The sequence below is a fragment of the Nocardia acidivorans NBRC 108247 genome, from assembly GCF_001625085.1.
Classification (GTDB): Bacteria; Actinomycetota; Actinomycetes; order Mycobacteriales; family Mycobacteriaceae; genus Nocardia; species Nocardia acidivorans.
In genome coordinates this window covers 1-57,671 of record NZ_BDAW01000009.1, presented here as the reverse complement: position 1 = coordinate 57,671, position 57,671 = coordinate 1, and the positions used below count along the sequence as shown (strand labels likewise).

The 57,671-nt window shown below is 68.5% G+C and carries 46 protein-coding genes (1 of these 46 running past the window's edge); 23 read left to right on the top strand and 23 right to left on the bottom strand.

Going from position 1 to position 57,671, the window contains the following annotated elements:
* The 3 genes from NA10_RS03635 to NA10_RS36390 form a co-directional block, all read left to right on the top strand.
* A protein-coding gene (locus tag NA10_RS03635) for a crotonase/enoyl-CoA hydratase family protein (protein ID WP_067563335.1) crosses the window boundary here: on the top strand, positions 1-1,762 show its 3' portion. It extends 1,202 nt beyond the left edge of the window; 1,762 of the gene's 2,964 nt are visible here — the last part of the coding sequence; its start codon lies beyond the left edge, outside the window; its stop codon occupies positions 1,760-1,762.
* Positions 1,763-2,130: 368 nt separating this feature from the next.
* Positions 2,131-3,027, top strand: coding sequence for an alpha/beta fold hydrolase (locus NA10_RS03630; protein ID WP_067563333.1), 897 nt, complete (start codon positions 2,131-2,133; stop codon positions 3,025-3,027).
* 148 nt (positions 3,028-3,175) lie between these two features.
* Positions 3,176-3,337 (top strand): hypothetical protein, encoded by a 162-nt coding sequence (locus NA10_RS36390; protein ID WP_157556010.1) that lies wholly within the window; start codon positions 3,176-3,178, stop codon positions 3,335-3,337.
* On the opposite strand, the gene NA10_RS03625 is transcribed toward NA10_RS36390, so the two are convergent.
* Entirely contained in the window at positions 3,330-3,740 is a 411-nt protein-coding gene (locus NA10_RS03625) for a helix-turn-helix domain-containing protein (RefSeq protein ID WP_067563331.1), read from the bottom strand. The two genes, NA10_RS36390 and NA10_RS03625, sit on opposite strands and share 8 nt — an antisense overlap.
* A gap of 74 nt (positions 3,741-3,814) precedes the next feature.
* Here NA10_RS03625 and NA10_RS03620 point away from each other — a divergent pair, with 74 nt between their 5' ends.
* The gene (locus tag NA10_RS03620; protein ID WP_067563325.1) at positions 3,815-4,657 is read left to right on the top strand and encodes a class I SAM-dependent methyltransferase; all 843 of its coding nucleotides are present in this window, start codon (positions 3,815-3,817) and stop codon (positions 4,655-4,657) included.
* 180 nt (positions 4,658-4,837) lie between these two features.
* On the opposite strand, the gene fadD11 is transcribed toward NA10_RS03620, so the two are convergent.
* Entirely contained in the window at positions 4,838-6,637 is a 1,800-nt protein-coding gene (fadD11, locus tag NA10_RS03615) for a fatty acid--CoA ligase FadD11 (RefSeq protein ID WP_067563322.1), read from the bottom strand.
* Positions 6,638-6,831: 194 nt separating this feature from the next.
* Between fadD11 and NA10_RS03610 the strand changes: the two genes are divergently transcribed.
* From NA10_RS03610 to NA10_RS03595, 4 genes are all read left to right on the top strand, one after another.
* On the top strand, positions 6,832-8,172 hold the full coding sequence (locus NA10_RS03610; protein ID WP_067563319.1) for an MFS transporter: 1,341 nt from the start codon (positions 6,832-6,834) through the stop codon (positions 8,170-8,172).
* A gap of 24 nt (positions 8,173-8,196) precedes the next feature.
* Complete coding sequence (locus tag NA10_RS03605; RefSeq protein WP_067563317.1) at positions 8,197-8,856, top strand: response regulator transcription factor; 660 nt, start codon at positions 8,197-8,199, stop codon at positions 8,854-8,856.
* Between the two features lie 229 nt (positions 8,857-9,085).
* Positions 9,086-10,726 carry an ATP-binding protein gene (locus NA10_RS03600; protein ID WP_067563314.1) on the top strand — a complete coding sequence of 547 codons (1,641 nt, stop codon included), beginning with the start codon at positions 9,086-9,088 and terminating at the stop codon, positions 10,724-10,726.
* An 11-nt stretch (positions 10,727-10,737) separates the two neighbouring features.
* Positions 10,738-11,655: a TAXI family TRAP transporter solute-binding subunit gene (locus tag NA10_RS03595; RefSeq protein ID WP_067563312.1), complete on the top strand. Its 918-nt coding sequence runs from the start codon at positions 10,738-10,740 to the stop codon at positions 11,653-11,655.
* A gap of 791 nt (positions 11,656-12,446) precedes the next feature.
* Here NA10_RS03595 and NA10_RS03585 read toward each other — a convergent pair.
* Positions 12,447-13,961, bottom strand: coding sequence for a hypothetical protein (locus NA10_RS03585; protein ID WP_067563307.1), 1,515 nt, complete (start codon positions 13,959-13,961; stop codon positions 12,447-12,449).
* A 98-nt stretch (positions 13,962-14,059) separates the two neighbouring features.
* On the bottom strand, positions 14,060-14,932 hold the full coding sequence (locus NA10_RS03580) for an endonuclease/exonuclease/phosphatase family protein (RefSeq protein WP_067563306.1): 873 nt from the start codon (positions 14,930-14,932) through the stop codon (positions 14,060-14,062).
* Between the two features lie 78 nt (positions 14,933-15,010).
* Between NA10_RS03580 and NA10_RS03575 the strand changes: the two genes are divergently transcribed.
* The gene (locus NA10_RS03575; RefSeq protein ID WP_067563304.1) at positions 15,011-15,865 is read left to right on the top strand and encodes an alpha/beta fold hydrolase; all 855 of its coding nucleotides are present in this window, start codon (positions 15,011-15,013) and stop codon (positions 15,863-15,865) included.
* A 56-nt stretch (positions 15,866-15,921) separates the two neighbouring features.
* On the opposite strand, the gene NA10_RS03570 is transcribed toward NA10_RS03575, so the two are convergent.
* Together NA10_RS03570 and NA10_RS03565 are read right to left on the bottom strand one after the other, a co-directional pair.
* Positions 15,922-16,434, bottom strand: a complete 513-nt coding sequence (locus tag NA10_RS03570) for a hypothetical protein (RefSeq protein WP_245677036.1) — start codon at positions 16,432-16,434, stop codon at positions 15,922-15,924.
* Between the two features lies 1 nt (position 16,435).
* Positions 16,436-17,179 (bottom strand): SCO6745 family protein, encoded by a 744-nt coding sequence (locus tag NA10_RS03565; protein WP_067563297.1) that lies wholly within the window; start codon positions 17,177-17,179, stop codon positions 16,436-16,438.
* Between the two features lie 164 nt (positions 17,180-17,343).
* On the opposite strand from NA10_RS03565, the gene NA10_RS03560 reads away from it, so the two are divergent.
* The 3 genes from NA10_RS03560 to NA10_RS03550 are packed head-to-tail and all read left to right on the top strand — an operon-like array spanning position 17,344 to position 18,917.
* On the top strand, positions 17,344-17,637 hold the full coding sequence (locus tag NA10_RS03560) for a hypothetical protein (RefSeq protein WP_067563295.1): 294 nt from the start codon (positions 17,344-17,346) through the stop codon (positions 17,635-17,637).
* Between the two features lie 19 nt (positions 17,638-17,656).
* Positions 17,657-18,367, top strand: coding sequence for a metal-dependent hydrolase (locus tag NA10_RS03555; RefSeq protein ID WP_067563878.1), 711 nt, complete (start codon positions 17,657-17,659; stop codon positions 18,365-18,367).
* Between the two features lie 55 nt (positions 18,368-18,422).
* Positions 18,423-18,917, top strand: coding sequence for a phosphoribosyltransferase (locus NA10_RS03550; RefSeq protein ID WP_067563294.1), 495 nt, complete (start codon positions 18,423-18,425; stop codon positions 18,915-18,917).
* Between the two features lie 79 nt (positions 18,918-18,996).
* On the opposite strand, the gene NA10_RS03545 is transcribed toward NA10_RS03550, so the two are convergent.
* The 6 genes from NA10_RS03545 to NA10_RS03520 form a co-directional block, all read right to left on the bottom strand.
* On the bottom strand, positions 18,997-19,488 hold the full coding sequence (locus NA10_RS03545; protein ID WP_067563875.1) for a peptidylprolyl isomerase: 492 nt from the start codon (positions 19,486-19,488) through the stop codon (positions 18,997-18,999).
* Between the two features lie 183 nt (positions 19,489-19,671).
* Positions 19,672-20,058: an SMU1112c/YaeR family gloxylase I-like metalloprotein gene (gene gloA2, locus NA10_RS03540; RefSeq protein ID WP_067563291.1), complete on the bottom strand. Its 387-nt coding sequence runs from the start codon at positions 20,056-20,058 to the stop codon at positions 19,672-19,674.
* Between the two features lie 244 nt (positions 20,059-20,302).
* Positions 20,303-21,220, bottom strand: a complete 918-nt coding sequence (locus tag NA10_RS03535) for a fructosamine kinase family protein (RefSeq protein WP_067563288.1) — start codon at positions 21,218-21,220, stop codon at positions 20,303-20,305.
* A gap of 38 nt (positions 21,221-21,258) precedes the next feature.
* A complete protein-coding gene (locus tag NA10_RS03530) occupies positions 21,259-22,050 on the bottom strand; it encodes a helix-turn-helix domain-containing protein (RefSeq protein WP_067563278.1) in 792 nt (263 codons plus the stop codon).
* Positions 22,051-22,135: 85 nt separating this feature from the next.
* Positions 22,136-23,002, bottom strand: a complete 867-nt coding sequence (locus tag NA10_RS03525; protein ID WP_067563274.1) for an NAD(P)H-binding protein — start codon at positions 23,000-23,002, stop codon at positions 22,136-22,138.
* Between the two features lie 163 nt (positions 23,003-23,165).
* Positions 23,166-23,723, bottom strand: coding sequence for a sugar O-acetyltransferase (locus NA10_RS03520; protein ID WP_067563872.1), 558 nt, complete (start codon positions 23,721-23,723; stop codon positions 23,166-23,168).
* Positions 23,724-23,918: 195 nt separating this feature from the next.
* Between NA10_RS03520 and NA10_RS03515 the strand changes: the two genes are divergently transcribed.
* The gene (locus tag NA10_RS03515; RefSeq protein WP_067563870.1) at positions 23,919-24,269 is read left to right on the top strand and encodes an iron chaperone; all 351 of its coding nucleotides are present in this window, start codon (positions 23,919-23,921) and stop codon (positions 24,267-24,269) included.
* A 4-nt stretch (positions 24,270-24,273) separates the two neighbouring features.
* On the opposite strand, the gene NA10_RS03510 is transcribed toward NA10_RS03515, so the two are convergent.
* The 3 genes from NA10_RS03510 to NA10_RS03500 all read right to left on the bottom strand — a co-directional run bounded on the left by NA10_RS03510 (position 24,274) and on the right by NA10_RS03500 (position 27,903).
* The gene (locus NA10_RS03510; protein ID WP_245677004.1) at positions 24,274-25,905 is read right to left on the bottom strand and encodes a DUF4153 domain-containing protein; all 1,632 of its coding nucleotides are present in this window, start codon (positions 25,903-25,905) and stop codon (positions 24,274-24,276) included.
* Positions 25,906-26,090: 185 nt separating this feature from the next.
* The gene (locus NA10_RS03505; RefSeq protein WP_067563271.1) at positions 26,091-27,119 is read right to left on the bottom strand and encodes a HAMP domain-containing sensor histidine kinase; all 1,029 of its coding nucleotides are present in this window, start codon (positions 27,117-27,119) and stop codon (positions 26,091-26,093) included.
* Between the two features lie 94 nt (positions 27,120-27,213).
* Complete coding sequence (locus NA10_RS03500; RefSeq protein WP_174562469.1) at positions 27,214-27,903, bottom strand: response regulator; 690 nt, start codon at positions 27,901-27,903, stop codon at positions 27,214-27,216.
* Between the two features lie 261 nt (positions 27,904-28,164).
* Here NA10_RS03500 and NA10_RS03495 point away from each other — a divergent pair, with 261 nt between their 5' ends.
* The 4 genes from NA10_RS03495 to NA10_RS03480 all read left to right on the top strand — a co-directional run bounded on the left by NA10_RS03495 (position 28,165) and on the right by NA10_RS03480 (position 31,211).
* Entirely contained in the window at positions 28,165-28,716 is a 552-nt protein-coding gene (locus NA10_RS03495; protein WP_067563268.1) for a hypothetical protein, read from the top strand.
* Between the two features lie 315 nt (positions 28,717-29,031).
* Complete coding sequence (locus tag NA10_RS03490) at positions 29,032-29,589, top strand: copper chaperone PCu(A)C (RefSeq protein WP_067563265.1); 558 nt, start codon at positions 29,032-29,034, stop codon at positions 29,587-29,589.
* Positions 29,582-30,814, top strand: a complete 1,233-nt coding sequence (locus tag NA10_RS03485) for a Dyp-type peroxidase (protein ID WP_245677003.1) — start codon at positions 29,582-29,584, stop codon at positions 30,812-30,814. The genes NA10_RS03490 and NA10_RS03485 overlap by 8 nt, the downstream gene beginning before the upstream one ends.
* Positions 30,815-30,875: 61 nt before the next feature.
* Positions 30,876-31,211: a YnfA family protein gene (locus tag NA10_RS03480; RefSeq protein WP_067563258.1), complete on the top strand. Its 336-nt coding sequence runs from the start codon at positions 30,876-30,878 to the stop codon at positions 31,209-31,211.
* Between the two features lie 107 nt (positions 31,212-31,318).
* Here NA10_RS03480 and NA10_RS03475 read toward each other — a convergent pair whose 3' ends face one another.
* Positions 31,319-31,951 (bottom strand): TetR/AcrR family transcriptional regulator, encoded by a 633-nt coding sequence (locus NA10_RS03475; protein ID WP_067563257.1) that lies wholly within the window; start codon positions 31,949-31,951, stop codon positions 31,319-31,321.
* Positions 31,952-32,065: 114 nt separating this feature from the next.
* Between NA10_RS03475 and NA10_RS03470 the strand changes: the two genes are divergently transcribed.
* Both NA10_RS03470 and NA10_RS03465 read left to right on the top strand, forming a co-directional pair.
* Complete coding sequence (locus NA10_RS03470; RefSeq protein ID WP_084514268.1) at positions 32,066-33,547, top strand: MFS transporter; 1,482 nt, start codon at positions 32,066-32,068, stop codon at positions 33,545-33,547.
* On the top strand, positions 33,544-34,272 hold the full coding sequence (locus NA10_RS03465; protein ID WP_307188374.1) for an SGNH/GDSL hydrolase family protein: 729 nt from the start codon (positions 33,544-33,546) through the stop codon (positions 34,270-34,272). Before NA10_RS03470 ends, NA10_RS03465 begins: the two co-directional genes overlap by 4 nt.
* 16 nt (positions 34,273-34,288) lie before the next feature.
* On the opposite strand, the gene NA10_RS03460 is transcribed toward NA10_RS03465, so the two are convergent.
* Positions 34,289-34,639, bottom strand: a complete 351-nt coding sequence (locus NA10_RS03460; protein WP_067563255.1) for a hypothetical protein — start codon at positions 34,637-34,639, stop codon at positions 34,289-34,291.
* Between the two features lie 276 nt (positions 34,640-34,915).
* Between NA10_RS03460 and NA10_RS03455 the strand changes: the two genes are divergently transcribed.
* Complete coding sequence (locus NA10_RS03455; protein ID WP_067563250.1) at positions 34,916-35,905, top strand: glycosyltransferase family 9 protein; 990 nt, start codon at positions 34,916-34,918, stop codon at positions 35,903-35,905.
* A gap of 77 nt (positions 35,906-35,982) precedes the next feature.
* Here the strand turns inward: NA10_RS03455 and NA10_RS03450 are convergent, their stop codons facing one another.
* Positions 35,983-36,309 carry an ArsR/SmtB family transcription factor gene (locus NA10_RS03450; RefSeq protein WP_067563247.1) on the bottom strand — a complete coding sequence of 109 codons (327 nt, stop codon included), beginning with the start codon at positions 36,307-36,309 and terminating at the stop codon, positions 35,983-35,985.
* Between the two features lie 182 nt (positions 36,310-36,491).
* Here NA10_RS03450 and NA10_RS03445 point away from each other — a divergent pair, with 182 nt between their 5' ends.
* Positions 36,492-37,178, top strand: a complete 687-nt coding sequence (locus tag NA10_RS03445; RefSeq protein ID WP_067563243.1) for a M23 family metallopeptidase — start codon at positions 36,492-36,494, stop codon at positions 37,176-37,178.
* A 651-nt stretch (positions 37,179-37,829) separates the two neighbouring features.
* The gene (locus NA10_RS03440; protein WP_067563241.1) at positions 37,830-38,885 is read left to right on the top strand and encodes a class-II aminoacyl-tRNA synthetase family protein; all 1,056 of its coding nucleotides are present in this window, start codon (positions 37,830-37,832) and stop codon (positions 38,883-38,885) included.
* On the opposite strand, the gene NA10_RS03435 is transcribed toward NA10_RS03440, so the two are convergent.
* Complete coding sequence (locus NA10_RS03435) at positions 38,836-39,159, bottom strand: hypothetical protein (RefSeq protein ID WP_067563858.1); 324 nt, start codon at positions 39,157-39,159, stop codon at positions 38,836-38,838. The genes NA10_RS03440 and NA10_RS03435 overlap by 50 nt on opposite strands.
* Positions 39,160-39,351: 192 nt before the next feature.
* Here NA10_RS03435 and NA10_RS03430 point away from each other — a divergent pair, with 192 nt between their 5' ends.
* Positions 39,352-39,687, top strand: a complete 336-nt coding sequence (locus NA10_RS03430) for an RNA polymerase-binding protein RbpA (protein WP_067563234.1) — start codon at positions 39,352-39,354, stop codon at positions 39,685-39,687.
* A 152-nt stretch (positions 39,688-39,839) separates the two neighbouring features.
* Here NA10_RS03430 and NA10_RS03425 read toward each other — a convergent pair whose 3' ends face one another.
* The 4 genes from NA10_RS03425 to lnt form a co-directional block, all read right to left on the bottom strand.
* A complete protein-coding gene (locus tag NA10_RS03425; RefSeq protein ID WP_067563855.1) occupies positions 39,840-40,640 on the bottom strand; it encodes an ABC transporter permease in 801 nt (266 codons plus the stop codon).
* A gap of 56 nt (positions 40,641-40,696) precedes the next feature.
* Complete coding sequence (locus NA10_RS03420) at positions 40,697-41,689, bottom strand: ATP-binding cassette domain-containing protein (protein WP_067563232.1); 993 nt, start codon at positions 41,687-41,689, stop codon at positions 40,697-40,699.
* On the bottom strand, positions 41,686-55,365 hold the full coding sequence (locus NA10_RS03415; RefSeq protein WP_084514267.1) for a non-ribosomal peptide synthetase: 13,680 nt from the start codon (positions 55,363-55,365) through the stop codon (positions 41,686-41,688). The genes NA10_RS03420 and NA10_RS03415 overlap by 4 nt, the downstream gene beginning before the upstream one ends.
* A 345-nt stretch (positions 55,366-55,710) precedes the next feature.
* Complete coding sequence (gene lnt / locus NA10_RS03410) at positions 55,711-57,327, bottom strand: apolipoprotein N-acyltransferase (RefSeq protein WP_067563849.1); 1,617 nt, start codon at positions 57,325-57,327, stop codon at positions 55,711-55,713.
* Positions 57,328-57,671: the final 344 nt, after the last annotated feature.

The following is a 57,671-nucleotide window of genomic DNA, read 5'->3' as shown; positions in this document are numbered from 1 at the left end:
CGCGCTGCTCGAGTCGGCGAACCGGCATCGCCAGGGCCGCACCCCCGCCGAGCACGCGCGCGCGGTGGCCGAATTGTGGTCGCGGTTCTCGGCGGTGGCCGCGGACAATCCGAACGCCTGGCAGCCGCAGGAGTTCACGGCCGAGGAGATCGCCACGGTGTCCGAGGCGAATCGGATGATCTCCGCGCCGTACACCAAGCTCGAATGCGCGAACCTGACCGTCGATATGGCCAGCGGTCTGATCATGTGCAGTGCCGCGGCCGCCGAGGCCGCCGGGATCGCGCAGGACAAATGGGTGTTCCTGCACGCGGGCGCATCGGGCAGTGATGAGTGGTTCGTGTCCGAGCGCACCGAATTGGCGGCGTCCCCGGCGATCCGCGCCCTGGGTGCGGCGGTGCTCGAGCACACCGGCCGCGGTATCGAGGACATCGCCCATGTGGACCTGTACGCGTGTTTCCCGGTCGCGGTGCAGATCGCGGCCCGCGAATTGGGTTTGGACGCCGATGATCCCCAGCGCGCGCTGACGGTGACCGGTGGTTTGACCTTCGGTGGCGGTCCGGGCAACAACTACGGCGGGCACGCGGTCGCGACCATGGTGCGGCGGTTGCGCGCGGAACCCGAATCCTTCGGTCTGGCCACCTCATTGGGCTGGTATCTGACCAAACACGCGATCGGGGTGTATTCGGCGACCCCGCCGACCGCGGCGTACCGGCATCTGACCCCGGTGATCGAACATCCCGCCGCGCGCCCGGCCCGCACCGGGTACGAGGGCGCGGGCGTGGTCGAGGCGTACACGCTGCCCTATGACCGCGAGGGCGCGCCCGAGGCGGCGATCCTGAGCGTGCTCACCGCCACCGGTGAGCGAATCCTGGTGCGCAGCACCGATGCGCGGACGCTGACCGCGCTGACCGACACCGATTGGCTGGGCCTGCCGGTCACCGTCTCCGGTGATTCGGTGCGCGTGAGCGGCACCGAGCCGATCGCACTGCCCGCCCCGCCACCGGCTCCGGTGCTGATCGAGCGCCGCGGTCACGTCATGATCATCACGATCAATCGCCCGCAGGCCCGCAATGCCATCGATCTGGCGACCGCGCTGGGTCTCGAGCGCGCCATCGACGCCTATGAGGCCGATCCGAACGCGCGCATCGCCATTCTGACCGGTGCGGGCGGATATTTCAGTGCCGGAATGGATCTCAAGGCCGCCGCACGCGGGGAGGTGCCGGTCACCGAGAAGCGCGGCATCCTGGGCATCGTGTCCCAGCCGCCGCGCAAACCACTCATCGCCGCGGTGGAGGGTCCGGCGCTGGCCGGTGGCTGTGAGCTGGCGCTGGCGGCGGATCTGATCGTGGCGGCGCAGGATTCGACCTTCGGTATTCCGGAGGTCAAGCGCGGGCTGGTCGCGGTGGGCGGTGGTGTGCTGCGCCTGTCCCAGCGGCTGCCGCGCGCCATCGCCATGGAGTTGACCCTGACCGGTGATCCGATCACCGCGGCGCGCGCGGCGGATCTGGGTTTGATCAATCAGGTCGCCGCGCCCGGCAAGGCCCTGGAGGCGGCGCTGGAGTTGGCCGAGCGGGTCGCGGTGAACGCCCCGTTGAGTATCGATGCCGGTAAGCAGATCATCGACCAGGCCCCGGATTGGTCGACGGGCGAGGCGTTCGCGCGCCAGGGTCAGGTCGCCGCGGCCGCGCTGTCCTCGGCGGATGCGGGCGAGGGGATGCGCGCGTTCGTCGAGAAGCGTGCCCCGGTGTGGCGGGGCCGCTGAGCGAGCACCTCGCGCCCGGGTGGGCACATGGTGAGGTCGGGATTGCACGAGGCGAGGCGTATCGGCGGGTTCGCACGACGTCCCGTGTCGCTGCGGTACCCCGGCTCCGGGCGCGCGGCGAATCCCACTGGGCGGGTCACTCCGGGTGGGTACGCGAGTTTTCCCGTCGCCGGTCGGGTCGTTCGAATATGTTGTCGCACAACCGCACTCGCCGTTTCCGGCGGGTGCGGCCGGGGGTACGTGGCCGTGCTGCACTCCCACTGTCTTTCCGCCGCGCGCGGTGGAACGGCCGGGGCGCCTCGAACGGCGGTGCGCCCCACGGTGCGCTCGGCCGCGGCGGGGTGGATCGCGTTCGAAGAGAGGTTGTCATGACATCGGCTGATCCCGGTGAGTCGCTGGAGTTGCGGCGTGACGGATTGTTGTTGTCGGCCCGGCATTTCGGGGAGGCCGAGGCACCGCTGGTGATGCTGTTACACGGGTTCCCCGATACCCCGCACAGTTGGGACGGGCTGATCCCGCTGCTGGTGGAGTCCGGTTTCCAGGTGCTGACCCCGTGGTTGCGCGGGTACACCCCCGAGTCGGCCTCGCGCACCGCCCGCTACGACCTGATCGCGGTCGCGCAGGACATCGCGGCCTGGCATCGCGCCCTGGGTGGTCCACCGACGCATCTGGTGGGGCATGACTGGGGGGCGTTCGCGGCGATGGTGCTGGCCAAACGTCATCCCCGCCAGTGGCTTTCGCTGACCCAGTTGGCGATCCCGCCGTTCGGTGGCGGCTTCCCGCCGGCCGCGGCCCGCTATCTGCCCCGCCAAACCCTGATGTCTTCATATATTCCGGTGATGCAGTCGGGCCTGTCCCCGCGCCTGCTGACCCGCGACAACGCGGCCGTGGTCCGCCGCCTGTGGCATCGCTGGTCCCCGGACTGGTCGTTCTCCGACACCGATTTCGCGCCCACCGCACGGGTTTTCACCGATCCGGCGACCGCGTGGGCCGCCACCCGCTACTACCGTTCGCTGTTCACCGTGCACCGCGCCCCCACCCGCGATTTCCACGCCTTGATCACCGCCCCCGCCGCCGCCCTGCCGACCTTGGCCCTGTCCGGCGGCCATGACGGCTGCATGTCCCCGGATCTGCAACGCCTACTGGCCGCACACGCCGGGATCCCGGCCGCGCAGCTCCCCGATACCGGCCATTTCCTGCACGCGGAGCACCCCGCCGCCGTGGCCGAACACCTGCTGCCGCACCTGTACGCGCACTCGCATTGACCGCGGCGGCCTAGCATGGCCGGATGAGCGCAGGACATGATGGCGGGCAACGGGATTCGGTCGTGCACGCGCGCCGGGCGAGTTCGTTCGGCGCGCACGCGAACGCCTATGACGAGCATCGACCGGATTATCCGCTCGCGGGGGTGCGGTGGGCGTTGGCACCGCTTCGCACACCCTGGTGGTCTCACCCGATGAGCGTGCCCAGGTGCTCGCGCGCATCACGGCCTATCTGCGGGCGCGCCCGGAGACCGCGTCCGGGGAATTCGATATGCCGTTGCGCACCTTGGTCATCCGGTCCGTCCTCAGGTGAGCGCGATGCCCGAAGCCGCGGTGAGCATGGCCCGGAAGGTCGGGCATTGCATATGGGTGGGCGCGGGGCAGGCGGCGGCGTGGCGCAGAGTGTCGCGCACGGTGGTGAGCTCGGCGAGGGTGCGGTCGAGTGCGTCGGCTTTGTCCGCGAGCAGGGTGCGATCGATGTGGGGGCGACCGTCGTCGGTGAACATGGCGGCGATGTCGTCGAGGGTGAATCCGGCCCCGCGCGCCATCGCGATCAGCGCCAATTGCACCAGGACGTCCGGGGCGTATTGGCGGCGCTGACCGCGGCGGCCGGTGGAGGCGATGAGGTTGCGCTGTTCGTAGTAGCGCAGGGTGGAGGCGGGCACGCCCGAGCGGGCGATGACCTCACCGATATCCAGGTCCGTATCCGAGCGCATGGTTGACCTCGAGCCGGGTTGAACTGACAAGGTGGAGTGTGCACCGCACTTCCCGGCGAGTAAAGGAGAATCCCATGGCCACCGAATCGCGGACCCATGAGCAGAGCAGTCGCTGGAACGGCCGCTCGGGGCAGGTGTGGGTGCAGTCGCAGGGGTTGCTCGATCAGGTGATGAAACCGCTCGAGGAGTTGCTGGTGCAACCGGTGATCGCGGGCTCGGGGCTGCGGATCCTGGATGTGGGGTGCGGGGCCGGGGCCACCACGTTCGCCGCGGCACGGCGGGTGGGTGCGCCGGGAAGCTGTGTGGGAGTGGATATCTCCGAGCCGATGATCGACGCGGCCCGCGAACGCGCCGCCGATGCGGGCCTGCCGGTGAGTTTTCTGCTCGCCGACGCGCAAACCTACGATTTCGAGCCCGCGCGGTTCGATCTGATCATGTCGCGGTTCGGGGTGATGTTCTTCCCGGATCCGGTGGCCGCGTTCACGAATCTGCGGGCCGCGGCCCGGCCGGGTGCGGCACTGCGCCTGCTGGTGTGGCGGGGTCCGCAGGACAATCCGTTCATGACCACCGCCGAGCGTGCCGCGGCGCCGCTGCTGCCGGATCTGCCCGCGCGCGTCCCCGATGCGCCCGGCCAGTTCGGTTTCGCCGATGACCAGCGCGTGCACGGCATTCTCACCGAGAGCGGATGGTCCGATATCGCGATCCGGCCCGCCGATGTGGAGTGCGCGATGCCCGAGGACGCGCTGATCCACTACTTCACCCATTTCGGCCCCGTCGGGCTCGCACTGCCCGAGGTCGATGAGTCCACACGCGCACGGGTGATCGAGGTCGTGCGCGCGGCGTTCGAGCCGTTCGTGCGCGGCGATCAGGTCCGCTACACCGCCGCCTGCTGGGTGATCGACGCGCACGCCGCCTGAATCCTCTTGTCCCGCTTGGCTCGGATGAGCGCGGCCATGCCGGTGGTGTTCAGCGCATGGGCTCCGTCAGCGAGCACGATGTCCAGGGCTTCGTTGACCCGGTCGAGGAATTCGGGGGGTGAATCGGTTCTCGTCGTCGCCGAGTGCTATCGCACACGAATCGGCATGCTCACCCGCTCTTTACACCTCGGCGGGTTCGTGCACGCCGTCGCCGAGGTCGGCGGTGTACATGCGTTCGATGTCGGCGGCGTATTTGTCGGCGATGGGGTTGCGGCGCAGTTTCATGGTCAGGGTGATCTCGTCGCCGCCGGGCTCCCAGAAGGTGGGCAGGATGAGGAAGCGTTTGATCTGTTCGACCCGCGAGAGGTGGGCGTTGCCGGCGGCGACGCCGCGCGCGATGTCGGAGATCACCTCGGGGTGCGTGGCCAGCGCGGCGGCGGAGGCGTCGCCCAGGTGGTGTTGGGCGGCATAGGGTTCGGCGGATTCGGCGTCCAGGACGATGAGGGCGGTGTTGTAGGGGCGGCGGTCCCCGATGGTGGCGATCGCGCCGATGAGCGGGGTGGCGGCTTTGATGGTGTTCTCGATATTGGCCGGGGACATGTTCTTGCCGCCGGAGTTGATGATGAGTTCTTTCTTGCGGTCCACCACGCGCAGGTAGCCCTCGTCGTCCCTGGTGATGATGTCCCCGGTGCGGAGCCAGCCGTCCGGGTCGAGGGCGTCGGCGGTTTTGCCGGGTTCGCGCCGGTATTCGCGCATGACCAACGGGCCGCGGACCAGGAATTCCCCGTCCTCGGCGATCCGGGATTCCAGGCCGGGCAGGAGTTTGCCGACCGTGCCCAGGCGGGCCTGGTCGGGTGGGCTGACGCTGGCGATACAGGTGAGTTCGGACATGCCCCACACTTCGGAGATGGGGATGCCCAGGCCGAAGAAGAACCCGAGGGTTTCGGCCGGAATGGGCGCGGCGCCCGAGAGCGCCCAGCGCAGCTGATCCAGGCCGAGGGCGGCGCGGATCCCCGAGAGCACGCGCTCATCGGCCTCGGCCCATTGCGCGGCCTGCACGTCATCGAGGGGCACGCCCGCCAGCTGCGCCTGGGCTTTGCGGCCCGCGACCTCGAGCGCCCAGGTCAGGGCTTTGTGGCGGTCCGGGTCGGTTTCGGCGGCGACCGAGAATTCCACGGCCGCTTTGAGTTTCTCCCATACGCGCGGCACCGCACCCCAGATGGTGGGCCGCGCGTCCACGAGCGCGGCACCCAACCGGGCGCGATCGGGGACGGTGGTGATCTGGCTGCCGTAGAACTCGTGCAGGTACAGGTTGGTGACCCGATCGGCCATATGAGCGGTCGGCAGATAGGAGGTGATCCGGTCCCCGAAGCGCACGGGCATGACCGAGGCGTACGCCTGGCATTCGAAGGCCAGGTTCGCGTGCGAGATCTCCACCCCTTTGGGGTTTCCGGTGGTCCCGGAGGTGTAGCAGAGGGTGACGATGTCCTCGCCGGTGACGGCCCGCCAGGTCGCCTCGAAGTCGTAGTCGTGGCGCACCAGCGAGGTCAGCTGGGTCACCGACAGGGTCCCGGGCACCGGCCGGTCCACGCACACGATGGTTTCGATCGGCACGCCCGAGGCGCGGATGCGATCGACGTATTGGGCTTCGCAGATCACGATCCGATTCCCGGCGTTCTCGAACACATACTTCAACTGCTGCGCGCTCGAGGTGTTGTATACCGAGAACGAGGTGGCGCCCGCGTGCTGTGCCCCCACTTCCAGCGGGTAGAACTCGACCCGGTTGGCCATCATCAACGCCACGGTGTCCCCGCGCCCGACGCCCAGCGCGCTCAAGCCACCGGCCACCGCCCGCACCTGCGCCGCGTACTCACCCCAGGTCAATGCCTGCTCGCCGCCGATGGATCGCACCGCGATCGCGTCCGGGTCGATCGCCGCGGTCCGCTGGAACGCCGCCGGGGACGTAATTATCTCTGCCATAACGCTTCTCGATCCACTCACCCACCACTGCATCTCAGACAGTAAAGGCTCGATGGGTGACGCGGTGGCCGATTGCGGACATCGGCGATCGGCCTAAGGGAGCGTTAAGAACGGCCGGGACCTCTTCTGAACTCCTGTGTCGCCCGCCACAGTGGTGCCGGGATGCGATGCGGCACCCGTGGAAGGAGAACCCCATGACGAGGATCGAACCCGGTGGTGAGCGCCGGGTGGTGGCCAATGTGTTGCGCGGCTCGATCGGCAACCTGGTGGAGTGGTACGACTGGTACGTCTACGCGGCGTTCAGCGTGTACTTCGCCAAATCCTTCTTCCCCGACGGTGATTCGACCGCCCAATTGCTTTCCACCGCAGCGGTTTTCGCGGTCGGCTTCCTGATGCGCCCGATCGGCGGCTGGGCGCTGGGCCGGTACGCGGACCGGTTCGGGCGGCGCGCGGCGCTGACCCTGTCGGTGACGGTGATGGCCGCGGGCTCGCTCATCATCGCCGCCACCCCCTCCTACGCCACCATCGGTCTGGCCGCACCGTTCATCCTGCTGCTGGCACGACTGCTCCAAGGGCTGTCCGTGGGCGGGGAGTACGCGACCAGCGCCACCTACCTGTCCGAGGTGGCCTCGTCGGGACGCCGCGGCTTCTACTCGAGTTTCCAGTACGTGACCCTGGTGGCCGGGCAGTTGACCGCGCTCGGGGTGCAAATCGTGCTGTTGCAGTTCCTGTCCTCGGCGCAAATGTATTCCTGGGGCTGGCGAATCCCATTCCTGATCGGCGCGTCCGGGGCGATCGTGGTGATGCTGCTGCGCCGCGGCATGGACGAATCGCAGTCCTTCACCGCCGAATCGGCCGCGCCCCAGGCCAAGTCCACGCGCGGTTCGCTGCGGGTGCTGCTCGAATATCCGCGCGAATGCCTGCTGGTGGTCGGGTTGACCCTGGGCGGCACGGTCGCGTTCTACACCTACACCACCTATATGCAGAAGTTCATGGTCAACACCTCGGGCATCTCCAAATCGACGGTGGCGTGGATCAATTTCCTGGCCCTGCTGGTGTTCGTGGTGTTGCAGCCGATCGCGGGCGCGCTCTCGGATCGCATCGGCCGCCGCACACTCCTGATCACCTTCGGGGTGCTGGGCACGGTGGGCACGGTGCCGATCATGACCCTGCTCGGTGACACCCGGAACCCGGTCGCGGCCTTCGCGCTGATGCTCACCGCACTGGTCATCATCACCGGCTACACCTCGATCAACGCGATCGTCAAAGCCGAGCTGTTCCCCACCCGCATTCGCGCCCTCGGGGTCGGCCTGCCGTACGCGCTGACCGTGGCCATCTTCGGCGGCACCGCGGAGATGATCGCACTGGCGTTGAAGAAGGCCGGACACGAATCGCTGTACTTCTGGTACGTGTCCGCGTGCGTGCTGATCTCGCTGGCGACCTACTTCTTCATGCGCGAAACCTCCGCGGCCTCCACCATCGACGCCGAGGACGCCCCCGCCGCGACCCCGGCGACGCTGAGCACGGCCCGCTGAGACGGCATTGAGAGAATCTGACCCATGCGCCTTGCGGTAGTGGAAGACGACGACGGGGTCGGCGACGCCCTCGTCGAAGCCTTCACCGCGCGCGGGCTGCGCGCGGACCGCCTGCGCCGCGGCGCGGACCTGCTCACCTCCCATCGCGGCTATGACGCGGTCATCCTCGATCTGGGCCTGCCCGACGCCGACGGACTGACCGTGCTGCGCCGACTCCGCGAGGTGAGCACGGTCCCGGTGGTCATCCTGACCGCCCGCAACGACGAACGCTCCATCGTGCGCGGATTACGCGGCGGCGCAGACGATTACGTGGTCAAACCCGCGCGCATCGCCGAACTGCTGGCCCGCCTCGAGAACGTCACCCGCCGCGCCGCACAACTCACCGCACCCCCCGCCCGCACGGTCGAGACCGGGGATGTGCGCGTGGACCTGAACGCACACCGGGTCGAGGTCGGCGGTGTCGATATCGGGCTCACCCCCAAGGAATTCGAACTCGTCGCCGCCCTGGTCGAGCGCCCCGGCGCGGCGGTGAGCCGACAGGTCTTGATGGACCGCATCTGGGGTGACGCGTTCGTCGCGGTCTCGCGCTCGCTGGACGTGCACATGACCGGCCTGCGCGCCAAACTCGACCGCCCCGGCCTGATCACCACCATCCGCGGCTACGGCTACCGGTGGGGCCAATAGTGCGCTCGCACACGCCCACAGCCCGCGATCCCGCCCCGCCCACAGCCCGCGATCCCGCGGGGGCCGCGGAGGCGCGATCGCGCGGGAACACTCGGCGCGGCCCCACACGAGGCGCGACCATGCCCGCGCGCATGGTGCGCGCGAGATCGCGGCGCTACCGCGAGCGCGCTCGTCGCCGGGATAAGCCGGTGGTGCCTGAGCCGCAGGCACGCACCGACAGGCGGCGATAGTGCGCCGCCGACTCCTGATCGCCCTCACCGTCTTCGCGACCCTGGCGGTGCTGGCATTCGCGGTGCCGTTGTGTTTGACCGCGGCGACCTCACGCACCCAGGAGCTGATCCTGGGCCGCACCGGGGACGCGGACCGGTTGGCCGCGCTGACGGTGACCGCCGCGGCCACCGGGGACAATCGCGCCCTGACCATGGAGGTAGAGCGCTACCACGACCTGTACGGCGAACCGGTACTGGTCGTCGACGGGCGCGGCGGGGCGATCGTCAATGCCGGTGTGGACCAACACGATCCGGTGGTGGCCTCGGCGTTGAGCGATGCCCGGCGCAATCAGCGCACCGCCACCGTGGCCCGGCTGACCCCGTGGGCGGCGCCGGTCCTGCTCATCGCCCGCCCCGTAGGCAGTGACGCGCACGTGGACGGGGCGGTACTGATCCAAGCCTCCACCCGGGCCGCGCGCACCGATATCACCCGGGTGTGGGGCATTGTCGCAGTCGGCGGACTCCTGGCCATGGCCGTGTTCACCGCGCTGGCGCTGGTGCTCTCGCGCTGGGTGCTGCGCCCGCTGGCCGGACTCTCGGGGTCGGTGGCCGAATTGACCGCGAGCCTGCCCAAACCGCGCATCGCCACCCCGGTCACCCGCCATCACGGCGGACCACCGGAGTTGCGCGCGGTCGCCGAATCCTTCGACACCATGGCCCTGGCGGTGCGTGATTCGGCTCGCGCGCAACGCCGCCTCATCGACGACACCGCGCACGCCATGCGAAACCCGTTGGCCGCGTTGACCATCCGACTCGATTCCCTCGAACCCGGGACCGCTGGCGCGGCACTGCCCACCCTGCGCGGTGCGACCCGAGAGGTGGAACGATTGACCGCGCTGCTGGACGGGCTGCTGGATCTGGCGGTGGCCGAGGGCACCGACTTCGATCCCACCGCGATGCCCGCCACCGAATCCTGCGAGGCGGCCGGGGTCATCGACGACCGAATCGATGCCTGGCACACCGCCTTCGACACCGCGGGCATGACCCTGACCCGCATCGGCGCACCGCGGAGCGCTCCCACCCCTGCGGCACAGCGCCCCGGCCACGAGGCGACACCGGCCGCCCTACCCGGCCCCGCGACGTCCACCACCCCGGTCAGGTCCAGCGGCCCGGTGACGACAGCGGCGACCACTCCGACGGTGACTACCGGCCGAAGCGGTGAGGTGGTCGCCGATCTTGCGGGCGAAGATCCGCCCGCGATCGCGCTGCGGTCCGATGTTCCCGCAGCACCCATCCCGCTCGAGCACGCGGAGGTGGCGGTCTCGGCGGACACTCTCGCCCAGATTCTCGATGTGGCGCTGAGCAATTCGTGCCGATACGCGGGCCCGGGCACCACCACCTCGCTGACAATCACCGCCGAACCCGGTTGGGTCACGGTCACGATCGCCGATGACGGAATCGGGGTGCCCGCCACCGAACTCGATGAACTCACCACCCGCTTCTTCCGGGGCTCGTCCGCCGACGGGATCGGCGGATCGGGATTGGGACTGTCCATCGCGGCCGCATTGACCAAGGCGCGCAAGGGAACTCTCACCGTACGCCCGGTCGACCCGCACGGGCTCGCGGTCATCGTGCGCCTGCCCGCGACGGTGCCACGATGATCGGAGCCACGATGATCGGACGGCGCGGATTCCTGCGCGGCGCGGGCGCGATGGCGGCGGGACTGGCGCTCCCGGCCGCGATATCGGCATGTTCGGGCGGGGGAGAGGTGACCGTGCGGCTGGCGGCGGGGGAGTCGGGCGGGTTCTATTACGCGTTCGCGCAACTGCTCTCCCGCACCACCGCCGGATCGGGCCTGCGGATCGACACGGTGACCACCGCGGGTTCGGCGGACAATCTGGCCCTGCTGGCGCGCGGTGCGGCGGATGTGGCACTGGTGCTGGCGGATTCGGTGGTGGACAGCCCGGACCCACCACCCGCGATCGGCCGCGTATACGAGAACTATCTCCAGGTCGCGGTCGCCGCCGACGGACCGATCCGCGCGGTCACGGATCTGCGGGGTGCGCGCATCAACCTGGGCGCGGCCGGATCGGGTGCCGCGCATACGGGGGAGATGCTGCTCGCCGCGGCCGGATTCGCCCCCGACACTCTCACCCGGACCCATCTCCCGCTCCAGGAGGCGGCCACCGCACTGCGGGAGGGACGGATCGATGCCCTGCTGTGGGCGGGCGGAGTCCCCACCGCCGCCTTGGCGGTCCCGCAGCTGCGCCTGCTGGATCTGGGGTCGCTGACCGAGCCGATGCGCGAACGCTTCGGCTACCTCTACGATCCGGTCCTGATCCCCGCCGACACCTATCCCGGCGCACCCGCGATCCGCACCATTGGTGTGGCGAATCTGCTCGTGGCCGCGCCCGCACTTCCCGATTCCACCGCGGACGCGCTCACCGAACTACTGCTCACCCACGCCGATTCGCTCGTGCCCGCCGAGGCCGCCGGCACCCAATTCCTCGAAGCCCGCTCCCTGATCGGCACCGGCACCGTCCCGTTGCATCCGGGCGCGGTCACCGCTTACCGCCGCCACCACGGCTGACCACGCCGGTGGTGTTTCCGCCGATCCGCACCGATGAACAGCGCACGCATGAGGTAGCCACCCCACCCCAATGCGTCACTGTGACGAATAAGGTTGCGGGGGAGCCGAAGTCGTGGGGGACAGGCCCGCCCAACCTCCGAACTCCACGATCAGAACACAGGCTTTACCATTCGATTCCTGATATGCCTGGCCATCCTGGGCGCGAGCGTGTGCCTCGGCGCGGTCGACCGCGCCGATTTCGAAATCCGCACCCGCGGCGGCGGACTCACCAGCGCCCCCTGCCGGGCGAGGCGATCACCGCCCACATCCTCATCATCGCCACCCTCGTTCTACCTCACCGCCGCCCCGACCCGCCCGCGCGACACCCCAGCCACGAACACACCCACCGACCGAATCGAATACTAACCCCGAAGCCCCAATCATTCTGTCACAGTGACGTTTTGACCGAGGGTCCCAGGGTGCCAGGGAAGCGGCATCAAGGTCCCGAGAACCCCGAATCGGACCCCGATCCGCCATCCTCGTCGTATTAGGAAATATTCCGGCGAATCCAAGATTCACCGAAAAATAAACTCCGGCAACGGGTTACGTCACGCACACGCCACACCAACACCGCGCCGGTATTTTTCCGGGCAGCCCGGCAGACTAGCCGAGCACCGAGCATTCCCGCGAAACAGCCTGTCGCACAAGATCATCAACCCCTCCCGCCTGCCGCCGTAAAACTACCGATAATCTACATTATGTAAAGTTACGGCGTACGGAACCCTCCCCTCCCCACATAGAGCTTGCGAACCTCACTGATGCCAGAAGTTGTTGGGCCCTGCCTGTTTGACGGCGGCCTCGGCGGCGGGAGCCAGGGTTAGTTTGGCGGCTGGGTCGGTGGAGAGGTTGAGGTAGAGGGCGGTGGATTTGTAGATGTAGCGGTGGGAGGTGGAGCCCCAGGCGGTGCGGGTGGCTGAACCGGCGTCGCTGTCGCAGAGGGTGGAGCCGGGGCCCGACGTGGGGCACCAGATGGTCCAGTCCTGGGTGTGGCCCTTCATGGTGTTGTAGAGGGTGGTGGCCTCGGTGAGGGTGGGCAGGGCTATCACGTTGATGGACACCAGGATTTGGTTGGACTGGTCTATGTACGAACCACCGACCTGCTGGGCGCAGTGGTAGGCGGTGAGGATCTGCTTGACGTTCTGGGACATGCCCTTGGTGATGCAGTCCTTCACTCCCCCTGCGCGGCGGGTGTATTCGATATTCCTGCCATCGCGGAAGGTGGCCGGGAGCAGTGCCTCGGCGGTGAAGGGTGTGGTGTCGGTGACGGCCTGGTCGAGGGTGACCGGGTCGAAGGGGGCCGTGGCCGGGGCGGCGTTGGGGGCGGCGGCTTCGGTGGCGCCGGGGTCACCCGCGCGTAGCGCGATGAGCGCGATCACGGCGAGAAGGCCCGTGACGGCCAACAGGATTCCCGCTACCCGGCCACCGGAGCGTCTGGGCGGCCGCGGGCAGGCGGTGTGGAAGGGCACCGGCGGGGCGGGGCGGTCGATGATGTCGAGCATGTCCGTGCGGTAGGCGCTGCCGTCGGCGGTCAGGAAGGCGGCTTTGAGACCGTGTAGCCACTCCTCCGCACCGGGTTTGTTCTCGGGCGCGGCGGTGTCGGCGCGGTCCAGGAGCATGCGCAGGCGGATGTCGAGATCTTCGGGAATGCCCGGGGCCAGGAACAATCCGCAGCGGATGAGGTTCGCCAGGGCCAGGCGGCCGCTGTATTGGTCGGGGCCCAGGGCTGGGCGCAGGCCGTCGCAGTCGATCAGGTGGGCGCGGGGCTGAGTGCGACTCCAGGCCAGGTTCTGTTCGGTGATGCCGGGCAGGGCCAGATAGCGTTCCTCGAGCACGAGGAAGATATCGCAGACCCGAATCAGCACTCCGACACGGAAGTACGCTTCAGCGGGGTGCTCCCCCACCAGTTCGTCCAGTGTTCGCGGCCTCCCGTCGGCGTCCAGGAATTCCGCGGGGATCAGCGGCAGGATGACCCCGGCCAATGCCCGGTCCCGCATCACCAGGTCGATGGGCCAGTTGATCGACGCGGCCGCCCATTCCCCCGATCCCGGCTCGGATTCCGCGGCCAATACGATCTCGCGCCCCAAAAGCAGTGCCTGTTCGGCGAATCCGATCGCATCGGGATCCGTGACCGGTTGCCGGTATTCCCGGTAGATCCGTTCGCGCCCGCTACCGTCCCGGCAGCGGCGCGGTCCGCCCCCGGACCCGATGGCCCCCAGCGCGATCTGGTACACCTCACCGGATTCCCCGGTCACCGAATACTGCGACATAGCCGAGTACCCCTCTGCTGCGGCGGCCCTGCACCGCCTTCCTACCGCGGCTCGACTGTGCCATACCCGCCATATCGGCACAATCGGAACGAGCAGGTCTATTCCGGGCGTTGCGGCCAGGCGATGTCGGTGACCAGCCCGTAGTGATCACTGGCCAGCGGTCCGGTCAGCGATTGGTGAAAAGCCAAGTCCGTGTTCAGGATTCGGCCCGCTCCCCCGGGCCGCAGGAACGGATCGCCCACCAGGATGTAGTCGATGCGCTGGGCGGGCACATTCAGGAACCGCGCCTGCGGATTGGTGAGCGGATCGAGGGTGTAGCCGGGTTCGGTGGGGCGCAGCGTCGCCCACCCGTCCACGTAATAGGTGCTGCGGCCCTCGATCACCGCAGTGGCCCCCAGGAACCGCATCTCGTCCGATTGCGGTTTGGCGTTGAAGTCCCCGCACAGGATCGCGGGCATGGCGGTGCCCGGATCCCAGGTGGCGCGAATCGCGTCATCGATGGCCAGGACCTGGCGCACCCGGTGATAGGCCTGCGCGGGCGGCGGGGCCAGATGCGTACTGTAGGCGTCGATTCCGGCGGTGTGCGCGTGCAGCAGCTCGGCCTGCATCCGATACGAGGGGTGCGCGTCCGCGGGCGCGGGATCCACCGGCAGCGCGAACACCTCATGCCGTTCGATGGGCCATCGGCTCAGGATGGCGGACCCGAACAGCAGGCTCTGATCATGCCAGGCTTCCTTCGGCAGCGGATATCCGCCGAAACACCAGTGCCATCGCCCGGGCGCGGCGTGGCCGGCGAGCCAGCCCGCGGTATTGGTGCCGGGTCCGGTCTCCCAGACCTCCTGCAGGCACAGCACATCCGGGTCGAGGCGTTCGAGCCAGGCCAGGATCTCGAGCCGCCGCCGCTCCCAGTGCGGTTCCAGCAGTGATCCGATATTGAGCTGCGCGATGCGCAACACCTTGCCGTCGGACATTCTCTCCCCCGCATTTCCGTGCTCGCCCAATGGAATCCATTGAAGCCCGTAACTGTAACGTGTTCTACTCTGGCGTGGGTGGACATCACCTACGAGAACACCCGCCGCGAAATCCGCACCGACCAGGGCGTCATCCGCTACCACGAAGCCGGCGACGGACCACCCCTGCTCCTGCTGCACGGATCCGGGATCGGCGTCAGCGGCTGGCGCAATTATCGCGGAAACCTCGCCGTCTTCGCCGAGCACTTCCACTGCTACGTCATCGAATTCCCCGGATTCGGCATCAGCGACCCCGTCCCCGGCGCGCATCCGGTGCTCTCCGCCGTCGACTCGGTCATCCGCTTCATGGACGCCCTGGGCATCGACAACGCCCCACTGATCGGCAACTCCATGGGCGGAGTCGTCGCGGTCAATGTCGCGGTCAAACACCCCGACCGCATCAGCAAGATCATCTCCATCGGCGGGGTCGGCACCGGCATCTTCAGCGCCAACCCCAGCGAAGGCACCCGCCTGCTCCAGGAATTCGCCGACTCCCCCAGCCGCGACGCACTCATCCGCTGGCTCAACTGCATGGTCTACCACCCCGAGACCGTCACCGCCGACATCATCGACGAACGCTGGGAACTGGCCGCCAACCCCGAATCCCAACGGGCCCTCAAAGCCATGTACGGCTCCGAATCCTTCGCACTACAACAACAATTCCTGGCCAACTCCCCCACCCCGCCCTACTGGGCCATGCTCCACAAAGTCCAATGCCCCACCCTACTCGCCTGGGGCAAGGACGACCGGCAATGCCCACCCGATATGGCCATGATGCCGCTCCGACTCATCCCCCACTCCGAACTCCACATCTTCCCCCGATGCGGACACTGGGTCATGATCGAAGCCAAACAGGCCTTCGAACGCATCAGCCTGGAATTCCTGCACCGCTGAATTCCCGCACCACTGAAAAAGATAAGGTGCGGGCCCACATTCGGACCCGCACCCACTCACCACACCAGCGTCTCGTGCGGCGTGCGCACCCGCGCGAAGAACCGCTTCCCGATCGCCTCACCATCATGGTTGTAGCTGTTCAACAAATCCACCAACTCATCGGCCAACCGCCGCAGCTGCGGACTCACACCCTCACCGCCACCCCACTCCGCGGGCACACCCTCGATGGTGATCTCAATACTGTTCTCCTGCGGCAAACCCACCACCGAATAGGTGATCTCCTCGGGAGCATCCCGAATCGGATCCACCACCGCCGACTCATGATCCACCAGCGGCGCATCCGCGAAAACCACCCGCACGAACGCCAGATCATCACGAATCATCGCCGCGATCGACTCCAGATCCGCATGTCTGCCCAACCGCGCATACCGCGCGCCATAACTCCGATCATCCGATCCCGCACCCGACTTGGACATAATGCGATCCAGCATGCGCTGCGCCGCCGCCCGCTCACCCGCACCCGTCCCCGGATGATCGATCAACGCCCGCAGATGCGCCACCCGCGACATATCAGCGCGGCCCGAACACGGTCGCATGACAGGCGGTCAACAACTCCACCAACTCCCGCGCCGTCCCATCATCCAGCACCGCCCACACCGGAGCGATCAACTCATCGGTCAACGCCTCAGCCTGCATCCAACGCCCCTTCAACTCCGGAGTGATCTCACCGAAAGGCTCGGACCAGCCATACAACCGCGCCTGATCCGGACCCGAACGCAACGGCGAACCCGCGATCAACACCGCATCACGCGGCGCCAAACCACACGCCCGCACCGCCATCAAATGCAAACCGCCACGCAACTCCCGCAGCGCCTGAATCAAATGCGTAATGCGCGCCGGAGCATCCTCCGCCTGCGGCAAAGCCCGCCAACCAGCGAAGAGCACAACCCCGGCCGGATCAGCCGCCCCCACAACCCTATCCAGCAACTCCGCCAAACGCTCCGCATGAGCGAACGAAGCCAGCTTGCGTCGCCCGAAATCCTGGCACGCCGCCAGATAACCCCGCGCGCCCTCCGCCGCCGACACACCCGCGGCCGACTCCCACGCCGCCCTAACCGAATCCGCCGGGAAGAAACCGAACGCCGCGGTCACCACATCCGCGTCCACCTCGCCCAGCACCCCACCCCGGCCCCGCGTATAACCCGGCATGAACCCCGGCCCCACACCCGACGCGAAAGCCTTCGCCTCCCGGGAGAACATGAACCCCCCGCCGATCTGCTGGATCTGATCCTTCACCGCGGACGCTACCGACATGTCCGTTCCTCTCTGAGCGGAAAGCGCAATCCACCCGAGACTATTTCACCGCCCCGCACACCCCCCACACACCCCCGCAACCTTTCCCGACCGCCGAAATATTCATGGCTGCACAAGAATTCGATAATCACTACGATGGGCGAGCAACGAAAGGTGTTGCCGGCATGACCGCCCCACGCAGAACCGTCCGCTCCTCCGACGTGCGCGAAATCCTCAACTACTTCGGCAAATGCCCGCTCTGCGGCTACCCCGCCCGCGCCTCCACCTACACCGCGCGATTCGACGACGGCACCACCGAAGAACACATCATCGCCACCTGCGGACTCCCCTGCGGCTGGAACGGCCCCGCCGCCGCCACCACCATGACCGGCAACGAATCCCCGCTCACCGCGAAACCGAAACCCCTGCCGCCCAACCAAGCTCAGCTCACCACCAGACCTGAACGAGAGTCCAGCTAGATGCGCTAACCTTCAAGTGGTGCTAGGACATTCACACGCCACCAGTGGCGCGCTCGCCTGGTCAGCGGCCGCCGCAGCGCTACCGCTCACCGTATTGACTTATCCCGCAATGCAATCCGGGAACATCAGGGCAGTCGACCTGGTGATGGGAACCTTCCTCACCGCCGGCGCCGCCCTGCTACCCGACGCCGACCACCCCTCCGGCACCATTTCCCATGTGCTGGGCCCGGTTTCGCACTACGCCTGCAAAGCCATCTCCGCCATCTCCGGCGGACACCGCCACGGCACCCACTCCTTCGCCTTCGTCGCCCTGATCACCTACGGCACCTGGGCCGGCGAACACTGGATCGGCCGCAACTTCACCCTCGCCCTGGTCTTCTTCCTACTCGCCCTCGCCGTACGCGCCCTCAACCTCGCACCCACCGGCGACAGCGTCAAAGCCTGGGGCACCGTCGTCATCCTCGCCGCCTGCGGCACCTTCGCCATCGACCACTGGATCAGCGACAAACCCGCCTGGCTGCCCTTCTCCGTCGGGCTCGGCGCCTTCGCCCACCTCATCGGCGACTGTCTCACCGACCGCGGCTGCCGCCTGCTCTGGCCGCTCAAGATACGAACGCGCGTACCGCTCATCGACCGCACCGGCAACAAGATCGAAACCCTCATCGTGGTACCGATCTTCGCGCTCGGCACCCTCGCACTGCTCTGGTACACCATCACCCACCAGCCGTGAGCACCCTCGTATGATCGCCTGAACGGCCACGCAGGACCGAAGAATGGAGTGCGGAATGAGCGATCGGGAAGAACTCAGCTGGGAACTGTTCGGCATCGCCGGACGCGAACTGGCCCAGGAGATCGCCGACGACGGCTTCGAACCCGACCTCATCCTCTCCATCGCCCGCGGCGGACTCTTCGTCGCCGGATCCCTCGGCTACGCCCTGGACGTCAAGAACCTCCACGTCATGAACGTCGAGTTCTACACCGGTGTCGACCAGCGCCTCGACCTACCCGTCATGCTGCCGCCGGTACCCAGCGTCGTCGACCTCACCGGGGCCAAAGTCCTTGTCGCCGACGACGTCGCCGACACCGGCGCCACCCTCAAACTCGTCCGCGACTTCTGCCAGGACCACGTCGCCGAGGTCCGCTGCGCGGTCATCTACCAGAAGCCGCGCTCGGACGTCGACTGCGAATACGTCTGGAAGCACACCGACCGCTGGATCAACTTCCCGTGGTCCGTGCAGGCGCCCGTGGTCAAGCGCGAAGTCCGCGTCCTGGACGCCTGAGCGCACAAACCCCGGACACAGAACAACGCCCCGGACTCGACTCTCGAATCCGGGGCGTTCGCTGTACAGCGGGAAGGTGTCAGACCAGCTCGGCCGAATAGATCGTGACGGCCTCGACCGGCACATCCTGGTGGCCGGCCTTGGAGCCGGTGCGCACGCCCTCGATCGCGTCGACGACGTCGGTGCCCTCCACGATCTTGCCGAAAACGGTGTAGCCCCAGCCATCCTGGCCCGGGTAGTTCAGGAAATCATTGTTCTTGGAGTTGAGGAAGAACTGCGCGCTCGCGGAGTGCGGATCCATGGTGCGCGCCATGGCGATCGTGTACTTGTCGTTCTTGAGACCGTTGTTCGCCTCGTTCTCCACCTTGTTCGGGGCGGGCTTCTGCTTCATGTCGGCGGTGAAGCCGCCACCCTGCACCATGAAGCCCGGGATCACCCGGTGGAAGATCGTATCGGTGTAGTGGCCCGCCTTGACGTAGTCGACGAAGTTCGCGACGGTCTTCGGCGCCTTGGCCTCGTCGAGTTCCAGGGTGATATCCCCGGCGGAGGTCTTCAGGAGCACTTTGGTCATGGCGACCATCGTATGGGAGCGCCGAATCGGGCGACCGCTCGGCATCCTCGGCTGTTGTTCAACGGGATTGGCGCGGAGGCGCGACTGCGTTGTCCGCGAGTTCAGATTCGTTTCGAATCAAATGAACATGCGTAGATGCGCATATTTCCATTAACTAATCGCATTTCCATCGCCTGGGCGCTGTCACGCTTCGTACAGTTCGAGGGGTAGATCGTCCGGGTCGAAGAAGAAGCCGAACCGCTTCCCCGTGTACTCGTCGACCCGTACCTGCTCGACCACCACTCCCCTGTCCGCGAGTTCGGCCAGCGCCTCCCCCACATCCGCCACCACGAACGCCAGGTGCCGCAACCCGATCGCCTCCGGCCGCGACGGCCGCGGCGGTGCGTCCGGGAACGAGAACAGTTCGATCTGCCCACCATCGGGCAACGCGAGATCCAGCTTGTACGAATGCCTTTCGGCCCGATAGTGCTCGGCCAGCACCCGCAATCCCAGCACCTCGGTATAGAACGCCTTCGACTTCTCATAGTCCGAGGCGATCACCGCGACGTGATGAATCCGCTGCAACTCCACCCGCCAGACGCTAGCCCAACACACCGACAACACCCGGCAGCCACGGCGGTACCCCTCCCCTTCTCCCATGCTGTTTTTCCTTTGAGAGGCACTCTTGCCGGACCCCGACATACTAGGCGCTCCAATGCGTAGATGCGCATATTTCCATGCACATATGATTGAGATACTTGCATCCTCTACCGAGACAGGACACAGGCAGCTGTCGAACGGACGCACGATCGAGCACACGGCGGTGCCGTGAGCGCTAGCCCTTGAGGGCGGCGGCCGCGGCGGCGAGCAGCATGCCGCGATAGGAGCCGCCGAACAGCGCCACGTGCACGAACAGCGGGTGCAGTTGCTGCAGTGGAATGCGTTGCCGCCAGCCGGAATTCAGGGGTGTGCGTTCGTGGTAGGCGGCCACGATGCGGTCCAGGTGTGGTGCGCCGAACAGGGCGAGCATGGCCAGATCGGTTTCGCGGTGGCCGCCGTGTGCGGCGGGGTCGACGAGTACGGCGCGGTCGGCGGTCCAGAGCAGGTTTCCGGACCAGAGGTCGCCGTGGATGCGGCTGGGCGGCTCAGGTGGTCCGGCGAGGTCGTCGATGCGGCGGATGACCTCCTCGATCAGGCGGACGCCCGCTCGGCCCAGATGGGGTTGCGCCGCGGGGAGATACGGCGCGAGTCGTCGTTCGACGTACCAGCTCCCCCACTCCCCCGTGCTCGGTGTGTTGTCCAGTGGGAGGGTGGCGATGTATCCGGGCCAGGGTGCGCCGTAGCTCTCCGGGGTGAGGGCGTGCATTTCGGCGAGGTCGTGACCGAATTTCTCGGCGACCGGCGCGGTCGCGGATTCGGTTGTCAGCCAGGGCAGGACGAGCATCACCGGATCGGCGGCGAGCACCGGCGGTATGAGGTCGACGTCGGCTTCGCCCAGCCAGCGCAGACCTGCCGCTTCCGCGCGCAGTGCCCCCGAGGCGGTGGATGGGCCGGGATCCGCGGTGGTGCGATCGGTGTCCGGCTCGGGGCTGCCCGTGTGCGGCTCGGGGGCGTCGGGCAGCGCTTTGACGAATACCTCGCGCCCGTCGGCGAGTTGGGCTCGGTACAGCGTCCAGGCGTGGCTGTGGCCGAGGGTTTCCAGGTGCGCGACCGAGGCACCTGTCAGCTGGGTCAGGTGCGCGGTCACGTCCATGGGGTTTGATTCTGTCGGATGCGCGTGCGCCGGGGAGGTCAGTCCGCGGGGATGGCGATTCGTGCGCGCAGCAGGGCGGCGGTGGCGGCGTCGGCGGGGAAGAAGGCTTCGATGGCGAGTTCGGCGACGGTGACGTTCATGGGTGTGCCGAAGACGGTGGTGACGCTGATGAACGCGAGGTCGTGTCCGTCGTAGCGGAAGCGCATGGGTACGACGGCTTGGTCGGGTTCGGGGAGGCCGGGGGCTTCTTCTCCGCCGGGGTATGCGCGCAGTTCATCGAGGAGTTCGATGAGTTCGGGTGCGCCGCTGCCGTCGATCTGGCGTTGCAGGCGTTCGAAGAGGTGTCCGCGCCATTCGGCGAGGTTGATGATGCGGCCGGCGAGTCCGTCGGGGTGCAGGCTCAGGCGTAAGGCGTTGACCGGTGGGGTGAGCAGGCGCGGGTCGACACCTTCCAGGAACAGGGCGATTCCGGCGTTGGCGTCGACCATGTTCCAGCCCGCGTCGACCGCGAGTGCCGGATGTGGTTCGTGTCCGGCGAGGATCTGTCGGATGGCGGTGCGTACGGGTTCCATGGCGGGGGTATCCAGCTCGGGTTCGGCGTAGACGGGTGCGTAGCCGGCGGCCAGGAGCATCCGATTGCGTTCGCGCAGTGGGATTTCCAGTTCGTCGGACAGGTGCAGGATCATCTGCCGGCTGGGGGTGGCGCGGCCGGTTTCGATGAAGCTGAGGTGGCGGGTGGAGGTTTCCGCGCGTCCGGCCAACTCGAGTTGGCTGAGCCGCCGGGTGACTCGCCAGTGCCGCAGCAGATCCCCGGCCGTTTGTGTACGCATGCCCCGATCCTACGAATCCCGCTCCCCCACAACCATTACCCGCGAGGTAATGCGCTCGGTCCCGGGGCGCCGATGAGAGAACGGTTCAGTGGTGTCCGGGGCGGTGGATGACGAAGTCGGCCAGGGTGATCGGCGCGTGTCCGCCGTACTGCTGGATGGCAGGGGTGACCTGGTACAGATTGGTGCCTTCGGAGAGCAGTCGGAAGATCTCCCAGAGTTTGGTGAGGTGTTCGGCCGCATGCGGGCTGCCGTAGAAGTCGAGGGCCCAGCGCCGCCAGGTCTCGGGGTCGGTATCGCGGTAGGTGCGTCCGAGGGCGTGGGCGGCGGCGTCGATGGTTTGCACATCCCCGGTGAGCAGGAGCACCGGATCGGATTTGAGTTCGGGGTCCGAGAGCAGGCCCGCGGCCACCCGGGCGACATCGCTCGCGGCGATCAGCGGCAGTTCGGTCTCGGCGGGACCGAGCGGCAATTCCAGGGCCGCGGCGTCGGTGGCGGCCAGGAGGGCGAGGTTTTCGAAGAACACGGCCGCGCGCAGGTGGATCGCGCCGATATCGGCCCAGTCCAGGATTTGTTCGGCCGCCCAGTGCTGGCGCATACGCGGGGTGAGCGCCCGGGGTCCGGCGGCGAGTTGGGAGACGGCGACGACGCGTTCGACTCCGGCTTCGCGGGCACACACCGCGAAGGCGCCCGCGGCGTCGAGGAGTCCGTCGATCACCGGGTAGGTGAAGTAGGCGGCGCGTATCCCTTCCATGGCGGCGCGAGTGAAGGCGATATCCCGCAGGTCGCCGACGACGACTTTCGCACCGAGTGCGCGCAGGACGGTGGCGCGTTCGTCGTCGGTGTGTACGACGGCGCGGACGGGAATGCCGCGCCCGAGCAGTTGCGCTGTGAGATGCCGCCCGGTCGATCCTTGACGTCCCCCGGCGGCACCGGTGACGAGTACCGGCTCCATGTCATCACGGTACGGTGCGGACTGTTGCGGCACATGCGCTTTCGCGGGTACGCGCTCGCCGCGGGGTGGCGTGTCCCCGCCGGAGCGGCGGCTGTCGTGGCTGACCCAGTCCTCGCCGAGGTCGTTGCACGACAGAGACTTCGTTACCGGAAGGAGATGCGGGCTAGAGGGTGCGGATCACCCGGGCGGGATTGCCTGCGGCGAACACCTTCCGGGGAAGATCGCGGGTGACCACACTGCCCGCGCCCACCACGGTATTCGCCCCGATACTCACCCCGGGGCACACGATGACACCGCCACCCAGCCAGACGTTGTCCCCGATGGTGATGGGCGCGGCGGTTTCCCAGCGTTGCCGCCGCAGTTCGTGATCCTGCATCGGATGCAGGGCGGTGAGCAGTTGCGCGCGCGGACCGATCGACACGTCGTCGCCGATGGTCACCGGCGCGCAATCGAGCACGATGGCGTCGTAGTTCAGAAAGCTGTTGGCGCCCAGGCGAATCAAATGCCCGTAATCGCATTGGAAGCGCGGCATGATCCACGATCCCTCGCCGATCGCGCCGAGCAGCTCGGTCAGCAGGGCGTAGCGCCGCTGCTCCCGGCCCGCGCCGGTGGCATTGAATTCGTCCAGTAGTCCCTGGCAGCGCCGCCGTTCGGCGATCAGCTCCGGGTCGTTGTCGCGATAGAGTTCGCCGCGCAGCATGCGGTCCCTGTGTTCACCCACGCGATCCATCCTGCCGACTCCCGGGGGCGGATGCTCGCGGTGTGCTCTGGTATCGACGTAGGCGTGGAACTCGGAGCTCTCTTCCCCGGTACGGTGCGCACGCGGTGACCTGTTGTACGTGGCAGAATCGGTCGAGACCGCTCTCGATGCCGCGGGATTCCTGCTCGACCGATGGCACTGACGACGGAGGTGGGCATGACTGCTTCGACCGTCGACGAATATCTCGCGGGATTCCCCGCCGAGGTCCGGCAGGTGCTCGAACGGGTGCGTGCGACCCTGCGCGAGGTCCTGCCGGAAGGGACCGAGGACATCAGCTACGACGTGCCGGCCATTCGGGTGGGCGGTAAGCCGGTGGTCTACTTCGCGGGATGGAAGAAGCACATCAGCGTGTACCCGGTACCCGCGGGCGATGCCGAGTACACCCGGGACATCGCCGAATACCAGGCGGGCAAGGGCACATTGAAGTTCGCGCTGGACAGGCCGATCCCGTACGAGTTGATCGGGCGCACCGGCGCGCTGCTGGCCGCACAGCGCGGCGGGCACTGATCCGCTACCGGGCGCGGGCGCGGGACAGGTTCCAGCCCTGCCAGCTGTCATTGCGCGTGCTCGGTTCGAGCGAGGTGCGGATCCGTTCGCGCTCCAGCTCCGGGAGCCGGTCCAGGGCGGGCAGGATATCGGTGGACAGGCCGCTCAGATAGTCGTGGTCCAGGGATTTGCCCGACTGCCAGCGATCGATATTGCGGTCGGCCACCAGGGCTTCCGGATTCACCACCGCCAGTACCAGCAGGGTGACCGCGGCCGCGCCGATCGCCGCGCGCGGCACCCATTCCCTGTGCAAGCGCACCAGACTGGCCAGCACCAGCAGATACACCAGCGCGATCCACAGTTCGAACACCTCCACCAGCACCCGCATCACCGTGAACCCGTACGCCTGCTGATAGGTCCACATGCGCTGCAGCGCCGAGGCCACGATCACCAGGGTCAGCACACTGACCGCCGCCACCGCCACCCGCAACCACAGCCGATCCCGCGCCTCGCGCTGCGCCGCCCAGCGCTGCACCACCGCGATCACCACCAGCGCGAGCATGCTCACCATCGACAGCTGCCAGAAACCACTGCGCGCGTATTCGGCATAGGTCAGATCGGCGGTGCGCTGGACATATCCGTCCCCACCGAACAGCACCGCCAGCTGCGTACCCAGGAAGATCGCGAAGAGCACCGTCAGCGCACCCATCGGCAGACCCCATTCGGCCCGGGACAACCGCCGAACCCCCTGCGCGCCAGTAGATTCCGATCCGGCGATGACCTGATCGAGCAGCCCGACCACCACCGAATCTGTTCCGGCGGCCGGGGGTGGCGGACCGGCCAGCACATACAGCGCCCCCGCCACACCCAGACCGGCCATCGCGAATACGAACCCCCACCGGAACAAATCCGGTCCCCGCAACGAGGGCAGCACATCCTGCACCAGGCGCGCGAACACCGCGTCCGCACCCGCCAGCAGCGGCACGAACACCAGCAGCAACCCCACGGTCGCCGCCACCGACCAGCCGACCCGCCGCTCCGCCCGTCCCCGTGAGGACTCCGCGTGCCCCGCCCATCGATACAGCCACGGCAGCGAGGTCACCGCCCCGAACGGCACCGAGAACACATCGAAGAACAACCCGTATGCCGATCGTCGCCCCACGATCGCCAACGACCCCGCGGTCGCCGCCCCCGCCAGGCACAGCACGAACAACCAGGATGCGGCGCGAAAGGTACCCACCGCTATGAGCGCGAGCGCCAATCCCGCCCACCAGAGCCGGGAATACCGGGCGACGAACGTCGAGACCCGTTCCAGTACAGCACTATCGGTGCTCCGGGCGGTTGAAGGAACGCCGAGGCCGGACGAGAGAGCCGAACCCTCCCCTCCCGCGGACTCATCTCCCTCGTCGACCTCTCCCCGGCGGCGCGCGGCACGATCCACCGCATAGACCGCCCCTCCCGACGCGAGGGCCGCGAGCAACCAGCCGACCCCGGGCCGATCCAGCGGAACGAACACCGCCGCCGCCAAACCTGCGACACCGATCGCGGTGAACGCACCGCGCGGCATGGGAATCAAGGCCGACCTCGGCGGAACCCGCACCGGCGGAGCACTCCGGGGATAGTCCATCGCGGCGTCCGGGCCGGGAGACCGAGTCATCACCGGATCCTGTTGCGCGGGTTTCGGTGTGTCGGGATTTGGTGTGTCGGGATTTGGCGTGTCGGACATGGGATGCCTCCGATGGGCGTGCGGGATCATCCCGGTCGCGTGCTGCGATCGGGCTGGATGTCGAGATGGGTTACTGCGGAAGGGGATTCGGGGTGCGTCGACGGCCGGCGAGCCGGTCAGAGGTTGGGTAGCGTCAGTCGGATTCGGGAGCCGGGGGCCGCGACGGCGATGGTGCCGCCGTGGAGGTCGACTATCCAGCGGGCGATGGCCAGGCCGAGGCCGGTGCCGCCGCCGTTGGGCCGGCCGCCGCGGGTGAATCGTTCGAAGGCGCGGGCGCGGTCGGCGGGCGGGATGCCCGGGCCCTCGTCTTCGACCTCGATGACGGTGTGATCACGCAGCGGGTGGGCGGTGAGCCGGACCTCGCCCCGGGCCGGTCCGTGCCGGGTGGCGTTATCGCACAGGTTGAGCAGCACCTGGTGCAGGCGGGCGCGGTCGGCGTAGACGGTCAGGCCGGGGGTGGTGGTGATGGTGAAGCGGACGGGACGGTCCAGCGCGGCGGCCATGACCTCGGCCTCGGCGACGACCTCCTTCAGCAACGGCTGCAACGGCAGCACCTCGCGGTCGAGGGCGACCGCGCCCGCTTCCACACTGGACAGGGCCAGCAGTTCGGTGACCAGCAGGCTCAGGCGTTCGGTCTGGGCGAGCGCGGTGCGCAGGGTCGCCGGATCGGGTTCGGCCACACCATCGACGAGGTTCTCCAGCACCACCCCCAAAGCCGTGATGGGCGTACGCAATTCATGCGACACATTGGCGATGAAATCGCGGCGCTGTTGATCGGCGGCAGCTAGATCCGCGGCCATCTGATTGAACGCCTCCGCCAACTGCCCCACCTCGTCCCGGGAGGTGGCGAGCACCCGCCGCGAATAATCGCCCTGCGCCATGCGTTTGGCGGCGGCGGTCATCTGGCGCAGCGGCAGCGTCATCCCATGCGCCATCATCTGCGACAGCACCAATGCCAGCAGAATGGCCGCGATGGTGGTGCGCGGCGGCAACCAGCCGATCTTCAACGCGAAGAACCCGAACGCCACCGCACCCGAAGCCACCATCACAATCGCGAGCTTGAGTTTGATCGACCGCATCCGGTCCAGCGGCCGCGGCAGCCACGCCGACAGCCGATCCGCCGCCTCCCGCACCGACTCCCTCATCGAGCCCCCTCGGAGTCCCCGGCGAGGGGGCACTCGGGGCGGCGATCACCGCGAATGTCCGCCCCGCGTACACACTCGCGATCGGTGGCGGCGCTCATCGCGCCTCCAGCGCGTAGCCGACCCCGTGCACGGTGCGGATGAGGTCCGCGCCCAGCTTGCGGCGCAACGCCTTGATGTGACTGTCCACCGCGCGTGTGCCCGAGGCGTCGGGCCAGCCCCAGATCTCCGAGAGCAGCCGATCGCGCGCCAGCACCGCGCGCGGACGACGGGCCAGATGCACCAGCAGCTCGAATTCCAGTGGGGTGAGCTGGGTTGCGGCCTCACCCCGCCACACTCGACGCTGATCGATATCGATGCGCAGATCCCCCACCACAATGGTCGCCCCGGGTGTGGCGGTGCGTTCGACCCGGCGCAGCAGGGCATGGATTCGCGCCGTGAGAACGCGCAGCGAGAACGGTTTGGTCAGATAGTCGTCCGCGCCCACCCCCAAACCGATCAGCACATCGGTCTCGTCGGTGCGCGCGGTCAGCATGAGCACCGGCACGGGCCGCCGCGCCTGAATCCGACGGCACACCTCGAGGCCGTCGAAACCCGGCAGCATCACATCGAGCACCACCAGATCCGGCAGCAGCGCTTCGGCCGCATTCACCGCGGCGGGACCGTCATGGGCCAGATCCACGGTGAACCCCTCCGCGCGCAGGCGCACGGCAATCGATTCGGCAATGGTCGGCTCATCCTCGACCACCAGAATCCGCCGCGCGCTACCCTGCTGGCTCAATTCCATGCAGGTGACATTAGGCAGTCCGAGTGGAGATGGTTCGCACCGCTTGTGAAGATCCTGTGCAGACCCCGCTCACACCACCCGGACTCGAGACCGCGGCACACCGGAGCATCGCGCGGGCCGCTGCGCGCGGGCACTTCCGCACGCCGGACCCGTGCCCCCGCCGTGGAGACCGGGGACGCGCCGGTCGGCCTGGCGAACCGAGTCGATGACAGTCGCCGGGCTGCGGGGCGGACCGGTTACGACCGGCCGTAGTATGTCCGGGTGCACTCACCGACGGATCACACCGCGCGCCTGCGTGGCGCTGCCGTCGGCGCTGCCTCGGGGGCCGTGGCGATCTTCGCGCACGGGCTCGGCGGCGGCGGGACCGCACCGGATGGCTCCGCGCTGGCGCTGCTGTTCGCGGCGTGCACGGTGATCGGGGTGACGGTCGCGTCGGTGCGACCTCGCTCTGGGCTCGCATCGGTCATGGGAATGCTGGCCGCGGGGCAGGGTATCGGGCATATCGCGCTGTCCATGTCGCCCGAGCATCATCATCATGCGGCGTCGCCGACCATGCTGGTCGCGCACCTCATCGCGATTCCGTTCGGGGCGTTGGTTATTCGCGCGGGCGAGACGGGGATGCGGCGGGCGATCACCAGTGCGCGGCGGTTCATCGTCGCATTGGGGATCACACCGGCACCGACCGAGCCGCCCGCGCGCATCAGCTCGGTCGATGAGCGGGCGGCGGTTCAGCTGCTGCTGGTGAGCCCGGGCATCGGGCGGCGCGGGCCACCGGCGTTGCGGCGAACTTCCGCTCACCTCGTCCCGGCATAGTCGCATGGAGTTCATCGCCGGTCGCGTGGCGTTCATCGCTCCGCGGCCCGGCACCCGGCGCGCCCGGGCATAGTCCAGAGCACATCGCCGCTGTCCAGGCGTGCGCTGTATGCGGCCGACTCGTAGTGCCCCGCGTGATTCCAGCTCCGGCACGCACGGCGTTTCCTGACGGACCCGAGCCGCGCACGCCGGACTCTGCTGTGCAGATCCGCTCTGATAGTCGCGACAGCTCGCCGAGCGCAGCGTTCACGCGCACATGTGCCGACGCTTCGGGTCGAGGTCCCCCTTGCCTTCCCTCATCGATCGGAGTTTTCGGTGTCCGTTTCTTTCGCAGGCCGCGCCGCGCGTGCCCGCCGCCTCACCGCCATCGCCGCACTGTCGGCCCTGGCCCTCTTCCCCGTGGCCTGTTCATCCGATTCGGGGTCGAGTGCGATCTCGGGCAAGGCCGCGGATCAGGTGTCCATGAACGATCAGTGGATCAAGGCCGCCGACAGCGGTATGTCCGCGGCGTTCGGGACGCTGAACAATGCGGGCGATCAGCCCGTACAGCTGGTGGCCGCGTCCAGTCCGGCCTCCGCGCGCGTGGAGATCCACGAGGTCGTCGCCGATGCCGCAGGCGGCGATAAGACCATGCGCCCCAAGGAAGGTGGGCTCACCATTCCCGCGCACGGGTCCTGGACCCTCGAGCCCGGTGGCGAGCATCTGATGTTCATGGATTTGAAGCAGCCGCTGCGCACCGGCTCGGAGACACCCATCACCCTGGTGTTCTCCGACGGCTCCAGCACCACCGTCACCGCGCAGGTGCGCGACTTCGCCGGCGGTAAGGAGAATTACGCGCCCACCACCGGCGACAATGCCGCGCACGGTGGCTGAGCGGGAACAGCCGCGCGCGACCCGGGTCTCCCGGCGACGCCTGCTCGGTGGCGGCGCCGCCGCGGCGGGCGTCGCCGGGGCGGCCGGAATCGGCTGGGGCGCGGCCACTCGCACCCCTCGCGAGCACGACCGCGATCCCGGACTCGAGACCGTCCCGTTCCACGGCCCGCATCAGGCCGGAATCGATACCGAGCCACCACGATCGGTGGCCTTCGTCGGCTTCGATCTGAACCCGGAACTCGATCGCGAGGACATCATCGGCCTCCTGAAGATCTGGACCGATGACGCGGCGCGACTGACCCAGGGCAAACCCGCGCTCGCCGATACCGAACCGGAATTGGCCATGCGCCCGGCCCGGCTCACCGTGACGGTCGGTTTCGGGCCGGAGCTGTTCACCGTGGCCGGGCTCGCCGCGCTGCGGCCGGCCTGGCTCAAACAGTTGCCGTCCTTCCCCATCGATCAACTCGATCCGGCGTACACCGGCGCGGACCTGCTGTTGCAGATCTGCGCGGACGAGGCCACCACGGTCTCGCATGCGGTGCGCGTGCTGTCCAAACATGTGAAATCGCTGGTGCGGGTGCGCTGGGTACAGCGCGGCTTCCGCAATGCCCCCAGAGGGCAGACCATGCGCAACCTCATGGGCCAGGTCGACGGAACCGTCAATATCGCCCCGGGCACAGCCGATTTCGATCGCCTCGTCTGGGACGACGGCGGTGCGCAGGCCTGGCTGGCGGGCGGCACTTCGCTGGTGCTGCGCCGGATCGCCATGAAGCTCGACACCTGGGACGAACTCGATGCGGACGGGCGGGCCACCACCCTGGGACGGCACGACTCCACCGGTGCACCGCTCACGGGCAGCACCGAATTCGACGATCCGGATTTCACCAAGGTCGATCGGTACGGCATTCCGGTGATCCCGCCGTCCTCGCATATCGCCCGCGCGCACCACGCGCACGACCATGAGCGATTCCTGCGGCGCGGCTACAACTACGACGACGCGCCCGCCCCCGGGCACGTCTCGAATTCCGGATTGCTGTTCGTGGCCTGCCAGCGCGATGTCGATGCCCAGTATCTGCCGGTGCAGGCACGACTCGCCGAGTTCGACGCACTGAACCAATGGACCACACCGGTCGGTTCGGCCGTGTTCGTGATTCCCCCCGGCGTACCCGCGCCCGGCGGATACCTGGGACAGCAATTGTTCGACAGCGCCGCGCGCGGGCGCTGATTCGCGACCCGGCCGGACCGTGCACGAGGGGCGGTCCGGCCGGGCCCTAGGGTGTTCCACCATGACCGTGCTGCGTTCGATCGCCCTGTTCGCACTGGCCGCCGTCGCCGAAATAGGTGGGGCCTGGCTCATCTGGCAGGGGGTGCGCGAGCATCGCGGCTGGGCGTGGATGGGCGCGGGGGTGGTCGCGCTCGGCTGCTACGGCTTCGTGGCCACGCTGCAACCCGATGCGAATTTCGGTCGGATCCTCGCCGCCTACGGCGGAGTGTTCGTGGCGGGCTCACTGCTGTGGGGTATGGCCCTGGACGGCTTCCGACCGGATCGCTGGGATGTGTTGGGCGCGTTGATTTGTCTGGTCGGCGTCGCGGTCGTCATGTACGCGCCCCGTTCCACATGAAACATACGTTGACCTGGGCGCATGCGCGCAGGACGCGCAAAACCGCACTGCACGAAGAAAATTCGCGTTCGACCTGATCAGAGCGATGTCCGGGTGCGCGAATCGGTTCAGCGCGTGGATGATCCGAGGAGCAGATCGATCAACGAACGAGCGGTCGGTATCGCGGATTCGTCGCCGAGCCGGGTCGCGGTATTGGCCGCGGACACCAGTGCGTCGAGCTGGAATGCCAGCGCGTGCGCGTCCGCACCGGCCGCATAGCCCTGCTCCTGCGCGCGCCCGATCTCCTTCTCCAACAGCGCCAGCCAGTCCTCGTGATCGGCCACCAGCGCATCGCGCACCGGGCCGGGTCGGCTGTCGAACTCGGGCAGTCCGGCAACCCGGAAGCAACCGCCGGGCAGCACCGGTGCGCCGATATAGGCGAACCAGTTGTCCAGGAACGCGCGCAATCGCGGCATGCCCTTGGGTTCGGGCAGCGCCGGGCGCACCACATGGTCGATGAAGACCTCGCGCGCGGATTCGACGGCGGCCAATTGCAGATTCTCCTTGGTGCCGAAGAGCGTCGCGACACCGCTCTTGCTCACCCCGAGATCACTCGCCAGACGCCCCAGACTCAATCCGGTCAGCCCCTCGACGGAGGCGACATCGGCGGCATGCCGGGCGATGGTGGCGCGAGCGCGTGCGCCCTTCAACAGTCGCTGATCGGAAATCTGCTGCTCAGCACCGGGCACGGGCTCATCCATTCGTCCAGTCTCGCATTATCTGTTGCCAAAACACACGATCGGTCGTACTTTTCAACAATACGAACGATCGTGCGTACTGTTTTGATCCCGCCTCTTCTGCACGGAAGTCCCGCCATGACAGAGACCACCCCGCGGCCCAGCGCCGCACCGCCCGACCCGCCCCCGTCCGCCACCTCCGCACCGGCAACCACCGCGCCCGCATCGGCGGCCCCCGCGCCCACCACTCCGCCCGCCGACCGATCCACGCGCCGCGCGCTGCTGGTCGCCTGCGGTGCGGCTTTCGTTGCCTTCCTCGACCTCTCGGTCGTCAATATCGCCTTCCCCGCCATCGGCCGCGACTATCCCGGCACCTCACCCACCACCCTCACCTGGGTGGTGAGCGGTTACGCGGTCGCTTTCGCCGCACTCCTCACCCCCGCCGGACGCCTGGCCGACGCACTCGGCCGCGGACGCGTATTCCTCGGCGCGCTGGCCGGATTCGCCCTCACCTCCCTGCTCTGCGCCCTGGCCCCCGGCGCGGAGTGGCTCATCACCGGCCGATTCCTCCAGGGCGCGACCGCCGCGTTCCTCATCCCCGCCGGACTCGGACTCGTATTGAGCGCCACCCCACCCGCGCGGATCGGCGTGGCCATGGCCGCCTGGACCGCCGCGGGCGGATTCGCCGCCACCATCGGCCCCGCGGCCGGCGGTGCGCTCGTGGACTGGTTCGGCTGGCGTTCGGTCTTCGTCGTCAATGTGCCCATCGCGCTCGTGCTCATCGCGCTCGGACTCGGACTGACCGCCCACGAGGTGCGGCACGCCGACGGTCTGCCCGATCTATTGGGCACCGCCGCAACGGGATTGGGTATCGGCGCGATCGTCGCCGCGGTCACCCAGGGCCAGCCGTGGGGCTGGGACAACTGGCGCACCCTGGCCAGCGGTATCGGCGGAATGGTACTGCTGGGCATCGCGCTGTGGCGTTCGCGCAGCCATCCGCGCCCGGCGATCGCGGTGACCCTGTGGCGCAGTCACCGCTACGCACTGGTCAATGCCATCGCCTTCGTCTTCGGCGCGGCCATGTTCGCCTGGCTGCTGGCCGGACCGCTCTGGCTCGACAATGTCTGGCACTACCCGGTATTGAAGTCCGCCGGACTCCTGACTATCGGCGCCGTCGCCTCCATGGTCACCGCGGTCATCGCCGGGCGCGCGCCCGAGCAGGCGCAGCGCTGGCTCGGTGCGACGGGCGCACTGGCGTTCGCGGCCTCCGCCTTCTATATGAGCACCGACGTCTTCGGCGTCACCCCGAAACTCTGGTCCGCGTGGGTGCCCGTCGGAATCCTGGGCGGGGGCGGAGTGGGCATGGTGATCACCGTGCTGGGCACCGCCGCCGCCAGATCGCTTCCGCCGCAACGCTTCGCGGCCGGAGTGGGTATGAACCTCACCGCCCGCCAATCCGGTGGCGCGCTCGGGGTCGCGGTACTGGCCGCGGTCTTCGCCGCCCACCCGCACGACGGTCTGACCGCCTTCCACATTCTGTTCGCGATCTGCGGGGCCATCGCCGTGGTCGCCGCCGTACTCGCCGCACTGCCCGTCCGCACCGAGGAGACGACCCTGTGAGCACCCCTGACATTCGCACCGGCGGTACCCTCGCGACCCGGCCCGGCGACCCGCCGCGCACCCATATCGGCCTCGACGACCCGTACCTGCTCTCGGACGCGACGGCCCGCGAACTCCTCGCCGTCACCCCGTGGCGTCGCTTCGCGGTGGTCGGCGATTCCACCGCCGCGGGCACCGGCGATTCCTCCCCGGGCTATGAACGCCTGCCCTGGCCCGACCGGCTGGCGCGCTGGCTGCGGGCCGCGCATCCCGACACCGACTACCTCAATACCGGTCGCATGGGTGCGACCATCCCCGAGGTGCGCGCCGAACAGCTTGCCGCCCTGGGCGATTTCCGTCCCGATCTGGTGCATGTCACCTGCGGCGGCAATGATCTGATGCGCCGCGACGCCGATATCGTCGCCGTCGAACGCGATCTGGACGCGCTGTGCGAGCGCGTCGCCGCCACCGGCGCACGCCTGTCGATGTTCACCCTCGCCGACGCCTTCACCGGTCCGCTGCTTCCGCTGCGCCCCCGGTTCGCCGCCTTCGCCGAGAGCGTGCGCCGGGTCGCGGCCCGCCACGACGCCATCCTCACCGAATTCTGGAGTCATCCCGCGCGCCTGCGCCAGGATTGGCTCAGCGCCGACCACATCCACTTGACCATGGCCGGTCAAGCGGTGGTCGCCGCCGAGCTCGCGAAATCCTTGGCCCGGCACGCCGATTCACGCCACGGCGGGGAATAGGGCGGCGGGCGACAGGTCAGTGCCAGAGCGCGGCGATGAACACATTGAGGATGGCCAGCCCGCCCGCTGCATGGGTCATCCACGGCAGCGCCTTGCCGCGCTTGGCATCGGCCCGCCCCATCTCGGCGAAGCCCGCGACCAGAACGGCCACCACGAGTTTGGTGATGATCTTGGGCATATTCGGATCCTTGCCCAGCGAATCGATCGACTCGGCCATCCCGACCAGGATGATGCCGGTGATCAACTGGGCGCGCGCTCCCCACACCATCAATTCCGAGACCCGCGGCTGCGCGGCCGCATACCCGCCGACCACGGCCGCCATACCGAGCAGATGGAACACGACGAACAGGTCGTAGACGAAGTCCATGACTGCATACGGTAATTGATCACCCCGGGTCAACGACAAGCGGTAGTACACAAAAACCCGCTGATCCGTGCCGACTTTCCGCAACACACCGGCGGGATCGCCGCGAGCTAGCGCCTCGTCCGTCCCAATGGTCCGGTCTCGCCGATCGGCCCCCGCCGATCGGGCGGGGCACTGGTTTCGAGGGTTCGTCCCGCGGGTAGTCCACCCCCAGTGGCTCTCCGTGCGCGTCCTGGGGGGTCTTCCGCGTGTGGGAGCAGTGACGTCTAGGAGAACTCAGTGGCGGTTGTACTCGTGCTGCGGGCACGCGGGCTGGGTGATCTACTCACCGCGGTCCCTGCCCTGCGCGCACTGCGCCGGGCCCGGCCCGGGGACCACATCGCACTGGCCGCCCCGCATCGGCTCAAACCCCTGGTCGATCTGATCGCCTCCATCGACGAGATGATCCCGAGCGCCGAACCGACCGGAATCCGCTGGGACGGCGAGCCGCCCGCCCTCCTGGTGAATCTGCACAGCGCCACCGCCGACAGCATGCTCGAAGTGCACCGCATCCGCCCCGAACGCATTCTCGCCTACCGTAATCCGGCCTTCCCGGAGTTGGCCGGACCCGAGTGGGAGAACGATATGCACGATGTGGACCGGTGGTGCCATCTGCTCGAATCCGCCGGTATCACCGCCGATCGCCGCAATCTCGGCCTGGTGCCGCCGGTGGCAACCACCAGTCATCGCGACTGCGTGGTCGTGCATATCGGCGCGGGCGCGGCCGCCCGGCGCTGGCCGCCGGATCGTTTCGCCGCGGTGGTCCGGCATCTGCTGGTGCAGGACCGCGATGTGGTGATCACCGGTGACGAGACCGAACGCGATATCGCCCTCGGGGTGGCCGCGCGCGCCGGACTCAATACCGCCCGGGTACTGGCCGGACAGCAGAACCTCATCGAATTGGCCGCGACCGTCGCCGAGGCCGCGCTGGTGATCTGCGGTGACACCGGAGTCGCCCATCTGGCAACGGCTTTCGGCACCCGCACGGTACTGCTGTTCGGGCCGACCCCGCCCAGCCGCAGTGGCCCGCCCCCGCATCTGCTGGGCAGGCATGCGGTGCTGTGGGCCGGGCAGACCGGTGATCCGGACGCGCCGACCATCGATCCCGGGCTGTTGAAGATCGGCGTGCCCGAGGTCGTCACCGCGATCGACAAACAGTTGCGCAAACGGCCCTGGCCCGGCACGGGTCTGGATCGCCGTGCGCAGCAAACCTATCGGCGCGTGGGCTGAAAGCCCGCGCCACACCTACTCCCCTATATAGAGGCACCTCCCTCCGACCCGCGCGCCTCTATATAGGGGGCGCGCGTTCAGGTATCGGCGATATCGGCGCGGGCACTGGACAGCGCGGCCGAATACGAGGCGATGGCGCTGGGCCAGAACTGCTCGAGGTAGTCGCGGGCATCGGCCAATCCGCGCGGATCCAGACCGTAGAGCCGGCGATTGCCCTCGGGCTGCACCATGACCAGGCGGGCCTCACGCAGGATCTTCAAATGCTGGGATACCGCCGAGCTACTGACCCCGACCAGATCGGCGAGCTCACCGACGGACCGCGGTCCCTGCGGTAGCGCCTCGAAGACCGCGCGCCGAGTGGGGTCGGCAAGGGCGCTGAGCACTCTCACTCCGTTAGTGGGCACTTAAATAGAGTGCCCGGCGGAGTTGATCAGGTCAATACACCCGAATCGACCCGATCCCAAGGTCATGCCGAAATTACCCGCGTGTCGTTACCTACCCGTGACACTCCACCTGGCGTTTTGTACCGATGTGACGGTGATTACAGGGTTTTGAACCGGTTATGACCACACCGTACGTTCGATGCATGCCCGTAACCGTTCCGTTATCTCGCGGCCTGCGTAAGGCCAGTCGGTACCGGTCGGCCGCAACTCGCGCAGTGGCCGTCTCCGCAGTCGTCGGCGCCTCGTTGAGTGCGCTGGCCGCCGCCGACCCGAATGCCGAAGCCCAACCGAGCAACCCCGTCGCAATCGCTGCCGCCCCGCACGACGCGCGGTTCACCGCCTTCACACCGTACGAGGCGCAGATGCCGCAGTTCGTGCCGCCGGAGGTCACCGACTTCCTGCGCAACCTGGGTATCGAGCAGGCCCGCCCCAAGACCGTGCGCCCCGTCGCCGGACCGCTGACCTCCGGCTTCGGCGCCCGCTGGGGCGCCATGCACGCGGGCATCGACTTCGGGGACGGCCTCGGCACCCCCATTCGCGCCGTGACCGACGGTACCGTCCTCGAGGCGGGTCCGGCCTCGGGCTTCGGCCTGTGGGTGCGCATCCAGCAGGATGACGGCACCATCGGCGTCTACGGCCATATGCAGGACATCCTGGTGCAGCCGGGCCAGCAGGTGCGCGCGGGCGACGAGATCGCCACCGTCGGCAGCCGCGGCTACTCCACCGGTCCGCATCTGCACTACGAGGTGCACACCTCCCCCGGTGTGCAGATCGATCCGCTGCCGTGGCTCGCGGGCCGTGGCATGGATGTCGGCACCGTCTCGGACTGAGCATGACCGGTCCGGGGAATCGATGAGGGATTCCCGTTCCGGTGCAATGCTTTTCATGAAGAACCCGCCCGAGCCACTCGGCGCGGGGTTCTTGCCATACCGCCTCGGCGTCGCGGCCGGAGGCGGCGAAATGCTGCCGGTAGCGGTCCGGGGTGGTCGAGAGCCTGCGCGCGATCACCCCGGTGCAGGATCGTGCCGTGCTTGTCGCCCACCGCGCGGGCGATCGCGCCCACCGTCAGATCGCCGGTCTCGAGCAGGGTGCGCGCCGCCTCCAAACACGCGGTAGCCCGCCGGCACCAGCGGCGGGACCAGGTGCCGGAACACCCTGCCGGTGAAAGCCCATCCCGTGCGCCAGCACCGGCAACGGTCCGTCACCGCTCACATCACAGGCGATCCGGCCGCCACTCACCGTCACGAACGCGGTCACTGCCTTTGCCTTTCGGTCGGCCCCGGAAGGCACGGAAGGCCCGGAACACCATGCGTACAGCTCGAATTGAACGGCGGCGGGCGGCGCGGCACGAGAGCGTCGGCGGGGCCGGTCACCTGTGCGGCAGAGATCATCACCCCCGGCCACCCAGTACCCGGGTACTACGTGCGGACCACACCGCCGGGGGACGACCGGTGCGGGAATCCGGTCATAACGTCGCCGACATGACCACGAGCGTCGCCGAAAAGACCGCAGCCACACCGGTATCCGCCCCCCGCAGGATGCATCGCCCGCTGCTCGCCATGACCGCCGTCATGGCCGCACTGGCCGCCTTCTCCCTCTGCGCCATGGCATTCGACGATCGAATGCTGCTGCACGAATCGGTATGGCTGAAACCGCTCAAATTCGCGGTCGCCTTCGTGCTCTACGCCTTCACCCTGGCGTGGCTGCTGTCCTTCCCGCATCGCGGACAGCGCCTGACCTGGTGGATGGGAACGATCTTCGCGATCACCGGGGTGCTGGATATCGGGTTCATCGTGGTGCAGGCCGCGCGCGGCACCTTCAGCCATTTCAATACCGAAACCGACGCCTTCAATGTGATCGGGCAGCAGGTGTTCATGACCGGGGTGCCCGGGCTGTTCCTGGCGAATCTGGTGATCGCCGTGACGCTTTCGTGGCAGAAGGTGACCGATCGCCCGCTGACCCGCGCCATTCACGCCGGGCTGGGGATCGCGGTGGCCGGTATGGCGGTGGCCTACGCCATGGGTTTCAGCGGTGCGCAGCAGACCACCGACGCGTACGGGCATCCGGTCGAACTGGCCGCCGGGCACACCTTCGAGGCCGGGCAGCCGCCGGTGCGCGACGGTGTGGGCGGCATGCCGATCACGCACTGGAGCACCACCGGCGGCGATCTGCGGATCGCGCACTTCCTGGGCCTGCACGGCATCCAGATCCTGATCGTGGCCGCACTGCTGCTGCCCCGACTGGCCCGGCGAGTGCCGTGGCTGCGCGCCGAAGCCGTTCGCGCGGACCTGATCCGGGTGTTCGCGCTGACCTACGCCGGACTCTTCGGCGTCATCGCCTGGCAGGCGTTCCGCGGTCAGGCGCTCATCCACCCGGATGCGGCCACCCTCACCGGTTTCGGTGCGGTCGCCGCGGTCCCGGTGCTGGGCACCGCCCTGGTCTACGCGCTCCGAGGGCGAAGCACCGCAACGGTTCTCGCCGCACCCGTCAGCGCAGCCGCTCCGCGTCCCGGGTCAGTTTCACCAATATCGCGGTGAGATCGGTGAGTTCGATGGAGTCCGCTCCCTCGGCGACCGCGGTGGCCACGTCCTCGGCCGCGCAGCGCGCGGCGAACCACCGGTCCGACAGGTCCGCGACCTCCTGCGCGCTGAGCACCACCGAGTCCTCGGGAATACCGCTGCCCTTGAGACTGTTTCGAGCTTCGTAAGCCCGCTGGCGGCAGGATTGCCGGCAGTAGCGCCGGCGGCGCCCGATCTCACTATCGGCGATCTCCCTTCCACACCATTGGCAGGGCATCAGGCGGCGAGACATGGTCGCAAACATTAGTGGTTGCGGGCCGTGACCGGGCGCGGGGCACGCCGGAGCGAACCGGTGCGCTCCGGAGAGTAGAATGTTGGGGTTCTCATCTCCACGGGAACCGAAGCCCGCGCCGATGCGTTGAGTAAGCAGTGGCGTTGACATGAAGTTTTGATTGTTGCCGAGAGGCGAGAAGGGACCGCACCCATGGCAGATCGCGTACTCCGGGGCAGTCGACTTGGAGCGGTGAGCTACGAGACCGACCGCGACCACGACTTGGCGCCCCGTCGGATGGCGCGGTACCGGACGGAGAACGGCGAGGAATTCGATGTTCCCTTCGCCGATGACGCCGAAATCCCCCCGACCTGGCTGTGCCGCAATGGCCAGGAGGGTGTGCTCATGGAGGGCACCACGCAGGAGCCCAAGAAGGTGAAGCCGCCGCGTACGCACTGGGACATGCTCCTCGAGCGTCGCAGCAAGGAAGAGCTGGAAGAGCTGCTGCAGGAGCGGATGGATCTCATCAAGAGCCGTCGCCGCGCCTGAGCGCATCGAGAAATCGATCGCGCTGCGAAATTGACCAAGGCCCCCTCCCGTTCGGGAGGGGGCCTCGTCTCTTTCACGGTACAGGCCCCTCCCATTGTCCGGGAGGGGTTTGCGCATGCTGCGACGCAGTTACTCGCGCGCCGCTACCTCGTTCAGTGGCTGGCGACCTTGCGGTACTGCAACAGGGCCAGCGGTACCGCCACCGCCAGAATGCCGACCGAGCACAGGATCGCGTATTCGACGCAGTGATCGGCGGGCCATCCGACTGCGGGGGTGAAGCTGGGCGGGGACCCGTTGTCGAAGAGTTTGCGCCCGGCCGCGGCGACCGCGGTGATCGGATTCCACGCCGCGACGGTGCGCAGCGGCCCGGGCAGCGTCTCCCCCGAGATGAACGCCGAGGAGATGAACGACAGCGGGAACAACCAGATCAGGCCCGCGCTCTGCGCCACCTCCACACTCGGTGACATGAGCCCGGTGAGCGCGCCCACCCACGACATGGCGAAGGCGAACAGCAGGATCACCGCGAAAGCCAGGACGGCATCGGCGATTCCGCCGTTGATGCGCCAGCCGACGGCGTATCCGCAGGCCACCATGACGGCCAGGGCCAGGATATTGACCACCAGATCCGACAGGGTGCGGCCCATCAGCACCGCCAGCCGCGACATGGGCAGCGTGCGCATCCGGTCGATAATGCCCTTGTGCAGGTCGTTGGCCAGGCCGACGGTGGTGAAGGCGGCATTGAATGCCACTGTCTGGGCGAAGATTCCGGCCAGCAGGAACTCCCGGTACTGGCTGCCGCCCAGTGACGCCCCGAAGATGTAGGCGAACAGGAACACGAACATCAGCGGCTGGATGGTGGCCGTGACCAGCAGGGTGGGCACGCGCAGAATGGTCAGCAGATTGCGGTAGGCGACAATGGCGCTGTCGCGAATCGCCCTTGGCAGCAACAGCATCGGATTGTGTTCCGCGGGCGGTCCGGGCTGCGCCGGGGCCTCGGCGGTGGCGGTGCTCACGACAGGATCTCCTCTTGCACGGTGTCGGTGCGGCATTCGGATAACTTGCGATCCGTGGATTTGCCGGTGAGGGAAAGGAATACGTCGTCGAGGCTGGGCCGGTGCACGTCGGCGTCCAGGATGCAGATCCCGGCGTCGTCGAGTCGGCGCAGGGCCTCGACCATGGTGCGGGTGCCGTCGCCGACCACCACGGTGATCTGATCGGCGGCGGGGTCCTCGAGGGGTTCGCCGATTCCCACTTGCGCGAGAACCTGTTTGGCCGGTTTCGGATCCTGTCCGGCGGCGAGGGTGACGGTGAGTTTGTCACCGCCGATGGAGGTCTTGAGCTCATCGGCCGACCCGCGCGCGATGACCCGGCCGCGGTCGATGACGGTGATGCGGTCCGCGAGCAGATCCGCCTCCTCCAGGTACTGCGTGGTGAGCAGTACGGTGGTGCCGTCGTCCACGAGTTCGCCGATGACCCGCCACATATCCAGTCGCCCACGGGGATCCAGGCCGGTGGTCGGCTCGTCCAGGACCACCACGGGCGGACGGCAGACCAGCGCCCCGGCCAGGTCGAGGCGCCGGGCCATACCGCCGGAGTAGGTGCCGGCGCGCCGCCCGGCCGCGTGTTCGAGGCCGAGGGCGGCGAGCAGTTCGGTGGCGCGGTCGGCCGAGCGCTTATGGCTCATCCCGTACAGGCGCGCCACCATGCGCAGATTCTCGAAGCCGGACAGATTGGTGTCGATCGCCGCGTACTGTCCGGACAATCCGAGCCGGGTGCGGGCCCGCGCCGGATCCTTGAGCACGTCCACCCCCGCGACCTGCACCCGGCCCGAACTCGGCGCGAGCAGGGTGGTGACGATCCGCACCGTGGTGGTCTTACCCGCGCCGTTGGGCCCGAGTAGGCCCATGACGGTGCCGGACGGTATCTCCAGATCGATGCCGTCCAGTACCCGGACCTTGCCGTAGTACTTGATCAGGCCCTGCACCTCCACCGCGAGACTCATCGGCTCCCCTCCCGTTCGGTGCGGGTGGCGCTGGCGGCCAACTGTTCCCGCAGTACCGGTCCGATGACCGCCAGGGATTCGGGCGTGGTCATGCCCGAGTGGCGGCACCGCACCAGTTGGTCGTGTACGACTCCGGTGACGTGCGGATCCCAGGCCGCGGCGGTGCGGTCCGGATCGGCGCGATTGATCTCATCGTCGGCGGCGGTGAAGAAGAGCAGGTCGCCGATGAAGACGCGCGGCTCGAAGCCGTGCGCGAGGACCGCGCCATTGGCGTAGCCGGTGTAGAGGCGTTCGAGGTGATCGACGGTGAGCGCCGCGAACGGTCCCGGCCGGCCGCGCAGGAACTCCGCGGCCTCCTGCAGGCTCATCCGCGGGTCGACGTCGGTGTCGCCGCCGAGCAGGTCGCTGCCGAATTCGCCGATGATGTCGGCGACGCCGGGCACGGCCTCCTCGAGCCACCGGTCCGAGAGCTGGTAGCTGTCCATGAGCGCGAGCAGCGCCACCTCATCGCCGTTCTCCTGCAGCTGCACCGCGATCTCGTGCGCCAGCAGGCCGCCCAGCGACCAGCCGAGCAGATGGTACGGGCCGTGCGGCTGTACCGATTTCAGGTGTGCCACATAGTATTTCGCGGCCTCACCGATGGTCCTGTGATCCTCCGCGCCGCTGACGTGCGGGGCTTGCAGACCGTAGACCGGGCGATCGGCGGGCAGGTGGGCGAGCAGTCCGGCGAAGCACCAGGCCAATCCGATGGCCGGGTGAACGCAGAACAGCGGGGCCGCACCGCCCGGGGTGATCGGGCGCAGCGGCAGCACCGGTTGCAGGGCGGCCGCCAGGGCCGCGCCCGCGTCGCCATCGGCGTCGGCCAGGCGACGGGCGATGGCGGCCGGGGTGGATTCACCGAACATGGCCTGCACCGGCAGGTCCACCCCGGCGGCGCGCAGCTGGCCGACCACCTTGGTGGCCAGCAGCGAGTTGCCGCCGAGTTCGAAGAAGCCGTCGTCCACGCCGACCTGTTCGAGGCCGAGCACATCGGCGAAGGCGGCGCACAGGGCCGTCTCGGTCGGGGTGCTGGGCGCGCGGTAGCCCTCGCGGGCGGCGAAGACCGGTTCGGGCAGGGCGGCCCGATCGAGCTTGCCGACCGGGGACAGCGGTATCCGGTCCAGCAGCATGATCGACTGCGGCACCATGTAATTGGGCACCAGTTCGGCCACGTGCGCGGTGAGCTCGTCGATGCTGGGCGCGGTCCCGGTGCGCGGTTTCACATAGGCGACCAGTGCCGTGGAGCCCGCCGGGGTGCGATGCCCGATGGTGGTGGCGAATTCGACCTCGGCGTGCCGCGCCAGGGCGGCGTCGATCTCACCGAGCTCGATGCGGAAGCCGCGAATCTTGACCTGATGGTCGGTGCGGCCCACGTACTCCAGATCCCGTGCGCGCCCGCCCTTCTCGACCCAGCGCACCAGATCGCCGGTGCGGTACATGCGCTCACCGGGCTTGCCGAACGGGTTGGCCACGAAGCGCTGGGCGGTGAGCCCGGGCCGCCGCAGGTAGCCGCGGGCCAGGGCGGCCCCGGCCAGTTGCAGTTCACCGGTGACCCCGGCGGGTACCGGGTGCAGGCGCGAATCCAGCACGGTCGCACCGACACCGCGGATGGGTCCGCCGATGGTGATGGGCCCGCCCGGGGTCATGGGCTGCGAGATCACCGTGACGATGGTGGTCTCGGTGGGCCCGTACACGTTGTAGAGGTTGCGCCCCGGAGCCCAGCGGGTGACCAGATCCGGGGGCAGCGCCTCCCCGCCGACGAGCACATGCCGCAGCGCGGTGACCCCGGCCGGATCGACCGTGCCCAGCGCGGAGGTGGTGATGAAGGCGTGCGTGATGCCCTCCTCCACGAAGACCCGTCCCAGGTCCGCGCCGCCGACCACGCCGGGCGGGCTGATGACCAGGGTGGCCGCGCCGCCGAGCGCGAAGAGCAGGTCGAGCATGGCGGCGTCGAAACTCGGTGTGGCGAAGTGCAGTACGCGAGCGCCCGGTCCGACGTCGAACCGCTGTGCGGTCTCGGCGGCGAAGTTGGACAGGCCGCCGTGAGTGACGACGACGCCCTTGGGGATGCCGGTGGAGCCGGAGGTGTAGATGACGTACGCCGGATTGTCCATGCGCAGCGGCGTGGTGCGTTCGTCATCGGTGATGGGCGCGTCCGAGGTGGCCAGCACCCGCCGCCGGAACGAGGGCGCGTCCAGTACGGTCCAGTTGGCCCCGTCGGGCATCCGCTCGCGGTGCGCGGCGAGCGTAATGCCCACGGCCGCACCGGAATCGAGCAGCATATGGCTGATGCGCTGCTCGGGATAGTTGGGGTCCACCGGGACGAAGGCGGCGCCGGCCTTGGCGATGGCCAGGGTGACGGCCACCGATTCGGCCGAGCGCGGAATGCCCATGGCGACCAGGGTTTCCGGGCCGACGCCGTAGCCGATGAGCACCCGGGCGAGCCGGTTGGTCCAGCGGTCCAGGGCGTCGTAGGAGATCTGGGTGCCCGCCGCGCGCACGGCGATGGCCTGCCGGTTGAGGTTGGCCGCGGCCTCGAACACCTCCGGGAAGCTGATGGGCAGTGCGGGTTCGGCCCCGCGCACCGGTGCCAGCGCCGACCATTCGCCGGAGTCGAGGAGTTCCAGATCGCCCACGGCGGTGGCCGGATTCGCGGCGGCCGCGCCGAGCATGCGCACGAAGCGATCCGCGAGCCGCTGGGCGGTGGCCTCCTCGAACAGGTCCGCCGCGTAGTTGACCGAGACGGTGATGCCGTCGGGTTCGCGGCGCGGGGTCCAGGATTCGGTGAGGGTGAACTGCAGATCGAACTTGGCGATACCGGGATCGGCGTCGTCGTTCTCGATCCGCAGGCCGGGCAGTTCCAGTACCCGTACGGGCTGGTTCTGCACCGACAGCATGACCTGGAACATCGGGTGATGCGCCCGGGTGCGTGCGGGATTGAGCACCTCGACCAGGCGCTCGAATGGGACGTCGGCGTGCGCGAATGCCTCCAGGTCGGTATCGCGCACCGCGCGCAGCAGATCACCGAAGGCGGCATTGCCGTCGAGACGGGTGCGCAGCACCAGGGTGCCGACGAACATGCCGACCATGCGATCCAGCGCCGGATGTCCGCGCCCGGCGATGGGTGTGCCGACAGCGATGTCGTCACCGGCGGTCAACCGGTGCAGCAGGGCGACCAGCGCGGCGTGCAGCACCATGAACATGGTGACGCCGTGTTCGGCTGCCAGGGACTGCAATTCGCGATGGGTGAAGGCGTCCAGCGTGCATTCGACGGTGCCGCCGCGGTAGCTGGGCACCGGCGGGCGCGGCCGGTCGGCGGGGACGGCCAGCAGTTCGGGACTGCCGTCGAGGGCGCGCCGCCAGTAGTCGAGCTGGCGGCTGATCACCGATTCCGGATCGTCTTCCACGCCCAGCACATCCTGCTGCCAGAGCGTGTAATCGGCGTACTGGATGGGCAATTCGGCCCAGTCCGGTTCGCCGCCGCCGGCGTAGGCGCGGTAGGCGGTGGCCACATCGGCCGCCAGCGGTTGCAGCGACCAGCCGTCCATGGCGATGTGGTGCACCACCAGGACGAGCACGTGTTCGGACGGTTCGGCCCGATTGCCCCCGGCCGCGCCGGTGAGGCGCAAGAGGGTGGCGCGCACCGGAACCTGGGTGCCGAGGTCGAATCCGGCGGCGGCGACCCGGCGGATCTCGTCGGGCACCTCCCGGGGTTTGACCGCGCGCAACGGCAGCGAGATCGCGGCGTCGACCGGTTCGAGCACCTGCTGGCAGGGTTCGCCGTCCAGCTCGGGGAAGACCGTGCGCAATGTCTCGTGCCTGCGCTGCACCGCGTGCAACGCGGCCCGCAATGCCTGCACGTTCAGCTCGCCGTGCAGGCGCAGCGCGACCGGAATGTTGTACGCGCCCAGCGCTTCGCCCTGATCCCCGGAGGCGTTGAACTTCTCCAGGAACCACAGTCGCCGCTGGGCGGCCGAGAGCGGAATCCGCGCGGGACGGGTGCGGCGGCGCGGTTCCAGGCGCGAATCCGCGGCGGCGGGACCGGAGTCCAGCTGTGCGGCGAGCCCGGCCACGGTGGGCGCGGCGAAGACGGCCCGCACCTCGAGGCGGACCCCGGTGGCGGCGGCCAGCCGGGCCACCAATTGGGTGGCGAGCAGCGAGTTTCCGCCGATCTCGAAGAAACTGTCGTCCGCGCCGAGCTGTTCGGCACCGACCAGATCACCCATGACCTGTGCGACCAGTCGTTCGGTCTCGGTCTCCGGATCGCGGGAGACCGGCGCGACGACGGCCTGGGGTTGCGGCAGTGCGTCGCGGTCGAGCTTGCCGACCGGGGTGAGCGGAATGCGGTCCAGCAGGGTCAAACTGCTCGGAACCATATGGGCGGGCAGGTGTTCGGCACAGTGTGCGCGCACCTCGTCCAGGTCGAGGCTGTGCGCCTCGGCGGGCAGGACGTAGGACACGATGCGCCCGGTGCCCGCGATATCGCGGACCTCGGTGTGCGCGAAGCGGATTCCGGTGTGCGCGGTGAGCACGGCGTCGATCTCGCCGAGTTCGATCCGGAAGCCGCGCACCTTGACCTGGTGATCGCTGCGGCCCAGGTAGCTGATCTCGCCGTTGGCGGTCCAGCGCACCACATCTCCGGTGCGGTACATGCGCGAGCCCTCGGGCCCGTACGGGTCGGCGATGAACCGCGCGGCGGTGAGGTCGTAGCGGTCGATATAGCCGCGCGCGGCACCCTGTCCGCCGATGTACAGCTCACCGGGCACGCCCACGGGCACCGGGCAGAGCCGCTCGTCCAGGACCAGGGCGCGCGCACCGCGCACCAGTGTTCCGATGGTGACGGGTTCCCCGGCGATCATGGGTCCGGCGATGGTGACCACCACGGTGGTCTCGGTCGGCCCGTATCCGTTGAACATGGCGCGGCCGGGGGCCCAGCGCGCCACCAGCTCCGGACCGCACGCCTCACCGCCGACCATGACCGCGCGCAGGTGCGGCAGGGCCCAGCGCTCCCGGTCGATGGTGGCGAGCGCGGCGGGGGTCATGAAGGTGTGGCTGACCTCCTCGGCCTCCATGAGCGCGGCCAATTCGTCGCCGCCGTAGATATCGGCGGGCACGATGACCATGGTCGCGCCGGAGCCGACCGCCAGCAGCAGATCGAAGACGGCGGCGTCGAAACTCGGCGAGGAGAAGTGCATGGTGCGCGATTCGCGGTCCACCCTCATGCGGTCGCGGATCTCGTCGGCGAAATTGGACAGGCCGCCGTGGGTTACCGCCACGCCCTTGGGTTTTCCGGTGGAGCCGGAGGTGTAGATGACATAGGCGAGGTCGGCGGTCCACAGCGTGGTGGTGCGATCGGCGTCGGCAATCGGGCCGTCGTCGAGCACTTCCAATTCGTCCAGCAGTGCGGGATCGTCCAGCCGCATCCACGCCATGGCATGATCACCGGCGGCGGCGTGCAGCCGATCGGCGTTCTCGCTCATGGTGATACCGACCCGGCAGCCGGAGTCGGTGAGCATATGCCGCACCCGATCCGCCGGATAGTTCGGATCGACCGGGACGAACGCGGCCCCGGATTTGGCGACGGCCAGTACCGAGAGCACCGATTCCGCCGAGCGGGTCAGGCCCAGGGCCACCCGGTCGCCCGGGCCGATGCCCTGCTGGATCAGGGCCCGCGCCAGTCGATTCGAGTAGACGTCGGATTCGAGATAGGTGAGCGCGGTATCGCCGAAGCGCAGGAATTCGCGGTCCGCGTTCAGGTGTGCGGTGGCGGCGAAATACGCGGCCAGACTGCACTGCGGTTCCGGCGCCGGACCCCAGGCGGGGGTGAGCAGTTCGCGTTCGGCCTCGGTGCGGGCGTCGATGGCGCGAATGAGCACGCGCGGATCGGCGGTGACGGCCTCGAGCACGCGGATGAGACGGTCGGACAGGATCTGCACCGTGCGCTGGTCGAAAAGCTCGGCGGCGTAGACGAATTCGAAGAGGCGTTCCTCGGCGACGGTCTCGCCCTCGCGGGGGATGCCGGGCAGCACCCGCAGTTCGAGATCGAATTTGGCCAGTGCGATATCGAGTTCCTCGGCGTGCAGCGCGAGCCCGGGCAGTTGCAGCGCCGGAACCGGCGTGTCCTGCACGGTGAGCGCGACCTGCAGCACCGGCCGCCCACCGCCGGCCGCGCCGCCGATCTCCTCGATGACGCGTTCGAACGGCACCTCGGCATTGGCCATGGCGGCGAGTTCGGTATCGCGGTCGGCCTGCAGCAGTTCGGCGAAGCTGCGGTCCGGGTCCACGTCCGAACGCAACACCAGGGTGTTGACGAACATGCCGACGAGTTCGTCCAGCCGGGTGTCGGTGCGACCGGCCACCGGGGTGCCGATGACGATATCGCGGCCACCGGTGATCACGCGCAGCAGGACCGCGAGGGTGGAGCGCAGCACCATGAACATACTGACGCCGTTCGCCCGCCCGACCTCGCCGAGCTTGCGCTGCAAGGCTTCCGGGACCTCGAATCGCACGACGCCCGCGCGCTGGGTGGGCTCGGCGGGCCGGGCCCGGTCGTACGGCAGCGGCATCTCCTCGGGCAGGTCCGCCAGCGCGGCGCGCCAGAAGGCCAGCTGGGTGGCGGCGGTGCTCTCGGGATCGGATTCCCGGCCCAGGCATTCGCGCTGCCACAGGCTGAAATCGCTGTACTGCACCGGGAGTGGCGTCCATGCGGGTGCTACGCCGCCGCGCCGCGCGGCGTAGGCGATGGCCAGGTCCCGGGTGAGCGGACCGAGCGACCAGCCGTCGGCGGCGATGTGATGCAGCACGATGCCGAGCAGGTGGCGGCGATTCCCGGTGCGCAGCAGAGTCATTCGCAGCGGGATTTCCCGGGTCAGATCGAAGCCGCGGCGGGCCAGGGAGCGCAGTGCGTTGCGCGCGCCCACCTCGTCGGTCTCGACGGGGTCCAGCATCGGCAGGCAGCGTTCGGTCTCGAGCAGTCGCTGCTGCGCGCCGTGCTCGTCCTCGGGGAAGACGGTGCGCAGCACCTCGTGCCGCTCCACCAGGTCGCCGAGGGCGGCGCGCAGGGCGAGCACATCCGGATCGCCGTCGATTCGAAGCACGAACGCGATGTTGTAGGCACTGGATTCGGGAGAGTATCTATTGAGGAACCACAGTCGCTGCTGCGGCAGTGACAGTGGAACGCGCTCCGGGCGCGGGGTGTGCACGGCCAGCGCCGCCCGCTGCGTCCGGGGCGTTTCCTGCAAGCGCGCCGCTACGCCCGCCACGGTGGGCGCTTCGAAGATGGCGCGCACCGGCAGTTCCACACCGAATTCGGTGTGCAGTGCGGCGGTGAGCCGGGTGGCCAGCAGCGAGTTGCCGCCGACCTCGAAGAAATTGTCTTCCGCGCCGTGGATTTCGGTGCCCAGCACGGCGCCGAAGACCTGCGCGACCTGCTGTTCCAGATCGGTCTGCGGGGCGCGCGAGGGTGCGGTCGCGGCGAAATCGGGTGCGGGCAGCGCCTTGCGGTCGAGTTTGCCGGACGGGGTGACCGGCAGATTCTCCAGCAGGGTCAGCGCCGAGGGCACCATATAGCCGGGCAGCCGTCCGCGCGCGGTGTCCAGGACGGCCGCCATATCGATCTCGGTCTCGGCGGTCAGATAGGAGACCAGGCGCGGGATTCCGCGCTCGTCATTGTGAACCACGGTGAGCGCGAAGGTGATTCCCTCGTGCGACAGCAGGACATGATCGATTTCGCGCAGTTCGATGCGGAAGCCGCGGATCTTGATCTGGTCGTCGGCGCGGCCCAGGAAGCGCAGCTGCCCGATCCCGTCGGAGACCACCAGATCTCCGGTGCGGTACATGCGTTCACCGCGACGGCCATGCGGATTGGCCGGGAACGCCAGGGCGGTCAGACCGTGACGGCCCAGGTAGCCGCGCGCCAGGCCCGGTCCGGAGAGGTACAGCTCCCCCGCCACGCCCGGCGGCACCGGATGCAGGCGACCGTCCAGCACGAACAGGCGCATACCGCGCACCGGCAGGCCGATCGGCACGGGCTGCCCCGCGACCATGGGTCCGGTGGCGGTGGCCGCGACCGTCGCCTCGGACGGACCGTACATATTGTGCATACGGCGCACCGGAAGATGGGCGGGCCGGGACCGCGGATCGGTCCAGACGCGCACCAGATCCTCGGCACAGGCTTCGCCGCCGACGATGACGGCTTCGAGATCCGGCAGGTCCTGCGAGGGCACGGTGCCCAGGGCGGCCGGGGTCACGAAGGCGTGCGTGACGCGCTCCTCGCGCAGCAGTTCGGCGAGTTCGGCGCCGCCGTAGATTCCGGCGGGGGCGACCACCAGCGTCGCTCCGGCCGCGAAGCCCAGCAGCAGCTCCAGCACCGAGGCGTCGAAGCTCGGAGACGAGAAGTGCAGGGTGCGTGCGGAATCGGTGACGTGGAACAGATGCATCTGCTCATGCGCCAGCGAGGCGATGCCCGCGTTGGTGACGACCACGGCCTTGGGCTTGCCGGTGGAGCCGGAGGTGTAGATGAGGTACGCGGGTCCGGCGGTGCGCAGCGGATGATGCCGGTCGGCATCGGTGAGCGCGGTGACGGGGAATCGTGCGCACTCCGCGGCGAGTTCGGCGGAACCCATCAGCAGCCAGTCGACATAGCTCTTGCGATGCCGCCCACGGTTTCCCGGCCAATTCGGCATCTCGGCCCGGCGGTCCGGACTGGTGATACCGAGCATGGCCCCGGAGTCGGCGAGCATATGCGCGATGCGATCGGCCGGGTAATCCGGATCGATCGGCACATACGCCGCACCGGTCTTGGCGACCGACCAGACCGCGAGAATGCTGTCCAGGCTGCGCGGCAGGGCGACCGCGACCACCACCTCGGGGCCCGCGCCGTGCTCGATCAGCACGCGCGCCAGGCGATTCGAGCGTTCGTCGAGTTCGCGGTAGGTGGTGTCCTGTCCCAGGTAGCGCACCGCGACGGCGTCCGGAACGCGTTCGGCGGTATCGGTGAGCAACCGGGCCAGGGTGGTGGCGGGTTCGGCGGGCGAGCCCATGATGGGCACCAGTTTGGCGGTCTCGCGGGCGTCCAGGATGGGCAGGTCGCCGACGGGTACGGCCGGATCGGCGACCGCCGCGGCCAGGACCGCGCCGAACCGCCGGGCAATGGCCTCGACCGTGCCGTGGTCGAAAACATCGGCGGCATAACCGAATTCGGCGGTGAGTGGCATATCCTCGGCCGCCACGCCGAGTGGTTCGTGCACGGTGAGCTGCAGATCGAATTTGGCGATGTCCACCGCCATCGGCAGCACCTTGGCCGAGACGCCGGGCATATCGAAGCGCAGCGGCGGGGTGCTGTCGTAGGAGAGCATCACCTGGAACAGCGGATGCCGGGCCGCGGAGCGCTCGGGATTGACCACCTCGACGAGGCGCTCGAACGGCACATCGGCATTGGCGAAGGCATTGAGGTCGGTATCGCGGACCTCGGCGAGCATGCGATCGAAGCCGACGGCCGGATCGACCCGGGTGCGCAGCACCAGGGTGTTGACGAACATGCCGACCACCTCGTCCAGCGCGGGATCGCTGCGCCCGGCGATGGGGGTGCCGATGGCGATATCGGTCGTATTGCACAGGCGTGCGAGCAACGCCGCGAGCGCGGCGTGCAACACCATGAAGGTACTGACGCCCCGTTCGGCGGCGACGGCGGCGAGCCGGCGCCGGATGTCGGCGGGAATCTCGAACTCCACCCGGCCCCCGTCGGTGGAGCGCTCGCGCGGGCGCGGCCGATCCAGGGGCAGGTCGAGCTGATCGGGCAGGTCCGCCAGCGCGGCCCGCCAGTAGGCGAGCTGTCGCGCGAGCGCGCTCGCGGGATCGCCTTCGTCGCCGAGCAATTCGCGCTGCCACAGCGCGAAGTCCGCGTACTGCACCGGAAGTGGCGTCCACTCCGGGGCCGCCCCGGCGCTGCGGGCCGCGACGGCGCTCATGATGTCGCGGGTCAGCGGTGCGATGGACCAGCCGTCACCGCTGATGTGGTGCAGCACCATGAGGAAGACGTGCTTGTCCGGCGCGATCTCGTAGAGCGCGACCCGGACCGGGGCCTGACTGCGCAGATCGAAGCCGTACCCGGCGAATTCGCCCGCGAGGGTGAGCACATCGTCGTCGGTGGCGGCGATCGGGTCGAGGGTGAGCGGAATTTCGTCGGCCGGATGCACGACCTGGCCCGGCCCGTCGGGGGTGTCCGGGAAGGTGGTGCGCAGGCTCTCGTGGCGTTCGAGCACATCGAGCAGGCCCGCGCGCAGTGCCGGAACATCCAGTGGCCCGGTCAATTCCACCGCGAGGGGCATATTGTAGGCGGCCGCGTGCTCGGCGAAGCGGTTCAGGATCCACAGTCGCTGCTGGGCGAGCGAGAGCGGGATGTGCGCGGGCCGCTCCGCCGCACCGAGTGTGGGTGAGGCGGTCTCGGCCTGCAGGCTGTCCACGCGGGCGGCCAGTGCGGTGACGGTGGAGAATTCGAACAGGTCGCGAATGGTGAGTCCGGCGCCGAGCGCGCCGTTGACCCGGGCGATGGCCCGGGCGGCGCTGAGCGAGTTGCCGCCGAGGTCGAAGAAGTTGTCGCCCACACCTATTTCGTCGTGGCCGAGCACCTGGGCGAAGATGGCGGTGAGCTGGTGTTCGACCTCGGTGCGCGGTCCGTCGCTGGGGTGCGGGGCGCGACGCGGTGCGCTGCCCGGATCGGGCAGAGCTTTGCGGTCGATCTTGCCGTTGGCGCTCAGCGGTAGTTCGTCGAGTACCAGCACCACCGGCGGCACCATGTAGCCGGGCAGCGCGCGGCGCAGTCCGGCGATGAGGTCGCTCGGATCCAGCGGTTCGGCGCCGGGTGCGGCGACCGCGTAGGCGGCGAGCTCATCACCGCCGCGTCCGCGCCGGGCGACGCAGACCGCCCGCGCGACCCGCTTATCGGACAGCAGCGCCGCCTCGATCTCACCGAGTTCGATGCGCAGGCCGCGAATCTTGACCTGGAAATCGCTGCGGCCCAGGTACTCCAGCACACCGGAGCGTCCGCCGCGCCAGCGCACCAGGTCACCGGTGCGGTACATGCGGGTGCCGGGGGTGAAGGGGTTGGCCACGAAGCGATCCGCGCTCAACCCGGGCCGTCCGAGGTAGCCGCGCGCCAATTGCACACCGGCCAGGTACAACTCGCCGACCACACCGGGTGCGACCGGCTGCAACCGCGCGTCCAGGACATAGGTGCGGGTGTTCCAGATGGGCGCGCCGATGGGCACGTCCGTCGCACCGGGGGTGCAGTGCCAGGCGGTGACGTCGACGGCGGCCTCGGTGGGGCCGTAGAGATTGTGCAGCTGCGGTGCTTCGGGTCCGGTGCCGAGGGCGGCGTGGAATTCGGCGACGGTGGCGGCGGGCAGCGCCTCACCGCTGCAGAAGACCCGGGTCAGGCCGGTGCACCCGGCCACATCGGTATCGGTCAGGAACACCGAGAGCATGGAAGGCACGAAGTGCGCGGTGGTGACGCCCTTCTCGGCGATGATCCGGGCCAGATAGCCCGGATCACGGTGTCCGTCGGGTGCGGCGATGAGCAGTCGCGCACCGATCTGCAACGGCCAGAAGAACTCCCACACCGAGACGTCGAAGGTGGCGGGGGTCTTCTGCAGCACCACATCCGAGCCGTCCAGGGGGTAGGCGTGCTGCATCCAGCGCAGCCGGTTCACGATGGCGGCGTGCGAGACGCCGACGCCCTTGGGCTTACCGGTGGAGCCGGACGTGAACAGCACGTACGCCAGATGATCGGCGCGCAGGGCCGCGGTGCGGTCGGCGTCGGTGATCGGGCGGCCACCGCGGGCGGAGAGATCGGCGGTGTCGATATCGAATCGGCGGGCCGACGCGGGCAATTCGACCGCATCGCGCGAGGCGGTGAGCACGCACAGCGGATTCGCCTGTTCCAGAATCTGTTCGATGCGGTCGACCGGATGATCCGGATCCAGCGGCAGGTACGCCGCACCCGCCTTCACGATGGCGTACATGCCGATGAGCAGGTCGAGGCTGCGGCGAATGACCAGGCCCACCACGACATCCGGTCCGGCCCCGCGGGCGATGAGCTCGCGGGCCAGGCGATTGGCCCGCTCGTCGAAGGCGGCGTAGGTGAGCGTCTCGCCCTCGAATTCCAGGGCGGTCCGGCTCGGGCACATGGCGGCCCGGTCGGCGAAGAGCCCGGCGAGGGTGCCCTCCTGGCGCGCGACCTGGGTCGAATTCCATTCGTGCAGTACGCGTTCGCGCTCGAGGTCGGTGAGCACGGGCATATCCCCGACCGCGGTCTGCGGGTCGGCGCGCAGGAACCGCTCCAGGAAGTCCAGGAAACGGCCGTGGTGCATGGCCAGTTCGGCATCGCTGTACAGGCGCGGATTGGCCTCGAAGTCGATGTGGATGCGATTGCCATCGCCGTTGTAGAGATTGATCGACAGGTCCTCCACGGGACCGGTGGACACCACATTGAGCGAGCCGACCAGACTGCCGAACTTCAATTCGCTGTGGAACAGCATGAGATTGACCATCGGCCCGAAGAAGCCGCGGGCATCGCGCGAATAGCCGCAGTCGCGGCGGATGTCATCGCTGCGGTAGCGCTGATGCCGCAGCGCTCCGGTGATCTGCAATTCGACCGCGCGCACGGTATCGGCGACGGTGGCCGGACCTGCGAAGCGCACCCGGATGGGCACCACATTGGAGACCACGCCCGCCGAGCGGCGCAGTGCCACGGTGGTGCGGGCGGAGACCGGAAGGCTCAGCACCACATCCTGATTGCCGGTGACGGCACGGACGTAGCAGGCCAGAGCGGCCACGAAGAGCGCCGAGGGATTGGTGCCGAAGGCCGTCGCGGACTCCTGTACGGCCGCCTCGACATGTGAGCCCAGGACCGCGGTGGCGCAGCGGCGTCCGGCGTCCGAGCCGAGTCCCACCGCACTGCTGGTGGACAGGCTCAGCGGTTCGTTGACGCCCTCGAGCTGTTCGCGCCAGTACTCGGCGTCGCTGCGGCAGCGGCTGGTCTCGTGGTAGCGGTTCTCGTCCGCGTAGATGGTGGCCAGCGGGGTGGCGCGCGAGACCACCGGCTCGGTCCGATCCTCGAGGGCCGTATAGATCTCGGCGGTGCGGGTGGTGGCGTTCATCGCGCCGTACCCGTCGATGACGATGTGGTGGCCGCGGGTGTACCACATGTAGTCCGAATCACCGGTCCGCAGCACCACATTGATGGTGAGCGGATCGTGTTCGATATCGATGGCCGAGCTGGCGTGATCGTTCATCCAGGCCAGGGCCGCGGCGCGCGGATCCGGCTCGTCCCGCAGGTCTATGCGCGCCCAGCCCGGCCGGCAGGTGGGATCGACCACCTGATGCGGCACCCCGTCGATCTCCAGCAGCCGTACCTGGCCCACCTCGGTCTCCGCGCCGAACCGCTCGATGGCGTACAGCAGCCGGCCGACATCCAGATCGCCGTGGATCTCCACGTATTGGGCGATGGTGAGCGGGATATCGGGCCGGATGCGTTGCGCGTACCAGAGGGCCGATTGCGCGGGAGACAGCGCGAAAGGTTGAGCCGAGAATTCACCCGAAGAACATTGGTCGACACGATCGGTGGCCAATGAACTCATCAATCACTCCTTCTGCCGCTGTAAGACGCAACTCCCCGAACCCCCGTGGCCGGTCCCCCGTTCGGCTTTCGCGCACGCGCGAGCCGTAGGACGTGATCCACGCCCTATGATTCGGAGCACCACGCCGACTGGATCGGTGTGATCTCGAGTTGCCCGGCAACGAACGGTGTTGACGGAGCGCATATTTAGACAGCTACCTCAAAGCAAACCTCGCGTATTTCGCGTAACTCGCATAAGGAACGGCTGTGAACTCGGGCAAATCGGCTGGTCGGCAGACGCCAGCTAAATATCGGCGAATGGGCCGCCGGAGCGGGGACGGCCCTCGTCACACGTGCCCGCGGAGAGTTATTCGACCGGAAGGGTGCCGGCCGCGTCCGGGGATTCGACCGGATTCGCAGGGGTGGCGCGCCGCCGAATCACGGCCGTCACAGCGACGGCCGCGGCAAGAATACACAAGATTCGTTCCGGCGCGGGGCCTATCCGAGAGGCGATCGTCTTGTCCGTGCGCAGCGGTAGCCGGTCCACCAGTGCGGCCGGAACGAACTGCTCGGTCTGCTGCGCGATCGTGCCGTCGGCGGTGATCATGGCGCTCACACCGGTCGTCACCGAAACGATCACGGCGCGACCGTGCTCCACCGCGCGAATGCGGGACATGGCCAACTGCTGATAGGTCATCTCACTGTCGCCGAAGGTGGCGTTGTTGGAGGGGACCGTCAGAATCTGCGCACCCGCGCGCACCGCATCCTCGAAGGCGCGATCGAAGGCGACCTCGTAACAGGTGGCCACGCCGATGGCGACCGGAGCGCCGCCGCTCGCCGGTTGCGCGTGCACCACGCCGTCACCCGTACCGGGGACGAAATAGCCCGCGCGGTCGGCGTATTCGGAGAAGTGCCGGAAAAAGCTCCGGTAGGGGAGATACTCGCCGAAGGGCTGAATGATCTTCTTGTCGTGCCGCTCCCCCGGGCCGCCGTCGGCGGTCCAGACGATCACCGAATTACTGGTGGTGCGATCATCGTTCACCAGCACCGCGCCAACCAGAATGGGCGCCTTGATATCTCGCGCGGCCTGGGTGATCTCGGCGTAGGCATCGGCATTGCGCAGCGGATCGATATCGGAGGAGTTCTCCGGCCAGATCACCACATCGGGCTGCGGGGCCTGCCCGGCCGCGACGGCCCTGGCGAGCTCTTCGGTGCGGTGGACGTGATTGTCGAGAACCGCGCGGCGCTGGGCGTTGAAATCGAGACCCAGACGCGGCACGCTGCCCTGGATCGCGGCGACCGTGATCGGCCGGTTGCCGTCCTCCGGGCCGGGCAGCGCGGTCCGGAGGATCACTCCGGTGAGTGGAACTATAGCCACAAGCATTGCGGCAGCAACAATTCCGTTCCAGGATGTGAGACGCCGGGGCGCCGATCTGGGACGATTCGGACGCGGTGACGCACCCGTCGTGCTACGCGTGAATCCCGGGCCCCAGACCGCCGCGGCGGCCAGCCCCGCACCCGTGAGGGCGACGGCGAAACTCACCAGCGGTGCGCCGCCGAACCTGGCGTAGGACAGATACCAGCCGTCGGCCTGACCGAAAGCCAGTCTCCCCCAGGGAAATCCGCCGAACGGGAAACTGGAGCGACCCCATTCGGTGAGCGACCACATGCTCGCCACCCACAGCGGCCAGCCCGGCAGCCGCCCGACCAGCCGCACCAGCAGGCCGAAGAGACCGACATACACCGACAAGGCGGTGGAGAGCGCGATCCACGGCACCGGACCGACATAGATTCCGGTCCACGGCAGCAACGGCAGGAAAAACGCCAGTCCGGCGAGGAATCCGTAGCCGAATCCCCCACGCAGGCGGCCGTTTCCGCGCACGGTCAGAATCAACACCGCGATACCGACCGGTGCCAGGAACCAGAGCGCGCGGGGCGGGAAGCTGGCGAACAGCAACAATCCGGCGATCACCGCGGTGACCATGCGGGTCAGCACCGGGTGTCCCCGCGGCAAATCGGCCGCACGAGCCAGGGCGCCCCGGGGTGTCGTATCGACACGCACGTCCCGGTCACCGCTGTCGACCATCGACTTACTCACAACCCCAACACCTTTCGACGCCACCTCGGCCGATTCTTCCGCATGGGCGGCCGAGACGCCGGGGTCGCCGCGGGTCTCGCCCGCCGGTGCCCTGCCGTGCGGATCGGGAAGCGCTGCGGGCGAAGAGGTTTCCGGGGTGTCGTCAGAGGGCATGGATCGTGGCCCCGCGGTGCACGGTGGCCAGGCAGCGCGGCAGCGGTGCGCCCGGGGTGAGCGGCGGCAGACCGGGG

What these genes read in the sequence shown, in the direction of transcription:
- NA10_RS03630 (WP_067563333.1), top strand. Translation starts at nt 2,131, where the DNA reads ATGACATCGGCTGATCCCGGTGAGTCGCTGGAGTTGCGGCGTGACGGA.
- NA10_RS03625 (WP_067563331.1), bottom strand. Translation starts at nt 3,740, where the DNA reads ATGCGCTCGGATACGGACCTGGATATCGGTGAGGTCATCGCCCGCTCG.
- NA10_RS03620 (WP_067563325.1), top strand. Translation starts at nt 3,815, where the DNA reads ATGGCCACCGAATCGCGGACCCATGAGCAGAGCAGTCGCTGGAACGGC.
- fadD11 (WP_067563322.1), bottom strand. Translation starts at nt 6,637, where the DNA reads ATGGCAGAGATAATTACGTCCCCGGCGGCGTTCCAGCGGACCGCGGCG.
- NA10_RS03610 (WP_067563319.1), top strand. Translation starts at nt 6,832, where the DNA reads ATGACGAGGATCGAACCCGGTGGTGAGCGCCGGGTGGTGGCCAATGTG.
- NA10_RS03605 (WP_067563317.1), top strand. Translation starts at nt 8,197, where the DNA reads ATGCGCCTTGCGGTAGTGGAAGACGACGACGGGGTCGGCGACGCCCTC.
- NA10_RS03595 (WP_067563312.1), top strand. Translation starts at nt 10,738, where the DNA reads ATGATCGGACGGCGCGGATTCCTGCGCGGCGCGGGCGCGATGGCGGCG.
- NA10_RS03585 (WP_067563307.1), bottom strand. Translation starts at nt 13,961, where the DNA reads ATGTCGCAGTATTCGGTGACCGGGGAATCCGGTGAGGTGTACCAGATC.
- NA10_RS03580 (WP_067563306.1), bottom strand. Translation starts at nt 14,932, where the DNA reads ATGTCCGACGGCAAGGTGTTGCGCATCGCGCAGCTCAATATCGGATCA.
- NA10_RS03570 (WP_245677036.1), bottom strand. Translation starts at nt 16,434, where the DNA reads ATGTCGCGGGTGGCGCATCTGCGGGCGTTGATCGATCATCCGGGGACG.
- NA10_RS03565 (WP_067563297.1), bottom strand. Translation starts at nt 17,179, where the DNA reads ATGTCGGTAGCGTCCGCGGTGAAGGATCAGATCCAGCAGATCGGCGGG.
- NA10_RS03560 (WP_067563295.1), top strand. Translation starts at nt 17,344, where the DNA reads ATGACCGCCCCACGCAGAACCGTCCGCTCCTCCGACGTGCGCGAAATC.
- NA10_RS03550 (WP_067563294.1), top strand. Translation starts at nt 18,423, where the DNA reads ATGAGCGATCGGGAAGAACTCAGCTGGGAACTGTTCGGCATCGCCGGA.
- NA10_RS03545 (WP_067563875.1), bottom strand. Translation starts at nt 19,488, where the DNA reads ATGACCAAAGTGCTCCTGAAGACCTCCGCCGGGGATATCACCCTGGAA.
- NA10_RS03535 (WP_067563288.1), bottom strand. Translation starts at nt 21,220, where the DNA reads ATGGACGTGACCGCGCACCTGACCCAGCTGACAGGTGCCTCGGTCGCG.
- NA10_RS03530 (WP_067563278.1), bottom strand. Translation starts at nt 22,050, where the DNA reads ATGCGTACACAAACGGCCGGGGATCTGCTGCGGCACTGGCGAGTCACC.
- NA10_RS03525 (WP_067563274.1), bottom strand. Translation starts at nt 23,002, where the DNA reads ATGGAGCCGGTACTCGTCACCGGTGCCGCCGGGGGACGTCAAGGATCG.
- NA10_RS03515 (WP_067563870.1), top strand. Translation starts at nt 23,919, where the DNA reads ATGACTGCTTCGACCGTCGACGAATATCTCGCGGGATTCCCCGCCGAG.
- NA10_RS03510 (WP_245677004.1), bottom strand. Translation starts at nt 25,905, where the DNA reads ATGACTCGGTCTCCCGGCCCGGACGCCGCGATGGACTATCCCCGGAGT.
- NA10_RS03505 (WP_067563271.1), bottom strand. Translation starts at nt 27,119, where the DNA reads ATGAGGGAGTCGGTGCGGGAGGCGGCGGATCGGCTGTCGGCGTGGCTG.
- NA10_RS03500 (WP_174562469.1), bottom strand. Translation starts at nt 27,903, where the DNA reads ATGGAATTGAGCCAGCAGGGTAGCGCGCGGCGGATTCTGGTGGTCGAG.
- NA10_RS03480 (WP_067563258.1), top strand. Translation starts at nt 30,876, where the DNA reads ATGACCGTGCTGCGTTCGATCGCCCTGTTCGCACTGGCCGCCGTCGCC.
- NA10_RS03475 (WP_067563257.1), bottom strand. Translation starts at nt 31,951, where the DNA reads ATGGATGAGCCCGTGCCCGGTGCTGAGCAGCAGATTTCCGATCAGCGA.
- NA10_RS03470 (WP_084514268.1), top strand. Translation starts at nt 32,066, where the DNA reads ATGACAGAGACCACCCCGCGGCCCAGCGCCGCACCGCCCGACCCGCCC.
- NA10_RS03460 (WP_067563255.1), bottom strand. Translation starts at nt 34,639, where the DNA reads ATGGACTTCGTCTACGACCTGTTCGTCGTGTTCCATCTGCTCGGTATG.
- NA10_RS03445 (WP_067563243.1), top strand. Translation starts at nt 36,492, where the DNA reads ATGCCCGTAACCGTTCCGTTATCTCGCGGCCTGCGTAAGGCCAGTCGG.
- NA10_RS03440 (WP_067563241.1), top strand. Translation starts at nt 37,830, where the DNA reads ATGACCACGAGCGTCGCCGAAAAGACCGCAGCCACACCGGTATCCGCC.
- NA10_RS03435 (WP_067563858.1), bottom strand. Translation starts at nt 39,159, where the DNA reads ATGTCTCGCCGCCTGATGCCCTGCCAATGGTGTGGAAGGGAGATCGCC.
- NA10_RS03430 (WP_067563234.1), top strand. Translation starts at nt 39,352, where the DNA reads ATGGCAGATCGCGTACTCCGGGGCAGTCGACTTGGAGCGGTGAGCTAC.
- NA10_RS03425 (WP_067563855.1), bottom strand. Translation starts at nt 40,640, where the DNA reads ATGCTGTTGCTGCCAAGGGCGATTCGCGACAGCGCCATTGTCGCCTAC.
- NA10_RS03420 (WP_067563232.1), bottom strand. Translation starts at nt 41,689, where the DNA reads ATGAGTCTCGCGGTGGAGGTGCAGGGCCTGATCAAGTACTACGGCAAG.
- NA10_RS03415 (WP_084514267.1), bottom strand. Translation starts at nt 55,365, where the DNA reads ATGAGTTCATTGGCCACCGATCGTGTCGACCAATGTTCTTCGGGTGAA.
- lnt (WP_067563849.1), bottom strand. Translation starts at nt 57,327, where the DNA reads ATGGTCACCGCGGTGATCGCCGGATTGTTGCTGTTCGCCAGCTTCCCG.